We start from the raw sequence: 47409 nt of genomic DNA on the forward strand, positions 1-47409 counted from the left end.
TCCTCCGAGAACAAGCTCGGAGCTGCGAGCCGAACTTGATTCGGGAACCTAATTAATGATTTTTAAACAAGCTCTTAAGCTTTGTGCATAAAAAAAACAAACGCGTGAGCCATCTACGACAGGCTAAAGGCTTTATTAAGAAAACCGCATTGAACTATCGTATATTGACTATTAAACTATTAAATAAATATGGCATTAACTCCTACCAAACAAATACCCTTGGGCTTTGTTGCGCCCAATTTTACTTTGCCCGATACTGTATCAGGCAAAACAATGAGCCTTGAGCAGCTCAAGGCTGACAAGGCAACTGTAGTGATGTTTATTTGCAACCATTGCCCTTATGTAAAACACGTAAACGAGGCTTTGGTAGCACTGGCAAACGACTATATGCCCAAGGGTGTATCTTTTGTGGCCATTAGCTCAAACGATGCTGAAGCGTACCCAGCCGATGGTCCGGAGCAAATGAAAACAGAAGCCGCTCGTTTAGGTTATCCTTTTCCTTATTTGTATGACGAAACTCAGGAGGTGGCAAAAGCTTATACGGCAGAGTGTACACCTGATTTTAATATTTTTGACGGCAACCTGCGTTGTGTATACCGAGGGCAGTTGGATGGTTCGCGTCCTGGAAGCAATGTACCTGTTACAGGCAAAGACATGCGCCAGGCCTTAGACGCTATTTTGGCGGGCAAACCAGTAAGCACCAGCCAAACCCCTAGTGTAGGCTGTAATATTAAGTGGAAGGGGTAAGCTTAACAAGGAAGTATCATTAGTGATATAAGGCAGGTGTGCCTAAAAAAGGCTATTTTTGGAAACACTTGTTAAACTTGCTTTCAGTATGGAGAAATTTATAAACCCTTTTACCGATTTTGGCTTTAAAAAGCTATTTGGTGAAGAACGCAATAAAGATTTGTTGATTGACTTTATCAATGAGTTGCTGCATGAAAGTATACATGTGCTGACTTATTTGACCAATGAAAGGTTGGCGCAGGACTCGGTAGCTGCTGCAAATACCTTGGTTGTATATTGTGAAAATGAACAAGACGAAAAGTTTATTGTGCAGCTTCAAAAAGTTCAGCAAGGCTCAAGAATAGACCGTAGCATTTATTATACTACTTTTCCTGTTCAAGAGCAGGCAGAACCAGGGAAAAAATGGAACTTTGAATTAAAGGGGGTATATACCATTGCTCTGCTGGGCTTTGTCTTCGCCGAAAATGTCTCTACTTTTCACCACAAGGTGCAATTGGTAGATTTGGAAACCAACGAGGTGTTTAATAATAAGCTACAGCTTACTTACCTCGAAATACCCAAATTTAGTAAACAAGAGCATGAGCTTGAGACGCATTATGATAAATGGATGTATATTTTTCAGAACTTGGGTAAGTTGCAAGAGCGTCCAGCGGCTTTACAAGAGAAAGTTTTTCAAAAACTACTGGATGCTGCCGAGATAGCTCACTTTGATAAGGAACAGCAAATTGCTTATCAGGATAGTTTGAAAAATTACCGTGGTTGGGACAACGTGATTAATACTTCTCTTCAAAAGGGTATAGAACAAGGCAGGAAAGAGGGTATAGAACAGGGTTTGCACCAAACTGCTTTAAGAATGAAAGAAAAAGGTTTTTCGCCACAAGACATAAGCGATGCCACTGGGTTAACTTTAGATCAGATTGAACATATATAAACAAGTTGTATGGAAGTTGAGGAAATAGTCAAAGAAATTACTACCAAACTTGAAGGGGTAAAAGCACCAGATAATTTGCCACCCTTTAACCTGGAAACTCAGGCAAATAGTGTACAGAAAAGTGTGTATTGGGTAGTGCATAACCATTATGACTTGGGACAGCCACTAGAGCCTTTGGTAACTTATGCTGCCAGAGCCAAACAACCGTTAGACAAGTTTTTGGAAGTGTTTCATCCCGATATTTTAGCGGCCTACAAACATGCTCAAACCCACGCTAAGTAGCCATACATAAACGACAAAGAGGCGGAGATATAATGCTAAGGAATGGTGTAAAAATAAAGTTCTATAGTAAGTAGCAGCAAGCAATCAGCTATAAGCTACAAGCAAAGATAACTCTCTCATAATATGACAGTTATACTTGCATATTAGGTATATTTAATTTTGTCTTGGTACATAACGCCAAAATATTTTGTTGGCAGGAGAGGCAAAAAAACGCGGCATAGCAGCGCTACGACAAGTTTTTTTAACGAATTCTGTCAGCGAAAGATGACGTTAAAAATGTAAATTTATTTTGGTACCATTCCTAATATAAACAAAGCCTGAAACTACAATGAATTTCAGGCTTTGTTTTAGGTTTGCTCTACACAAATGTTTACAGTTTTTCATCGTAGCGAAATACACGAACTAACTCTCCTTTTTTGAGCTTGATCATTTTTTTGCTATCAAGTTGCTCTATATCGTACTGGTCTTTGTAGTTTTCGTCTTCAGCCCCATCCATTTTTTTAATACCTTCTATCATCAACACATTGCCTATTACTTTGTAAGTGCCTGTGATGACTGGTACTGGAGTAATTTCTTCAAAGGTGCCATCTTCTTTGAAAGTAAACTGGCTCATGTTGGGCTTGTCGCCCCAAACCCCCACCAGAAGTTTTTCTTTATCTGTATTTCTTGTTTCCGTTTTATTTCCATCGGTGGTATCGTCTGCTGTTTTAGTGCTGTTTTCTCCTGTCTTCTTTTCAGGTGTTTTGTTTTCGGTGTTAGCTGCAGTGTCCTGTGTGGTTTGGGTAGTATCACCTTCGCTGTTGTTGGCCTTGTCGCCCCCTCCACAAGCTTGTATACCAAATGCTATCAAAGCGGCAAATAAAAATTTAGAAAATGTTTTCATGTAGGTGTGTTATTTATAAAAAAATTGGATTTAGATTACTTCTCTCAAAAGTTAGTAAAATCTGTTTTAAACTTGTTATTTTGCCCTTAAATATTCACTTTTATTTCAGTTGACAAAGTCAGGACGAGTATCCTGTAAACTATAGATTTTATGGCGAAAATTGTATACAATGTAACAATACTGATTGAAAATGATGTGCGCGAAGAGTGGCTCAACTGGATGCATGATTACCACGTGCCTGATGTAATGGCTACTGGCTGTTTTACTGAGAGCAAGTTAATGAAGGTATTGGTAGACGATCCTCAGGCTATAGCCACCACGTATGCTTGTCATTATGTGGCAAACAGTATGGAAGACTACCAACGCTATGTAGACAATCACGCCGAAAAATTGCGCAAGGAAGCTGTAGACCGCTATGGCAACAAGATGAATGCTTTCCGTACCTTGTTGGAAGTGGTGGAGTAGGTGTCATTGATTGGTTGAAAGTAGTGGGGGCGCTTTAGTCCATAGTCGATGGTCGATAGTGGCTGACGCACGCATGAAATCTCTACTAAGGAACCGAGCTTCTAAGTCCTTAGATACCGATGCATATCGATGCTTTGTGAAGCTACGCCAGCATTGGACTTTTAACTAATAAATTCATAAGCCACTGAAAGTAAGCATACTATGGATTTGTTAGTTGCTTATGGAACAGGGTGTACCTAGTTCCTTGAACCTTGTCGGCGCTATGGACTGTCGACCAAAAAACTATTGACTAAAAAAAATACACATGAAAAAACTTTTTTTGTTAGACGCTATGGCTATGATCTATCGGGCGCATTTTGCTTTTAGCAAAAACCCCCGGATCAACTCTAAAGGAATGAACACCGGAGCGGTGCTTGGCTTTACTAACTCATTGGTAGAAGTATTACAAAAAGAAAATCCCACCCACATAGGCATTGCATTTGATACTGCTGAGCCCACCTTTAGACACATAGAATACAAAGAATACAAAGCCAACCGCGAAGAGCAACCCGAAGACATTACCAATGCCATACCTTATATATACAAAATGGTAGAGGCGTTTAAGATTCCGGCGCTAGTGTTGCCGGGCTATGAAGCTGACGACATTATAGGCACCATTGCCAAACGTGCTGCCCGCGAAGGTTTCGACGAGGTATACATGATGACCATTGACAAGGATTATGCGCAGTTGGTAGAAGACAAAATATTTTTGTACAAACCCTCATACATGGGCAATGGCATTGATATCTGGGACGTAAACAAGGTGTTAGAAAAGTTTGACATTGAGCGGGTAGATCAGGTGATTGACTTTTTGGGCATGCAGGGCGATGCTGTAGACAATATTCCGGGTATACCGGGCGTGGGTCCCAAAACTGCCGTGAAGTTTTTGAAGTCTTATGGCTCGGTAGAAGGCTTGCTGGAAAATACGGATAAACTGAAAGGTAAACAAAAAGAAAAGGTGGAAGCCAGCCGAGACCAGGCGTTGCTTTCGAAAAAACTTGCCACCATTAACATAGAAGTGCCCATAGACTTTAGCGAAGAAAACCTGAAGTACGAATCGTTTGACAAAGACAAGGTAAAGGCTTTGTTTGAAGAGCTGGAGTTTAGAACGCTTACCAGGCGCTTGTTTAAAGAAGATGCACCTGCTGGTGCCGCCAAGAAAAAGACCAAGCGTAGCCCCAAAGTAGCTGCCAACCAAATGGGTTTGTTTGGCGATGGCACCCCCGCCGATGATAACCAAACCTTAGCCCCAACTACCAACCTGGCAAATATTGGCAACACAGTACACCATTATTATGCTATAGATACCCCTGAAAAACGTGCCGAGCTGATTGCCCACCTGAAGCAACAAGATGAGTTTTGTTTTGATACTGAAACTACGAGTTTGGTAGCTCAAGATGCCGAATTGGTAGGAATCGCCTTTGCTACTTATGCGGGTGAGGCGTACTATGTGCCTACGCCTGCCGACCAAAAAGAAGCCCAGGCAATTGTCGATGAGTTTAAAGAAGTATTTGAGGATGAGCGCATTGGAAAAATTGCCCAAAACCTGAAATACGATTTGGTAGTGCTCAAAAACTATGGGGTAACGCTCAAAGGTAAATTCTTTGATACCATGATTGCCCACTACTTGCTACAGCCCGACATGCGCCACAATATGGATGTACTTGCCAAGAGTTACCTCAACTATGAGCCGGTAGAAATTACAAGCTTGATTGGCAAGAAAGGGAAGAAGCAAGGCAGCATGCGCGATGTGGCTATAGACAAAATAAAAGAGTATGCGGGCGAAGATGCCGACATTACTTTGCAATTGAAAGAAATTTTTGACGCTCAGATAAAGGCCCAGGATTTACGCCACCCTGTCCCCGAAGATGGTAGCGAGAAGGTAACCCTAGAGAAGCTGCTCAACGAAGTAGAAACCCCTTTGATTGAGGTGCTTGCTACAGTAGAAACCAATGGGGTAAAGTTGGACTCGGAGAGCTTGGCAAAATTGTCGAAAGAGCTTGCTAAAGAAGTGGTGGTACTGGAAGAAAAAATTTATAAAATTGCGGGTGAAGAGTTCAACATTGCCTCGCCTAAGCAATTGGGTGAAATCTTGTTTGGAAAATTACAGCTAGACCCCAAAGCCAAAAAAACCAAGTCGGGGCAGTATGCCACAGGCGAAGAGATTTTGGTAAAGCTTGCCGACAAAAATGAGATTGTACAACACATCTTAGATTTTAGAGGCCTACAAAAGCTTAAGAACACTTATGTAGATGCTTTGCCCGAATTGGTAAACGCCAAAACCGGGTTGATTCACACTTCTTATAATCAAGCCGTAGCCGCCACTGGACGTTTGAGCTCTACCAACCCCAACTTGCAAAACATACCTATTCGTACTGCTCAAGGGCGTGAAGTGCGTCGTGCCTTTATTCCGCGCAGCGATGAATTTGTATTGTTGGCGGCAGATTATTCTCAAATTGAGTTGCGCATTATGGCAGAGTTTAGCCAGGATGCTACAATGATTGCGGCTTTCCAAAACGGTGAAGACATTCACGCTACTACCGCCAGCAAAATATACAAAGTGCCGCTCGACCAAGTAGACAGCGACATGCGACGCAAGGCAAAAACCGCCAACTTTGGGATTATTTATGGTATTTCGGCGCATGGGCTTTCTGAGCGCCTGAATATTCCACGCAAAGAAGCCGGCGAAATCATCAAAGCGTATTTTGAAGAATTCCCTGCGGTAAAGCAATATATGGACGATGTGATCAATAAGGCACGTAAGCAAGAGTATGTAGAAACCATACTAGGGCGCCGTCGTTATTTACGTAACATCAACTCGCGCAATGCAGTAGAGCGAGGCAACGCCGAACGCAACGCCATCAACGCCCCCATTCAGGGAAGCGCCGCCGACATGATCAAAATTGCGATGATTCGTTTGCACGAATTTCTCAAAAAAGAGAATCTCAAAAGCAAGATGATTTTACAAGTACACGATGAATTGGTGTTTGATGCGCATAAAGATGAGTTGGACATTTTGAAACCTGCCATCGAAGACTTGATGAAAAATGCTTTGTCTTCTATTAATCGCACCATGGCGGTGCCTATGGAGGTAGAAATAGGTGAGGGGCAGACTTGGCTGGAGGCGCATTAGATGAGTGTTTTAGTCAATAGTTGGGAGTCCGTAGATTTTAACAATAGTCCATAGTATTTAGTCCATAGCCCATAGCTGATTCGAGTAAATGTTTACCTTATTAAGCCCTGTAAACCGAACTTGTGAGCTCAACGAATTTAATCAGTAGTCAACTTTGGCTAAAATCACTGCGGAGTATTGTTTTAAAGAAACCGCTACTTATAATAATGGGTAGCGGTTTTTTGCTAATTATTAGTGAAAAAGATTAAAAACAAGATTCATAGTCTATAATATTTTGCAAAATGGTTCGAGTAGTTCTTTATAGGGGTAAGACCTTGTACTTGCCTGTGTAATCACAAACTTTCCATTATTTACAGGTACAGTGATCAATAGAAACTAATACTTGTTTCTTAAATTTCTGCTAAACAAACACTAGAGTCAGTATTAATAGCATAAAGATGGGATTTACTACCATCTGAGGAAATTGTAAGGGATTTGAATGCAATGTTTGTGTGGATGCTTTGTATTCCAAGTCCAGGTTGATTAAACTCAAATTCTCCAAGGTTATGCTCTGTGCCAATAACATAAATTTTATTCGGACTTCCTGGGTTGAAAGCAATCCAAGCTACGGCCCAGATTAGCAGCTCTTTTTGATCTTCCCAGGCGTTTCCGTTCCATTTTGCGACAATGTGATTATTAGTCACACACCACATGTTATTATTGTCATCAAAAGCAATCATTTTCAAATTCTTCCCATACTCTGCTGGACTATCCCATCCTGTTCCATTCCACTTTCCAATATTGGACTCTGTACCTACACACCACAGGGTGCCTTTTGTGTCAACTGTGAGCATTTTTAATCTCCAATTACCTTTTAATATTTTATCCCCCCAAGGTTGAAAAGCAAGGTTGTTCATGGTGCTAACAGTATTATCTGCTCCAACTCCATACCACCTGTTTTCAGTTTTATTAAAAACAATTGAGTTTAAAATCCAGTCGCTAATTTTTCCGAAAGTTTGAAAGTTAATCATTATTTAATATGATTTAAATTTTACCTACTCTGTTTAAGGTTTTTCGGCACCCACCTGTTGCATCATCAAACATCTCTAGGATTCTCCATTTCTATTTTCTCAAAAAAGACAACTTCTTTCTGAAACGGGACATACTGCCCTTATCTCCGCAAAAACCCTGATTTTATAAATATCCCCATTTACCCCTATGGTATTAGATAGGTGTATCTAAGAACTTTACTGACAGCGATTATTATATTACAAACTATTTAAACACGAGCAATGACAGCAAATCCGTTTATTCTTATTGTGGGCGAAGCTGTGGCAAGCCCCTGCGAGCTATCAAAATTGAGAATGTGCCAACCCAACCTATTGTACTTTGCCCCTGCCGAAGTGTCACCCGATCAAGAAAAATTTATGAAAGTGGCAATAAAAATGGCGTTTACTCCTGCCGAGTGGCGAGCTTGTCAAGAAGCAAAAAATCAATCCCTTCGCAATCCTCAACTCATGGTAATTGTACAACCTTTAGTGGGTGAGCTCACCAACATCTTGTCGTTTCAGCAAACCAGCTACCACTCCGGAACTCAGAAAAAAAGTTTGTTAGAGAAGTTGAACAACATAGAGCGTACCTTGGGCAATTGCCTTCAGGCAAATCAACAATCCCCTCTCTTGGTGCAGGCAATTGTGGGCAAACAAGTGGGGCAAAAAGACCAATCTTGGGTGCAAAAACTGGAACAAGTAGTAGTAGAACATCTTCTCCAAGCCCCCCTCAAAGTAGAAGAGCTTGCCAATATGGCTTGCCTGAGCAAACGCCAATTCACTCGCCGTATCAAAGAAGCCCTAGGAGTATCGCCTGCCCAGTTTATCCGTGAAATACAGCTACAACTTGCTTGGCAGACGCTTGAAAGTGGGGGTGCCGAGTCAGTCATCCAAGCTGCCTTGGGTACAGGTTTCGAACACGCCAGCACCTTTTCTACCTTGTTCAAGCAACGTTTTGGGTGCTCGCCTCGGCAGTACTTACGTCAGTAAAAACCTTGCTCCTTTAGATAACTTTATTCAAGTTTAACTATTGAAAGTTAGTGTTTTAACGAGTGACCATATTTGCTTTTTGGAGGTTTTTTAGCTTCGTAGAGTTAGGAGGCAAGCCTCCTGTGGTTAAATTTTCGCGTTTAGCGTGATTTTCGATGAATTTTGTTTTCAGATGTGTTAAACCGAGCTTTAGCGAGTTTCTAAATCCTTCTAATCAAGTTCGGTTTACAACTCCGAACTTGTCTTTGGGGTTCAGCCTTTTATTAAATTACCAAGAAAATGGGGCTTGGGTAGACTTGGAGAACTTTTCAAAGACTGACAATTTTGGCTTGGGCTTACAAAATATGATTGACAAAGCTGAGGCTCTCAAGGGGCAAGTTATATTTCTGTCGAGCAAATGTGAAGGTTTTCAAACAACACTAAACATCAATATAAAAGCTCACTTATTATACCGATAAATCGTAATAATTTGTATTTTAAGGCTTGAGTTGAATCAATCCTTAAAAGTACTATCTGAATGAACACTATCAATATAGCTATTGTTGACTATCAGCAGCTCTTTAGAGAAGGGCTTACTTTTATTATTCATCAACATGCCGATTTAAAAATTGCATTAGAGGCTAAACATGGGAAAGACTTGCTCAACCAACTAGAACAAGCCGATAAATTGCCCGAGGTGATACTGATGGACATTAAAATGCCCCAAATGGACGGTATGGAATGCGCCAAAATACTCAAACAACGCTATCCAAAAATCAAAATTATTATCTTAACTGTATATGACCAAGAAGACTGTGTGCTGTATTTGCTCGACTTGGGAATCAATGGCTATTTGCGCAAGCTTACCTCAGGGCAGGACGTGTGCAAGGCTATCCGCACGGTGTACGAAAAGGGTTACTATTTCGATGATTTTGTTACCCAAATTATGTTGAGTGGGCTCAAGCGAAAGCGGCAAATTAGCTCTAAACCTAAGGTAGGGGGTGACGTACACCTAACCCCTCGCGAGCGTGAAGTATTAGCCTTGATTTTGAAAGAATATACTACCCAAGAAATTGCCAGCCAGTTGTTTGTGAGCATTCGCACTGTAGAAACGCATCGAAAAAATTTATTGACTAAGTTTGGGGTAAAAAACGTAGTGGGTTTGGTAGTCAAAGCTTTGCAAATGGGAGAGTTTTCGGTAGCCTCATGAAGATAAGGTAAAGGTAGGGTTGAATTGATGGTTTTTTGTTTGAATGAAACCCACAGTCATACCCCTTACGTAAACAAAAACATTGATCAAACTTTTAGAAATTATGAAACATACCATTCAGCGTTTTGTCTTGTTGTTATCAACAAGCTTGTTTTTTGCCCAGTGTAACCACCAACAGGCGCATACTACTACTTCTTCTAAAAACACGGTTTTTATTTGGGATTTTAGCAAGCCTAAAAAATACATTTACCGCTACACCACCACTCAAAAACACTCCTCTTTTCTGTCGGACGATAATGCAGACAAAGCAGCAGCTCAAACTATGGAGGCCACCTTGGTGGTAAAAGTAAAAAGCAATCAGATGGCAGATTTGATAGTGGCCAATATTCGGGAAAAAAAATCTATTTTGAATCAGAAAGCCTTTGGTAAAGGTTTCTCTGGGGCTGAGGCACAGGTCATTTATCAAGATTACCCAGCAGATGGGCAAATTCAAACACTGAAAGGAAACCTCTCCTTAGGTACCCTGTTTCCTTTGCCTCCTTATGACTTTGCCAAAGGTGGAAGCGCCAAAAGTGTAGTAAAACTGCCTTTTCATCTATATGGTTCTACTTTGTTTGCCAATGGTTATCATAAGTTGTATTATAAAGAAAGAACCAAAAAAAAGCAGCGAAACTGCGCTGTCTTAACTGGCGAGTGGAATGTGTCAGATTTGAAAGTACCAGAAGAGTTGAAGGCAGACGCAAAACTTGAGTATAAGGGCAAGGGCACTTATTTTTTCGACTATGAAAACCACTGTTTTGTATATTCTGAGGTAAATTTGCGCACAGAAATGTCAGCAGAGATGAAAGGCGGTGGTATCGGCAGCCTCGATAATGTAGCCCTGGACTCCCAGGTAAAAATAGTGTTGGAACTTATAAAAGTAGAAGAATACTAACCGTGGTAGTAGAGTTTTGATAAGAGGCAAGTCCTTAGATGACAATGCCTGTTGGTGTGAAAAGCCGCAACTAGAAAACCTGCCTAATAAATTGCATTTCAGCTTTGGCAAGCCTTAATTTGACCATGCAAAACCTGGAACTTTCGGAAGTGGCACAACTAGCCGTACATTATGTAAATGCAACTCATCGGCACATATTTTTGACCGGCAAAGCAGGGTCGGGTAAAACTACCTTGCTCAAGTACATTATTCAAAACACTTACAAAACCACCGCAGTAGCAGCACCTACTGGCATTGCAGCCATCAACGCCGGAGGCGTAAGCTTGCACTCTCTTTTGCAATTGCCCATTGGTAGTTTTGTGCCTGAAGATAACCCCCAGATGCCCACTCACACCAGTAGCAATCGCCGCTTTTATACACCCAAGATTGTATTGGCAGAGCAACGAATTGGCAAAGAAAAACGCAAACTGCTCCGAAAGTTAGAGCTACTCATTATTGATGAGGTGAGTATGTTAAGAGCCGATTTGCTTGATTGTGCCGACCTTATTTTGCGCAAGGTTCGCCGGGACTCAAGCCCTTTTGGAGGCCTGCAAGTATTGTTTATTGGCGACCTGAACCAACTGCCCCCCATTGTGCGCCCCGACGAATGGCAGGTGCTTAGAAATTACTACTCCAGTATCTTTTTTTTTGGTGCCAGAGCATTGGTGCACCACCCACCCGTGTATATCGAGTTAGACAAAATCTACCGTCAGTCTGACCAACGTTTTATCCAATTACTCAACCGTTTAAGAGACAATCAATTATACCCCGAAGATATACAGTTGCTCAACCAATACCACGACCCCGATCTGACAACAGACACTAAAGAAGGTTACATCAATATTACTACCCACAACCACCAGGCAGATACGATTAATCAACAGGAATTGAGTAAAATTTTATCTGAAGTGTACAAGTATCCGGCAGAGGTAGAGGGCGATTTTCCTGAACGTATGTACCCTTGTGCCGAAAAACTGGAACTTAAGAAGGGCACACAGGTCATGTTTATCAAAAATGATTCGGGCGAAAGCCCCCGCTACTATAATGGTAAGATTGGCAAAGTGGTAGTATTGGAAGAGGATGCCATTGGTATAAGGGTAGACGACGAAACGGAAGGCAAGCAATCTAAGGTGATTTATGTGGCACCTTTTGCGTGGGAAAACAAACGTTACATAGTAGATAAAGAAACTGGTGAAACCGAAGAAGAAATTATCGGAACCTTTACTCAATATCCGCTCAAACTTGCCTGGGCTATTACTGTACACAAAAGCCAGGGATTAACCTTCGAAAAAGCCATCTTAGACCTTTCCAAAACTTTTGCTCCCGGGCAAATGTATGTGGCACTTTCCCGCCTTACAGGTTTGCAGGGAATGGTATTGGCTGCCCCGATTCCGTCACGGCGAATTGCCCAAGACCCCAACCTGATAAGTTTTAACCAGCAAAAAGCTTCAGCGACTGTGCTCAGCGAAAATCTGGAAAAAGAAAGGCAAAGTTTTGTGATGAGGTTTGCTTACAAGGCCTTTGACTTGAATGGGTGGGAAAGCCTGCTCAAAGAACACTTACAGTCTTTTGACAAAGATGCGAAACTGTCGACAAAACAAGCTTTTAAAGGTTGGACAGAAGGTATATTAGCCGAGTTTGTACCCCTGCGAGAGGTAGCCGATAAGTTTGTCAACCAAATTGCCCGGATGCTTTCCTTTGCTCCATCTCGTCAAACCATTGAATATTTACAAGAACGGGTGGGCAAGGCTACGGCTTATTTTTTGCCCCAACTATTGGCTTTATTCGATAAGTTTGACGCCCACAAAAAAGAAGTAGGACAAAAGAAAAAAGTGAAAAAATACCGCAAAGAATTGACAGAACTCCAGCAAGGTCTGATAGACCTCAACAAACAAATAGTGAAAGCCGAGCTATTGGTAAATAGTGTAGCCAATGACGAAATATTGAGCAAAGAAAGCCTGGAAAATTCATCGAGCTACCAAGCCCAAAAACAGCATTTTTCGGTAGCCCAAAAAACACCTCAAACTTCTACTCACGACCTTACTTTTGAGCTATACCAGGCGGGCAAAAGCCCTGAAGAAATAGCCATAGAAAGGGGGCTAACTCCTGCCACTATCGAGGGACATTTGTCGCGTTTTGTAGAAAAGGGCGAGCTTTCGGTGACTGATTTTTTACCCCAGCCAGACCTGGACATTATTTTGGCAAAGTCGAAGCTTTTGCAAACTACCAGCCTCCAAACCCTCAAAGAAGCCCTACAGCATGTATATGACTACCCTCAGTTAAAAATGGCGCTGGCACATCAACGGTTTTTGGAGGGCAAACAAAGTAAAACTTAGATTTATGTGTGATTTTTCCGAAAAATCACTAAAAAAGGAGCACCTGTCAATGTGCTCCTTTGGTGAATGATTAATCTACTTTTAAAACCCTTTTTAAATCTGAACTATAGCTTATTTCTTTAGCAATGTCCTGTTCTGCACTTGCATAAATATCTCTACTAATTTCTTTGAGTAATGTGCCTTCATCCTGGTTCAGGTTGAATGTTTGTCCGTGTTCAATACTAGCAATAAGCCATTTAACAAAAGCAATCTTACGGTCGTGTTTGCGGGTGTTGAGTGGGCCTCGTTTGGTGCTGAGCCCTGTTTTGTTTTGGTGGTTTGTAATGGCTTTTTGCTTGTTTGCCTTCAAAGTCCGTAACACTGGCTTTAGCCTTTTAACGGCTTTTTTGGGATCATCGCTGAAGTCTGAAGTTTTTCCTTCGTCAAAATCCCGGATAAAGCGGTATAAGCCGTGTCCACCTTGGTCTTTCTTGCTTACCATGCTTTGTAGGTGTAGCTGTAGCTCGCCTATATGCCCCGTAGTCAACCTCACGTTTATTTTCATATCTTGGTAGCCCGTCGCGGTAGGGTGCCCAATAGAGTTTTTGGTACCATATATTGTAAAACAATCGTAAATGTAATTTCGTCCCTGCACCAGGTCGGTTACAGAATTAAATATCAAGGTACCCCTTACCAAGTCTTTGATCAAGGTAGCATCGTGGTATTTATTTTGTTGTTTGTCATAGGCTCTGTCCCAACCCTTGATGTCAGACTTATGTGCCGTTACCTGCCTTTTACCCTTGTCCAACATGCCCTGAACCTTGGCTAACTGTGCGTCAAACTCTTTTTGAGATAAATTTGCTTGAATAAGCAGTTCTAGCAGTGCTGCTTCACTATCTACAGGGTTTTGCAAATCGATCCCTTGGTGGAGCCTGCCTTTATCGTCTTTTTGGGGGGTGATGCCTCCACTATTCATTCGGTCTATATACTGTGCTTTTTCTTGGGGTTTTGGGTGCAGTTTATCTACCTTATCTGCGTACATTTGTTGTTCTAAGCGGTCGTTCATAGTACCCGCAGTCATTTTTCTACTTCTGGGGTCTTTTACAAAACTAGGCGCCATATATTTATGCATTGCCATTGCTAACCCTGGTTCATCTAGCTTATTAGGGTCAATATTTTCCCTATTTACTAAGTACTTAATGATTTGAGCGTGCAGCTCATGTTTACCCATCTCTAAACCCTTAAACTCTTGCTTGAGCAAATCTAGGGTGTGGGTTACTTTAGCGTCTATATGTTTACTCTCCATCGAAAATTTGATGCTGCTCTGACTCCCAGAGTCATTGAGTGAGCGAAACGAGGTATGTGGCGCATGTTTAGAGCTATGTGGCGTGTGTTTAGACTTATGTGGCTTGTGTTTAGCGCTATGTGTTGCCTGTTTAGAGTTATGGAGTGGCTGGCTTGATTGATCCCCCGATTTTGGGGTGCTTTTCTTTTTCTTTTTTTTCGATCGGCTTTGCTGATTGTTACTCTGATTATTCTGAGCATTTTGACTATCCTTATCCTTTTTACTTTTACTTTTACTTGGTCCAAATAATGGCATAATTCCTTCCTTTAATATTTTTATTTATAACTTACAACAGGAAAGAGAAGGCATGAGGTGTTTTGTAATATAATTAATAGAGATATTTTTATGATTATAAATAGCTTTTGTAAAAAAAAACAATAAAAAACCCCTGCATTACTTGTAATACAGGGGTTTTTTACAGATTATTTTGCTTATAGTTTTATTGCACTATAAAAGATTTTTCTTCCGAAAACTTAGAGCTTTTAAAAGCTCCGTTAATCGTTTGTACACTCCAATAATATTTGCCTGGAGGCAAATTCTTAATCACCCAATGATCATGGTGTTGGGCATTGCCACTGTTGGCCACCAACCTAAAACCACTCTGGGCATTTGCCATAGGCGATAGTCGGTCATTTTTGCCTGGAGCAGTACCAATTCTTATATTATAAGTAAGCCCTTTAGTACCCTGCACCTTTTTCCATTTTAATTTTACAGCCTTGTGATTTACTTCAGCATCTAGGTCTGAGGGAGGTACAATGGCGATATTTTTCCCCTTGTCCAAGGTATTTTGGTATATTTTGGTGTGTTGGTTAAAATGTTGATCTTCACCTGTCATCAAAATATCCAGGTCACCATCATTGTCATAATCGCCCCAAGCCACCGAGCCTGCCGACAAGCCCATCAGTTGAGCGTTGGCATCTTGAAAGTTACCCCCATTGTTTTGATAAACCTTAGACAACCTTTTGCCCTGATTGTCCATACCATTAATCAAAATATCGAGGTCACCATCGTTGTCATAATCACCCCAGGCAAGCGAACTACGCGACACCTGTATCAGTGGAGTTTGGGTTACAACAAACTTGCCTTGGTGGTTTGTATACAGTAGTGTGGTTCGCTTACGGTTGCTGGCAAGCCCACTCATCAACAGATCTAAATCCCCGTCATTGTCATAGTCGCCCCACACTGCTGTGCCACGCGACAAACCCATTAGGTTTGCCTGAATATCAGTAAATTGACCATTGTCGTTACGGTAAATTACGCACTTTGCCAGCTTTTTGGTAGGGTGGTACCTGCCCGATACCAAAATGTCCAAGTCACCATCGTTGTCATAGTCACCCCAGGCAGCCGTTCCGCGCGATACCCCCAACAAGTTAGCCTTGATATTTACCAGCTTGCCATTGTCATTCCTGAATATTTGGGTTTTTCTGCCCCCACTTTTGGTATTGCCTGCCATCAACAAATCCAGGTCGCCGTCGTTGTCATAATCGCCCCAAACTACGGTACTGGCGTATACTCCCCCCAGTTTTTGAGGCATTTCTTTAAAGTAATTGCTACCTTCATTGCTAAATACCTTGGCAATTCGGTTAAACCCATCTTGCCCGGTAAGCATCAAATCCAAGTCATTGTCGTTGTCCAGGTCAGTCCAGGCAAGGTTGTTCGACGCTACACTGTTTACCCCTGGCAAACTCGCCTCAATGTCTTCAAACTGCCCTTGGTTATTATTATAAATGCGGGTAACCCGTTTTTTACCGTCCCACCCCATTACAAATATATCCAGGTCACCGTCATTGTCCTGATCTCCCCAGGCAACCGAACTATACTTAAGGTTGACAATGTTGGTTTTAATTTCTTTAAATTGAGCCTGGGCTTGTTGTATACCCACCAGTAGCCCAAAGGTGCAAGCAAAATATTTTAGATATTTCATTAAGTTTCGTCTTTGTAAGTGATTGACCAAAAGCATTGTAGAATATTTTTGATCAATCACTGGTGTATTGATATGATTTTTAAAATTACTTACTGTCCGATTGATCCGGAAATCTCATCTTAAATGCTACCCTGCGGTTTTTCTTACGGTTTGGCTCGTTTACGTTGGGCACCAGCGGACGATTGTCGGCATATCCGGCAGTTTTAATTCGCTTGGGGTCAATCCCATCGTATTCCATCAAATATTTACGCACTGCCTCGGCACGTTTTTTAGACAACCTCAGGTTACCCGCTTTGGTACCAATGTTACAAGTGTGTCCCGATACCTCAATCTCTGCCTCTGGAAACTCCATCATTTTTTGGGCTACACTATCAAGCAAAGCCTTCGACTTTTCGTCCAGCTCGTCGCTGCCCAGCTTAAAGCGAAAAGCACCATCTTCAAGCCCTGGCTTGGTTTTCGGTTTTTCTTTGGGTGGGGGAGGGGTAGGCACCATGGCCATAGGAATAGCCCCTGGAGGTTCAGGGTTAAACTTCATACCAGAGTCGGGGTCGATGGGGGGGATTTCGTAGTGAGGTTTTTTAAGAGGCTTGCGCTTAAACTTAAACCCTACGGTGATTTCAAACACGCTGTGTCCTTGCCAGATGGTAGACGATTGAGCGGTTGGCCAATCAAAGTTAAAGGCCACAAAATAAGAAGGTTTGTGAAACTCCAGCGATGCTATAATCGCCTTGTTGAGGTTGTACCAGGCACCCACGCCCACTTTGGCATCTTTGAAATAAGGGGCGATTTGACCCAGGATAAAAGGGCTGGCAAAAACCCAGGCACCCGCGTTGATCTGGTTGTTTCCCGTCCGGTTGATCCATCTGAAGTTAGGAAACACCGAAAAGTTGCGGTTTTCCCATACCCTCATTCCCCCCGTCATGGTAAACTTTCGTCGGATGACATCTTTTACCTCGTTGAAAAACGACTGGTTAGGTTCGTTGATGTTGTACAACGACATGCCCAAAAAAGCTTTGGTGTTGCCCAAGGTATCTTCGGCTTGCCACATCATACCTGCACTGGCCGAAAAATAGCTTTGTGAGGTGTTGGCGGCACTTTCACCCAGTCCGGCGTTGGGGTTTACGGTTCCCCCCTGAAACTGCGCATCGGTGGTGAGGTTGTCAAAGCGAATAGAGCGCTGAAAATAACCCCCTTGTGCCCCAAAACTAATGTGATGCTTGCCCCAGTTTTTGGTATAATATTGATCAGTTTTTTTGCCCAAAAAGTGTGAACCAATCTCGTGGTTATAGGCAAAAGCCCCGGTAAATCCATTGGTGTGAAGGAAAGTACCGTTTTGGTCATTGACAAAGCCCAAGGCTACCCCTCCCCACCTTTTTTGGGTGTTTTTGTTGATGAGAGGATATACCCCGGTAGCCATAAAAAACCGGTAGTTTTCATCGGCCACATTGGGCTGATTTCGGTAGTTCAAAAAAATCTGACGATCGTTGCTTGCCGCAGCCCTTGCCGGGTTGGTAAGCAAAGGTGTATAATGGTATTGGGTCATGTTAAAATCTTGCGCCTGCCCCAGGGTATGCAACCCCAGCAACAAACCACAGATTACCCAAAAATTTTGTGTAAAATTTTTCATCTGTATTACTTCATTCAAGTTGTGAGCTATAGGCCTCAAGCCACAAGCAAGTACAAACTGTTTTACTTATGCAATTAATATTTAGTAAGGGCAACAAGCTTGATAGCATGTCGCCCTGTTTGAAATAGATTTATCTAAGTAGATTAATTTTTCCGGCTTTGGCGCCCTTGAAGCTTATTTCCCGTCCATCTACAAATGCTCCAGTGATGCTCCAGGTATACATACCTATAGGTTGATTTACCCCATCTTTGGTACCGTCCCAGCCTGTGGTGGTTGCTTCATCTACCGAATTGGTTTCATAAATCAAGTGTCCTGAACGGTCAAATACCCTGAAAGTAATCCTTTGAATGCCTGTACCCCTTACAATAAAGCGATCGTTTTGACCATCTCCATTGGGTGAAAACAGCGAAGGAATAAATATATCGGTCTTAGGGTTCACTATCACCTTTAGGCTGGAAGGTGCCGCGCCCTGACATCCGGCAGCACTCGTCGCAGTTACCACATAAGTAGTAGTAGTGGTAGGTGCCAACACTACCTGAGCACCATTGGCTGACTGAGAGCTAATGCCCGTAACTGGAGTCCAGATGTAAGTAGCTGCTCCGGTGAGGTCAATAGCAATACTTTCACCTTCGGTAATCGTTACTTCATTATTGCCAATAGTGGTACTATTAGTCGCAAAAGTGATAGTGGGCAGTGCATTAATGGTGACCAATACTTCATTGGAATTTACTGTTTGGGGACAGCTTATATTGGCTTGCATTACTACAGTAATGGCGTCGTTATGACTGAGCGCATTGGAGGTAAAAGAACTTTGGGTAGCACCTACTACATTGTTGCCATTGATGCGCCATTGGTAGGTAGGATTGGTGCCTCCGTTTACCGGGGTGGCAGCAAAGGCAATGCTTTGTCCGGCACACACCGCATTATTGTCTGCGTTAGAAGCAATCGTTACCGATGAGTTTATTTGATTGAAGGTAACTATGCTTGCTTCTGAAGTTTTTGTACAACTACCACCTGTAGACACTGTTACTGTATAGCTGCCTGCTTCGGTTACCGTGAGCTGGTGGCTATTGGTGCCAATGTTGGCTCCCTCTTTTTTCCATTGATAAGTAGCCCCGGTTAGAGCAGTAGCAGTAAGTACCCCACTAGCGCCACAAAAAGAGACTTTGGCTCCATTGATAATATTAATTGTAGGACCATTTAGTGAAACAGTAAAGGCAGGAGATGTATTAGTACAACCTTCTTTTTCAATAGTAAGCGTATAGTCTGCTCCGGCATTGGCAGCTTGTATATTGTTGATGGTCAGGGTTTGTGATTGACTTACTTCCACTCCTCCTTTTTTCCAACTATACGAGGTGGCGACAGTTTCGTCAGCAACAAGGGTAAGTGTACCACCTATACACACGTTGGTGGTTCCGGTAAAGCTTACGTGAGGGAATATACTTACCTGAAATGTTTTACTACTTGTACAACCGTTTTTGACTACGGTAAGGGTGTAGGTTCCTTCATTGGCAACAGCCATACTGGCAATTGAAAAAGTTTGCGTATTGGCTACTTCCACTCCCTCTTTTTTCCAGCTATAAGAGGTCGCTCCTGTTTCTTCTGCTGTAAGGTTTAAGGCACTGCCTACACAAGCACTGGTAGATCCGGCAAAGTTAGACGAAGGACCAGCCGTTACGATAAAAGAAGTACTGCTGCTGCTGTTGCCATCGCTTACAAATACCGTAATAGTAGAGGAGCCACTTTGCCCACTGGCAGGGGTAACAGTAATGGTACGGTTAGCGCCTGCTCCACCCAATACAATGTTTGCTACAGGCACAATGGCAAGGTTGCTTGATGAAGCACTTACCGTAAGCGAACCAGCCGCAGTTTCGGCATCGCCTACCGTAAAGTTAATGATTGAGGTCGCATTGTCAGTACAAACCACCTGATTGCCAATGTTAGAAATATTGGGTGCGGTGTTAATGGCAATATGGATGTTGGCTGGTTGGGTAGCAAAATCACTCCCGTTGCTTCCGTTCCAGGCAATCGACACATTTCCTGTAAAATTATTCACTGGAGTAAAAGTAATATTGCCTAAATCGGCAGCATTAATTTCTTGATTGAGGGTAATGGCTATCCCGTTTAACTTAAGCACGCCCTCAGTACCAGAAGGTAAAGACAATATCTTGATCTTGTTTAAGACTACATTGCCAGGGTCAGAGTATTTGTTGGTAAAATCAGTGTTTGCAAAGGTGATGTCGGCATTTTTTACCCCTGATTTTTGAATATCACTCACTACCGGCAAAGATCCGTTATTACATTGCGATGTACTGGTCACAATGGTAAAGTCAAATCCGGCAAGCCCCAGGTCAATGGCATTGAACCAGGAGTTCATCGTATTTTTATTTCCATTGTTATTTTCGCTGTTATTGCTGCTATAAGTCCAAACCCTTGGCGTGTTAGCGTTGATCACCAACTGACTTTGTTTAGTTACCGCCATTGCATTGGTTCCCGACTTATCTGCCCAATCGCTAATATTAGAGTCGTCCCAGTAAAGCGTAGGATTTAGTCTGCTATAAGGTCTTATCGAAGATGTAGTAATACTACTCAAAGACTCTACATCGTAGAGCGGGAAGTGAGCAGGACCACGGGCAAGAAAAGTACCCGAAGCAGTAAAGTTACCATCAGTAAGTAAGGTGCCATTGGCATCTTTTAAGTCCCATACCAACTTGTTTACTCCAGGCGTAATGTCCATATACAAGGCACGGTCATTCGTACCCACTACAAAACCATCGCCGTTGGCATCAATCAAAATAGTAGCTTTTCCAGAAACATTGGATTCTACTGTAAAGGTAGCCGAACTTGGGTCGGGACAAGTACCTGCGTTTCGGGTAATGGTTGGTTTGTTGGCGCTTAAGTCAAGTTGTTGAGGAGAGCGGTTATAGTCGTAGTCATAAAGTTGGGTGTTGTCAAGCCAGGCTTTTACTACTGGAGGTGGGATGTTATTGGTAGGGAAAGCAGCTTGGTCGGGATCATTCAAAAATATTTTATACTCACCTATATTGGTAGAGCCCAATACATTTCCCTCCTGGCTTTGCTGTCTTACAATTTGTTCACCCGTAAGCGCAGTACCAAACGAGTTGGCAACAAAATCAAAGACATTGGGCTTCATTTCATACTTCACTTTATTTACAAACTCGTCAGCAGTAAATACATAAAACTCGGCATTGACCGGAAAATTAGTAAAACTAGTAGTAGAAAGGCTCCATTGCTGAGACCACAAACGCCCTGCCGATCGGTTGGGGTCATCGGGGTTGGTGATAATGTTATTGGCAGCGTCAGTAACGGTTACGTCAAGGTAGGACAGTTCTGCGTTATTATCCCCCGTAAATTCTATGTAATGATTACCAGACGAAGTCGCTGTATATACAAAGGGCGTAGCGTACCCACTGGCAACGGTGCTACCATTGAGCTTTACCCCATTAGGGCCAGACACCGCCTCGGTGTAACTGTCAATATAACCTGTGCCCGCCGAAGTAGGTACCGAGGTTTCGGGAAACACAACGTTATCACCTGCATCTTGTATTCTAAACTTTACTCCAGTGCCATTGCGCAGCTTCATACCAAAGTGCATTTTTTCACCTACGTTCAGGTAAATATTCAGCCTCTGTTGCGTATTGGCCCCATACTTGGCAAATGGGTCTATTCTAATGTATAAACGGTCGGTAGCGTTGGGCATCAATTGTTTGGTACCCTCTTGAGCGTTGGCTAATTGTGCCAAACCCAAAAATAAAAGCAATAGTAGGTGTAGGGTAAGGTGTTGTTGAGCGTACCAGCGCATTGCCTGTTTTGTAGTGGCTGGTATAATAGTAAAATGTTGTCTCATGATCCAATAAATAAATTAATTTAAGCAGTTTTATTTTTAAATGCTATGTGAATAAGTTCGTGTTTTAGAGGTCAATATTCCCTCATAATGAGTAGCATCAGACCTTTGTAAAATACCTGTTGTTAGTTGAAAAATATTTTTCGGGTGGCAAACATAGTAGAATGTGAAATCTAAAAATATTTCAAACTATTTCAGGAAGTCATTCTACCTGACACCACATTTTTTGCTTTAAATCAATGTTTGAAATTGTTGCAGTTTAGATTTTAGGTGCTATTTTCTGGTGTAATTTTTATTTTTCATTTTGCTTTTATGAGCTTTTTTTAGGTGAAATGTTTAAAAACTTAGGTGAATGACTGTTTTTGAATGATGAAGGACAATAGATGCTTGTTGCTGCTGAATTAAACTATTTTTCGAAGCTTCATAATAATTCGGAGTTACTCGTCTTTTGCTTATGTTTTTTCCTGGCCTGTATTCTTATATGCCAGGCAACAGCTGATTTTGGAAGTTTACTAAATTGATCATAACTAAGCTTGTGTTAAACTTGCTGCGAATGTAGTATATGTATTCATTTACAGCAAGTTAAATACTTGTTTTGACTTAAAAACAAGTATTTCTACGTACAAAATACAGTAGTATCTGCAGCTGGCATTTCTGCAATAAGCCACGCGAATGATTGGAGAATGCGAAGGTAAGTAAAACTTGTTTGAGTGGAGCTTTGGGAGTAAATGAGAAGTGTAAGAATTGGAAAAAAGCACCCGTCATTCAAATTAATTGGTGGTTGTGAGGTTGGTTAATAAGTACATTTTACCCTTAAAACATAAGGGTAATTACTTATTTGTGCGATAATATATTTTATAGTTTCCATATTTAATGGTTTTTTATAGTAAAATGGGCTTGTGTAATAAAAATAATAAAATAGAAGTATTTTTTTGGCATTGAAAAAAAACAAGCAAAAACTCATAGAAGTAAACTCGCAAGAAGTTAAAATCAGCATCTAGGAATTATATATTTTTTTGTATCACCCAAGTAGTCATTGCCCGAAGGTTTTGCACGTTGGTAGTTTTGATAGGTTCGATAAAATGAGCATCCATTTTTTGAGTCATTTCAATCAGCTGAAGCTCAGTTACCAAAAAGCGACTGCTGCCGTCAGGCAAGTGATACCACCCGTTTTCAAGGGGAGTGATCAAACTGCCAATGCCAATATCAGAGGCAAGGCGGGCAAACAAAACTCCAGTAGGTTTCAATACCCGCATCATTTCAGCCACCATTGCTTCAAAATGAGCCGCATTTTTGGCAAAATGCAACACTGCACTACTAATTACCCAATCGAAATGAGCGTTGGGATAAGGCATTTGGGCTACATCTCCTACTGCGAATTGTGTGAGGAGAAGATCAGGAAACACTTGAGATATTTTATTGTGTAGGTACTCGATGGCTTCAGGTGATTGATCAATGCCAAAAACATCGAAGCCAGTTTTAAGCAAGTATTCATGATTACGCCCACTGCCACAACCTGCATCTAGCACCCGCATCTTAGGCATCAATCGCCCTTTGAGTATTTGGTCGAGCAGGTAAATATCTATATTGCCTAACAATTGGGTAAGTTGAGAAGGGTGCATAGTTTTTTGTTAAAATTATCATAAACTGTGATTATGTGGGTAAATATACAAAAAAGCTTCAGGAATAATCACATAATCAGTTATAGGTTAAATAGCTTGAATATCAGATATTTAGAGTTATAAAAAGTGCGTATTTAGGGTGACTTACCTCGTGTTTAGGGCTAATTTTACTTCCCTTGTTTGCCCTCCTCCAAATATTCATTAATTTGCAAATATAAAAACATTCCTTCAGGCAATAAAATCGTTATTGTTATACTGTGAACGGGATAAAAAACCGTTTTTAGGTTTCAATCTTTGTGCCGCATCGCATGCTTGCATCCCGTTGCAGAACGGGGCAACCATTTTAGCCATTAAGCGAAGCGTAACAATGAGCGGAGAGCTTGAATACCGATGTATATCGGTACGACAACCATTAGAATAACCAGGTTTCGGTTAACCATGCCGTTCCAAGTATAGTTACTGAATTCAAAAATTAATCATTTATTATGAATATCCGTCTATTGCTCGTCATTGTATTTTGTATAGCTGGTGTATCGGCACACAGCCAGAGCAATTTTGCTATAGAGTTTGGTCCGGTGTGGCAACGTGCCAAGACCTATACCATAAAAATGGCAGAAGCAATGCCCGAAAAGTTTTATCAATACAAACCCACCAAAGACGCCAAAACTTTTGAAGAAGAGCTCACCCACATTACCAACAACATAGGGTTTTTGCAGTACTATGTAACCGGAGTAAAAGCCAACTTTCTGGATGGCTTCAAAAAAACAGGGAAGTCTAAGTCCGAAACCTTGTCGATGCTTAACAAAGCGTTTGATGCCATTACCCAACAGGTAGAAAAACTAAAGGACAAAGAGGCTGGACACTCAGTAAAGTTTTTTGCCAAAAATGTCGCCATGACTAAAAAAGGCATTTACTACCTCATTCGTGATCATCTGACCCATCACCGCGCTCAGTTGGTTGTATACCTTCGCCTGAAGGGGATTAAGCCCCCACGTTATGTAGGGTGGTAGTATAAGCATAGAACAAACCCCTGAAGTGTTGAGAGATGGTGGTACTGCTTTTAATTTTTACTATATATTATAGCATTTTTTGCGGATAATTTGTCCATTTTTCATTATAATAAATGATTGTTTACCTCAAACAGGAATAAAAAGCCAGTGCTCTGGGTACTCAATGTATCCTAAATTTGCCACTACTTTGCTTTTTACTTCACTTCTCAGAGTAGAGAGCGTCTGTTGTCTTATGAGGCATTTTTAAGAGCAGGAAAAGAGTAAAAAACGAAATAGTGCTTTACATCTTTATAGGGCTTTCTTATAAAAAGTGAGAAACCTCTCTGAAGCTTGTAAAGCACAAGGTTTCGATCGGGTGTGCAGACACTGCCCTCCGAGGATAAACTCGCCTGTTTCGAACTTGATTCAGAAGAGCAGGCGAGGCGGAAATATGGTTTTCAGGGGTATATTCTCCTAAAGATTCTTTTAGTAAAGCGGAAAAAATAAGATGTGCCAATAAAACAAAATATTTGTTGAGTGGGCGAGTCAAAAAACCTTTGCATAGCCCAAGCTATGGAACTGTTTTTTGAGGAAGTCCACTCGGCAAAGATACCGTTTTATGGCTCAGATTATTTTTGTAGGTTTACTTATAAAAAAAACTTGTACATCTTTAGTGTCTGGAGTATCGTGGTAGTTCCAAATAAACAGTCAATAAACAAGCAACATGAGCATTCAAAATGTAAGCCTTAACCTCAACGTGAGGGGGTTGGGCAAGTCCGCAACTTTGGCGATTAACGAACGAGTAGCCGAGTTACAAAAAGCAGGACGAGAAATTTACTCATTTGGGTTAGGACAATCCCCCTTTCCAGTGCCCCACTGTGTAGTCAATGCACTACAAAAACACGCCCACGAAAAAGACTACCTACCAGTACAAGGACTGCCCCAACTGCGTGAAGCAGTGGCAGAATTTCACCGCCGCGAAGACCATGTAAACATTCAACAGGAGAATGTGATGATTGGACCCGGGTCTAAAGAATTAATGTTTTTACTACAGCTGGCTTTTTATGGCGACATTCTCATTCCTGCTCCTTGTTGGGTTTCCTATATCCCTCAGGCAAAAATCATAGGACGGAAAGTAACCATGATAGAAACCGCCTATAAAAACCGCTGGACACTTTCGCCTCAAGCCCTGGAAGCCCAGTGTATGGAAGAAAATGACGTGGATAAACCCCGGTTGTTAATTTTGAATTACCCTTCTAACCCCTATGGCGATGGCAATACGGTAGAAGAATTGATGCAAATAGCCGAAGTAGCCCGCAAATACAACATCATCATATTATCTGACGAAATCTATGGACAAACCAACCATCAAGGCAAGCATATATCTATCGCACGTTATTACCCAGAGGGTACCATTATCAGTTCAGGCTTGTCTAAATGGTGTGGAGCTGGAGGGTGGCGTTTGGGAACTTTCTCGTTTCCGGCAAGTTTACGTTGGTTGCTCGATGCCTTGGTAGTAGTAGCAAGCGAAACCTACACGTCTGTATCTGCCCCTATTCAATATGCCTCGGTAGTGGCGTTTAGGGGAGGCGACGAAATCAATGAGTATTTGCTGCATTCGCGTCGGATACTCAATGCCTTGGGCAAGTGGATTGTACAACAATTGCAAGATGCCAAAGTGCGCATTCACCCGGTAGAGGGCGCTTTTTATATTTTTCCTGACTTTGAGCATTACCGCCAAGCCTTGCTTAAGATAAACATTAAGAGTAGTACAGAGTTGTGCGAGCGTATTCTTGAAGATACAGGAGTAGCCGCTTTGCCAGGAAGCTCCTTTGGACGCTCTAAACATGAGTTAAATTTAAGAATGGCTTATGTCAATTTTGACGGAGAAAAAGCTTTGCTTGCCAGCAAAAAAGTGCCGCTGGATCAACCTTTGGATGCAGAGTTTCTGGCACAACATTGTGCTTTGGTAGTAACAGGGATTAGCCGCTTGATTGATTGGCTCAAACAGCTGTAATAAACTTATAAAACACCAAGAATATTTGGTAAGTACCAAGGCAGAATTAAATATATTTAGTGAGTAATAACTTCTCAATAGGTGCTATTTAACTGTCTATCAGGTATTTACAATACCGTATTTATTCTTTTTTACAAAAACTTATTAAATTCATTTTTTGTAAAAAACTGATAATTAGCTTTATAAAAAAAACACTGTTTTAAAAAAGGTTTATGTAATGATTTTTTCTTACTATAAGGCATTGATTATTAGTTACTTATAGCTATTAAGAAGTTACAATGAGTAGTTATAACAGCCATATTATGAGTGAGTTACCCTTACTTATAGCTAACTACTACATTGGGTACTAAGTTACTCACATATTCTTTGGCGACTTTTGTCCCCTGACTTCCTCGTAAAAAAGTTAGATAGCTATGGCTATCCGCCATTTTTACGACTCGTCAGAAAACAAAATTCATCCAAATTAATAGGCAACTTATTTAATCCCCAATGCACTACTTACCGCTACTTAGATAACTCAAGTTATGCATATTTGATTTGTTGTTTTAATAGCGTGTGATTATGCAACGCTTTGCGCAACCATAGAGCAATAAAACCATAAAACAATTAAAATAAACAGTCTTAGACTTCAATGCGTAACATCAGTTAGATAAAAAAACCTGACAAAACTTGGCTTGTTGGTATACTTTATTGGGTACTCTGTGTATTTTGGCATTTTATATACGCCCTTTACCCTGATAAACCAAAAGAGAAGGTATACTTCCATAAAAGCCATGAATAATAAAAACAGAAGAAATTTTATCAAACGTCTAACTGCCACACTGAGTACTTTTTCTTTAGCAAGCCTGTCTGGAAAAGCCGATGCTGCGGCCCTGCAAGACACCTGGCAACAGTTTAAGTCATTGCCCGAAGAGGTAGCCGTAACCAACGAAAAACTCTGGCAACAAATAAAACAGGCTTTTAGTGTCTCATCTAACTTGCTTTATCTCAATAGTGCAGGACTGTGTCCGCAGCCCAAGGGGGTACAACAAACCGTAGAAAACTACAACAAAATGGTCAATGATGCCCCTACTTATTATGCCAACAGGATGTTGCGCCAGAATTTGGTGATTGTCAAACAAAAACTGGCTGATTTGGCGGGTTGTAATAGCAACGATATAGCGCTGCAGGCAAATACCATTATGGCTATGTATCACGTTATTTTTGGCTTAAACCTGCAACCAGGCGACGAGATTATTTTGACCAAACAAGATTATTCATCGGTAAAAGTAGCCTATGAGCAGCTGGCAAAACGAGATAAAATAAAGCTGGTTTGGCTCGATCTTGACTTGGGTGAAAGCAGTGAAGCAGCAATTGTTACGCAGTTTGCCAAGGCCATTACCCCACGTACCAGGTTGATAAATATTACCCACATGATCAATTGGACCGGGTTGATATTGCCTGTAAAAAAGATTTGTGACATTGCCCGTGAAAAAAACGTGTTGACTTTGGTAGATGGTGCCCAAACATTTGCCCATCTCGATTTTAATATCCCTGATCTGGGCTGCGATTTTTTTGCGACCAGTTTGCACAAGTGGTTATGTGCACCGTTTGGCACTGGAATGCTTTATGGGCGCAAAAACAGTGTATCTAAAGTATACCCTCTGTATGGTGCCCCTGACCCTACCAGCGATAACATAGGTAAATTTGAGCACGTAGGCACCATCATGACAGCGGCTCAACTTGGCATAAGCAGTGCCATCGATTTTCACCATCACATAGGCGGTGCCCTCAAAGAGAAACGTTTAAGGTATTTGAAAAACTACTGGATCAAAGGCATCAAAGATTTGCCTGGTGTACAAATCAATACTCCCGAAGCCGCAGAAAGATCTTGTGGAGTGGCGCATTTTAGTTATAATAAAATGGATTCTTATGATTTGTTACTTTTGCTAAGCAGCAAATACCGCATCCATGCGCTTAAGGTAAACTTGCCTCAGGTAAAAGGCATCAGGGTCAGCCCCAATGTTTTTACCACCACCCGCGACCTTGACCGTTTGATAAAGGCAATGCAAGAGGTGGCTAAGAAATAATATTTTTAAAGCAAATGACCATAGAAGGAGCCAGCTTGATCGCTGGTTTTTTTATGTGTAAGAGTAAAAGTCTGATTATCAGTTTCTTATGTTTTAAGTTTGACATAGAGCGAAAAAAAATAATTTTTTTAGGGTACAAAAAGTAGCACTTTTACTCTTTTATGTAGAACACAGGCAAAAAAGATATGAACATACAACCTACCACTATCAATCATTTATTAAGAGCTATTGCGGGAGTTTTGTTAATGTTTACGATGCTACTGGCAGCAGAATGGATCAAAGACAAAAAAACTACCCCACACCTGTCAAACCAGCATTTATCAATAAAAAAAGCTACCTATGAGGTAGCCAAAGTCAAGACATTGAAGCACACAAATGGTGCTCAAAAAATAGATTAAAATTTTATACGTTAGTAACAGCTTAGTTAAGGTGCAAACACCTGTCATAATGTTTATGACAGGTGTTTTTTTTAGTGCACAAATTCATTGTTGAACTCATAATCTTGTATCGATTACTCCATTCCCTTGTCTCGCATCTTCTTAAACTCTACATAACGACGACGAGTAGCAATACCAAAACCAAACACCAGCACAAAAGTACCCAGCCACAACACATTAATCAATGGCTTGGCCATGGTCTTCATTACTACATGGTCTTTGCGGTCAGTAGTATTGATACCAAATGTAAACTCTCCGGTTTCGGCATCTATTTTATCAATAAACATCCTTATCCCCAACTCAGAAGATACATCCTGCATTTTACCTACCTTGCCGCCTACCATTATATAAGAAGGAGACATTTTATAAGGTTTAAAACCTTTGCCCAACACCGTAATATTGGCTTTGATACCCTTGGCTCCGGTTAATTGTTTGATTTCTTTAGGAGAGAGGTTAGCCACTTTGTCAAACACAATTTTATAATTGTTGAAACTTATCGTGTCTTTTACTTTGGCATTGAGCATTACTGGCAAAGTGCTTTGGGCATTGCTAGAGTCACTGTTTCTTATGCCAAAAGTAAACTCACTTGTCTTGGGGTTAATCTTCTGGATGGCTACTTCAAGCCCCAACGCTTCTACTACATCGCTTGGGTTATTGATTTGTTTGCCCGCAATTACATATAATGGGGCAACCGAGTACGTTTTTTTGTCTTTGTCCAATACACTTAGTATGGTTCTTATACCTACATCTGGCACCGAGTTATCCTTGTTTACTTTTCTGAATGGCGCCAATTCTTTGGTATTCATTTCAGTGGTTCCGTCAAACACTGCAATGTAATCGTTGATGTATAAGGTATCTTTCACCTTTGCCTTCATTTTTTGCAAAGGCTTCCAGTCACGCCCCTTAAAAGGATCAGGGTAAATGTTAGACAAATAAGTATATAAATCGCGGTTTAGTTCGCGGTGAATATCAGGCGAAGCGGCCGCATTTTCGGCAGAGCTAAACTGTACCTTAGGATACATGGTAAACATTTTCCCCTTTTCATCGCGGTAGTCTAAACGATAATATACGTTTTGTGGGTGAATGCTCACCGTGTCGCCCTCTTCAAAGAAAAGCTTGCCTTTGTAGCTCAGGTTTTCTCTGGCCAATGCCTTGTCTACATCTATAGGAAACAAGTTAGTTTGTTTGACATATTCAGGAAACCCCTTTACATCGGCATAATTGCCCTTATAGGTTACCTGATAACCTTTGATAGGAGTAGGTTGATTTAGGTAAAGGGTTACGTGGTTCTTATTAAAGTCTTGCGATGCCTTGTCATTCTTTTTGGTTCTTAGTTTTCCTGTGAGGTTTTTGGTCAGGGTGTTCGAGTATCCCGCCGAAAACAGCATTCCGATCAACATCATGGCAATGCCTATATGAGCAATGGCTCCTCCCGAAAGTTTATAACTGCGTGCTTTGAGCAAACGCCCCAATACCGTGATGTTGGATACAATAGAAAATATACCCGCAGTAAAAAGTAGGAGGTAAGTATAAAAACGCAGACTTTGACCAGAAACCAATTTAGCAAAAATAGACTCTTTGGCCCTTACTGTTGCCGAAGGTTCCATCACAAGCCCTACTCCGGTGCTTCGGGCAATAATGATAAACAACGAGGCAAACAAAAAAGTAATGGTGAGGCTCACAAGCAAGTCGTTTTTGATCTTGGCTCTGTCAGGTTTTTGCCACCATAAAAATTGCCCAATTCCTGAAAATATGGCAACTAAAACTCCCCCCCAAATTTGAAACTTGTTGTAGTGGTCGGGCTCAGGAGGTGCCAGATTGGAAGTAAAACCAAAAGCTTCGGCTATTTTGTTAAACACAGGCAATGACGTAGAAATGATTACCTGAAAACCTGCCAGACATAAGGTAAGTGCTCCAATAAAAATCCAAAATTCTTTAGAATAAGTTTTTAGCTCTTCTTGAGTAGTGGGGATATGTCGCCAATGACGGGCTGCCAATATAATAGATAAGATGGCAAAGGTGAGCAAATAGATAAGTAATTGACCCGAAAGCCCCAAGTCTGTAAAAGAGTGTACCGAGGCATTGCCCAATATACCACTACGAGTAAGAAAGGTAGAGTAAAGAATTAAGACGAAAGTGGCAATGTTGAGAATGATAGAAGCCTTCAGCGCAATATTACTTCTTTTAAAAGCAATCATTGTGTGTAATGAGGCAATAAGGATAAGCCAGGGTACATATACGGCGTTTTCTACCGGGTCCCAGTTCCAGTACCCCCCAAAGTTCAGGGTTTCGTATGCCCAATAACCCCCCATAAGAATACCCACACCAAGAATAGCACCACCTACCGACGCCCAAGGCAAAGCAGGACGAACCCAGTCTTGGTATTTGCCTTGCCACAAACCAGCAATTACATAAGCAAAAGGCACCAATGTAAGCGCAAAACCTAAAAACAGGGTGGGAGGGTGGATCACCATCCAATAATTTTGTAATAGCGGATTCAAACCAGTACCATCTTTGGGAACCATACTACTATCGGGCACAATGCCAGCATCCCAAAGGGTGATAAAAGGGTTGCTACCCAATTTGGAACCAAATATGACTACCCCCAAAATCATTGACATCAGAAAAGCCTGCACCAATGCAAATACACTCATCATGGGAGCTTCCCAAAACTTATTTACTCTGATAAGTATCACACCTAATATCACATGCCAAAATATCCAGAGTAAAAAGCTACCTTCTTGCCCCTCCCAAAATGCCGATACCATATAGTAAACAGGCAAACTATTGGCAGAGTGATTCCAGACGTAATAAAATTGATATTGGTGATTATAAATGATATAAAAAAGGCAAAATACGGTACCCATAACCGCTATGCCATGTATATAAAAAAATATACGGGCGAATCTTTTCCAACTGTCTATTTTGAGTTGAGTTTGATTATTAGGTTCGTTTTTTTGCAGTTGTGCCGCAAAAAAATAACTCAACGATGCTACTATTGCCGAAACAAAAGCAACGATCACAAACAGGTGTCCTAAATTACCCACGCCTAAACTTCCTACTAATGTTGGTATATTCATTATGCCACTTTAATTGCTTGTTTAACAGAGGTTTAGCTATGCCTTGAAGTAAGCATTATCAGCCTAAAACCAAAATAAAGGCAAAACTACAACCTAAAAATTTGAGAATCTAACTTTTTTAATTAAAAGTCTTTATGCTAAAGTTGTATTTAGTGCGGCTAACACATTGTACCTATAAATTGTTACAAAATTTGTTACAATAAACAGGTCAGAAGGAGTATAGTGACTGATTCTCTATTTGTTCAAACAAACTTTTCTATCTTCGTTGCCAAATAATCAAACCTATTGGTCATTTATTGGTTATTTTCAAGAAAGTACAAGGCCTGACGTTTTGTTGCTTACCTTTTACTAAATAACATAAGTTGCGTTTTATAACAAACTAATGTGCTGTTTATTAGATGTTTAGGTGTTTTTCAGCTCTTTAAAAACAGCTATTTGTAGCTTGTTGAGCGTCATACATTGGCATCTAAAGACTTGCGAAATCCCGCTTGTGGGGTTACCTATTGTACGGGGTAACTCGCAACTTAAATTACGCACGTAAGTACTGTGCACTCAAGCTTATGCCTTGCTTGCCACTTACGACTAAAAGCTTGTTGCTTATTTTTAAAAAAGACACTTTGATGAAACAATTTGATATACCCGAATTTTATCGTAGCCCTATCATTGGCCAGGTAAAGAAAATACGCAAAGAAACTGACCCACGTAAACAAGATTTTTCCCCTTTTGGGCTTGACTTTGGGAGCGTGCAAATTTTTGTCCCCCGCCATTTTGGTTTTTGTTATGGCGTGGAGAACGCCGTAGAAATTGCTTATCGAACCGTGGAAGAAAACCCTGATAAACGGGTATTTTTATTGAGCGAAATGATTCATAACCCATTGGTAAACGATGACCTACAGTCGAGAGGCATTCGCTTTATTATGAATACCTCAGGCGAACAGCTCATTCCCTGGGAAGAAATCACTGCCAAAGACATTGTTTTGATTCCGGCATTTGGCACTACCATAGAAATAGAGGAACGCCTGAAAAAAATGGGCATCGAAACCGAAAAATATGACACTACCTGTCCTTTTGTAGAGAAGGTATGGAAAACTTCGGCAAAACTGGGGCAAAAAGATTATACGGTGATTATTCATGGAAAAGCCAATCATGAAGAAACCCGTGCTACTTTTTCGCACAGCAAAAGCGAAGCCCCGGCAATCATTATTCAAAATATGGAGGAAGCCCAAAAGCTTGCTGGAGTAATCAAGGGAGAAGTTAGCCACGAAGAGTTTTATACCTTGTTTGCGGCTCGTTTTTCTGAAAACTTTGACCCCTCCCGTGATTTGCAGAAGGTAGGCGTAGTTAACCAAACCACTATGTTGGCGTCTGAAACCCAGGATATTGCCGATTATTTTCGCCAAACAATGGTAGACAAATACGGCAAAGACCAGGTCAGGCAACATTTTGCTGATACCAGAGATACATTGTGTTATGCTACCAACGACAATCAACGGGCTACTTATGGTTTGTTGGAGCAAGACGCTGACCTGGCAATTGTTATAGGAGGATACAACAGCTCTAATACCACCCATTTGGCTGAGTTATGCGAAGAAAAACTGCCGACTTATTTTATCAATTCTGAGCGTAAAATTGAGTCAAAACATGCCATCCAACATTTTAACTTTCACACCAAACAAGAGCAAACCACTTCGCCTTTTATTCCTGACAAGGAAAAAGTAAAGCTGTTGGTCACTGCGGGAGCGTCTTGCCCCGACTCGCTGGTAGACAAGGTGATTCAGCATTTGGTATCTTTGTTTGAGCATACCAAACCTATAGAAGAAGTAATGAAAGAAGCATTGGCTTAGTGACGCGTGCAAAATAATTGTTCGGTTTTTACAGAAATTGTTATTGTCAGGCAACTTACAAAACCAATGAATAGCAGGACTATGTAGCTATTTTTTAGGAAGCACGGCGGTAAAAATTAAAGTCAACACAGACAATTATTACACAGTTGTGGCTTCACTTAATAACGCTTGTTAAGAATTGTACACAGTTTGTCAAGGGCTGTGTATCTTTTTGTTTGCGTGAATGATCACTTGAAATAAAAAAGGGGAAGGTTGTTTTTTTATACAGCTTTTTCCTATTTTGGATCGAACAATGAAAGTTTGACTAAAATTTGGTATTATTTTTTCACTGGCACACTCAGTCACCAATATTACAATCAATTATAAATAACCGAATACAATCTCAATGGGCATAATTAAAAACCTGATTTGCGTTATTTTTGTAGGGTTTTTCTTCTTTTCGGTTGAGGCTCAAAATACCATATCTACACAGTTTGGGCTGCCTTTTTTGCAGAATTACTCTGCACAAACGTATAAGGCAGATTATCAAAACTATGCAATTACTCAAGACAAAAGAGGGGTAATGTATTTTGGCAATCAATTAGGTGTACTGGTATTTGAAGGGGTACATTGGCAACTCATTAGTTTGACCAATCAAAGCCCGGTAAAATCGCTGAAGGCTGATAACAAGGGACGAATATATGTAGGAGGAGTAGATGAGTTAGGCTATTTAAAGCCCGATAAAACAGGTACTTTACAATATGTATCATTGGTTGACAGGCTCCCTTTATCACATCAGACTTTTGGAGATGTACTCCAGATATTTGATACCCAGGCAGGCATTTACTTTATCACGTCAGAAGCCATATTTCAATGGCAAAATCAAAAAATCATCCATATAAAAACAGGGACAAAGGCATTTGTAAAAGCTTTTGAAGCCAATAATCAAAGGTTTGTACAAAGTCAAAAAAACGAGTTGTTAGCACTAGACGTGGCTACCAACCAATTAAAGCATATTGTCACTCTTAATGAACCACTGGCAGCGGTCCTTCCTTATAAATTTACCCAACAACTTTTAGTCAGTCAATCGGCTAAGTTTTATGTGTTAAGAGAGGGCAAGCTCCTTCCCTGGCAAAAATTAAACGCTCCATTATTGCAAAATCAACAGGTTAACTGTGCCGTTCAATTATCAAATGGCTCTTATGCCATTGGGAGTAAACAAATAGGGTTGGTGATTGTAAGCAATACTGGGCATTTAATCAGACATTTTGAAAAAAATACTGGGTTGCTTTCCAATGGTATTTTAGCGCTTTACAGCGACCGGTGGGAGAACCTTTGGTTGGGTATGAATCGGGGCATTACTCAAATGGCGCTCAATGCTCCTTATGCCTTGATAGACGAACGCCAAGGCTTGCAAGGACAAATTAACCAGTTGTTGTTTCACAATAACAAATTGTATGCGGCCACTTCTTTGAGTATGTTCAGAAAAAGATGGGCACACAACCAAGCTTTCGAGCGTGTAACACTTGCCAATGGCAATGTAAAAGAGATGTTTTTGTGGAAAGATCAGTTATTGGTAGGTCACTCCCAAAACCTGCTCAACGCTCAGGACTCAATACTGAAGATTGCCGTGCCGCAAGTAGCGGTCAGGTCGCTTACACGCTTGCCTGGCGATAGCTTGCACTTATTGGCATTGGCTAAAAATAAAATTTTATTGCTAAGGTGGAGTAAAGACAAAGGTCAGTGGGAAGTGGTCAACAAGCTGCCTGGATTTGGTCATAAGGTTACCCAGTTAATGGTCGATCAAAGTGGCAATATATGGCTTCCTCATTTTACTAAGGGTATATACAAACTAACACTCAATACTGAGCTGTCGAATTGGGAGCAAAAGGTGCTTTATACCACCAAACAGGGTTTACCCTCAAATATTAAAAACACTGTACATAAATTGGGCAATGAGGTGGTTTTTGCTACTCAAAAAGGAGTATATGTTTTTGATGAAAAACAAAAAAGGTTTACTCCCCATCCTCGTTGGCAAAAAACACCTTTGCATAACAAGGTGATAGAAGCTCTGGCTCAAGACCAAAAAGGAAACCTGTGGTTTGCTACTGAGGTAAAAACCGGGGTGCTGAAGTTCTCAAAAAACAACCAACCTATAGTAAAATACCTGCCCCAGGTACACAAACCTTCTCAAATATTGCCTCTACCCGATCAGAGCGTGGCGTTTGTAGCCCAGGAAGGTATTGTGATTTATGATCCAAAGCAAAAAGCAAATGTTGCTTCTGACAGTTTACGCGTCTTGATTCATAAAATAGAAGAAGATGCCATGGGAAAAGACACAGTGTTTTTTGGCGGAGCGTTTGCCAACAATGACCATCGCATTGTAGAGGTTCAAAACCAACAAAACAAGTTAGCACTACCCTACAAAAATAACTCTTTGAGATTTGTATTTGCTTTGCCCTATTATCAAAACTCACAAGACATCGTATACCAACACATACTTGAAAACTTTGACACGAAATGGTCGCAGTGGAACAAAAACACTGAAAAAGAATACACAAATTTGCCAGAAGGCACTTATACATTTAAAGTAAAGGCGCGCACTGCCGAAGGTTCCGAAAGTTTGGTCACCCAATATACTTTTGTAATACTTGCCCCTTGGTATCGTACATTTTGGGCGTACACTTTGTATGTGTTAGGCATAGGGTTGAGTATATTTTTGGTGATGAAAATAAGTACCAGAAATCACCGAAAACGACGTGCCATACTACAGCGTAAAATAGACGAAAACACTGCCAAAATTCAGGAGCAAAAAGAAATTATAGAAGCTTCGCTAAAAGCTGAGACAGAGAAAAACTACCGCCTTAAGTCGCAGGAAAAAATACTAAGAAAACACCTCGATCAATTAAATGCTGCACAAAAAGAAGTAGAACAAAAAAGCAAAATGATTGAGACCCAAAAGAAGAAACTGGAAAGAATTCTGTCAGAAAAAATTGAGCAAAACGATCAGCTACAGGCACACGAAGAAGTGATGCAGGTACAAATGGATAAACTCATAAACGCGCAGGAAGAGTTAAAAGCAGCCAATGCTACCTTGCATCTGAAGGAAGAAGAAATGCTGAAAAGCAAGCAAGAGGTAGAACGTGCATTGGCAGAAGCCAGAGACAAAAACGACATGATGGAGGCGCAAGAAGAAGAAATGCGCCAGAACATGGAAGAACTACTGACCACTCAGGAAGAAATAGAAAAAACCCAACTTGAGCTGAACAGTCAGATTAAAGCCATTGACAATAGCCCCATTGTCAAAGCCGAATATGATTTGCACGGTAAAGTGATCAGTGCCAATAAAGCTTTTTTGGAACTGTTTTACTACGACGATGAACAAATTGGGGAACTATATCACCAAATGCTGGTAGACCCCCATTATGCCTCTTCTTTTGAATACGATTTCTTTTGGGACAACTTACGCAATGGGTCTTTGCAACCTGGCGAATACAAAAGGTTTAGCCAGCAAGAAGACGAAATATGGCTCAATGCTACCTATTTCCCTGCGGTAAATAAACGAGGACAGGTATTTAAAATAATTATGCTTGCCTTTGACATTACCGAAGCTCGCCAATTGCTGAAAGACTTTCAGCGTCAGGCCGAAATTCTCAGGGTACAAGAGGAAGAACTTCGCCAAAACATGGAAGAGTTGGTGTCTACCCAGGAAGCGCTGCAAAAAGAATCGTCAAAAATAGAAAGCAAGAATCGCTTGATCATGTCAAGTATTCAATATGCACAAAATATTCAGCAGGCTATATTGCCCACTAAAAACACCATGAAAGAATTATTTGAAGATTCTTTTGTCGTGTTTATACCCAAAGATATTGTATCAGGCGATTTTTACTGGACTACCCAAGTAAGAAAACGAGTAAAGATACGCAATAATGAAGCAAAAAGTCCTGACGAAGCAATGTTGCCAGGCTTTCAGGTGTTTACATTTCTTGCGGTGGTTGACTGTACCGGGCATGGGGTACCGGGGGCATTTATGAGTATGATAGGGAATTCTTTGCTCAATGAGATTGTGAATAACCAAAAAAAGTATAGCCCCGCCCGTATACTACAGCTGATGCACGAAGGTATAAGAACCAGACTGATGCAGTCAGAAACGAGCAATCGTGACGGAATGGATGTTTGTTTGTGCAGGCTCGAATACCGCGATGATGATAAGATAGAAATGACCTTTGCCGGGGCAAAACGTCCCGTGTTTTTGGTAAGAGAAGGGGAACTGACAAGAATTACCGGAGATATGGAGTCGATAGGAGGCTGGCTGGAAGGCATGCAACGAGACTATGAAAATAAAACTTTTGAGTTGGAAAAAAATGATACCTTGTACCTGACTTCTGATGGTTTTGTTGATAGTGCAAGTCCAAGGAGAAAAAAGTTTGGTGAAAAGAGGTTTCGTAAGATGTTGGCAGAGCATGGACACTTGCCTATGAATGAACAACGAAAAATTGTAGTAAAGGCGTTGGCTGAACATCAACAAGATACAGAACAACGAGATGATATTACCATTGTTGGTATAAAAGTATAATAAACCAGTGATTCTTAAGGCATTCATGACAGTTCGCTTATTTGTTTGGGAATCTTTTTCTTTTTTGTTTACTTCGCAATATATTTAAATGACTATGAGTAAAGAGGTTACCAAGGAGTTTAACTTTTTTGAGTATCACGATCAGATCAATCAGGAGAATATCATTCTTTCTTATAAAGGACCGATTACAGCAATGCTTATTGCTGAGTTGAGCAGGGATATAAGAGCAGAAATACAGCACCACAGAAAGGCTTCAAAGAAAGTATTTTCTATTTTTATGGAATTAGCCCAAAATGTTCTATATTATTCCAGCGAAATAAATCTTTTTGGTGACAAAAACAGGGTAGGGACTATTTTTATTGTAAATGAAGATGAGCGCTACAAGGTAATTGTAGGGAATATGGTTAAAAATACAATCACCTCTGACCTGAAAGAACGTTGCCATAAAATAAAAGAACTCGGAAGAAGTGAGCTAAGAGCTTATAAGCGTGAACTTAGAGATCAGCCATATCATAATGATGAAAGCAGTGAGGCAGGCATTGGTTTAGTACAGGCTGCATTGACTGCAGATAGCTTTGAAATGAAAATTATTGAAATGAGCAATGAATATTCATTTTTTGTGTTATTTTTAACTGTACAAAAATAAAGTGTTTTTTTTACAAGATTTTCATAATATACTTAAACAAAAATGGTTTTGGGGACAGATTTTAACCAATTGTCTGGATACCAACATTAATCAATCCTGTAAATATTAAAATCACTTTAATCTTAGTATAATATGGTACGCTTTTAGTATAACTTATGCTGTAATAAAATTGTATTAACTTGTATTTTGGCGAAAATAAATAATAATATATAATTATTAAAAAATGGAAGATTTAGAGATTAAAGGTGAAAGCGGTGTTTTCTACATCCCTACTGTACATTTGAATGCTTCTACGGGTGAATGTGAAATTTCTGGCGAATCTTACCTTGAAGACACCGACGAATTTTATAATACAATCATCAAATGGATTGAGCAATATGTTCAAGAGGTAAAAAATGCGATTACCTTTAATTTTAGACTTACTTACTTCAATACGAGTTCTTCTCGTGGAATATTAGATGTACTACGTGCATTGAAGAAGTTCGAAGATGATGGAGGTTCTGTAACAATTAACTGGTACTATCCTGACGATGATGACAGTATTGCTGAAGAAGCTGAAGATTATATGAAAAGTACCGGACTTGAAATCAACATGTTCTCTTTTGAGCCAGAAGATTAAGAACTCTATATTGTTATTTAAAACTTTGTATACTCACATAAGTGATCTGGAAAAATAAGCTGTGCCAATTCAAGAAAATATGTTGTTCTCAGGTGATTCAAAAAAAACGGTGCATAGCCAAAGCTATGAAGCTTTTTTTTGAGAAGCCTGAGGGCAATAGATACACTTTGATGGCTCAAATTATTTATGAAAGATCACTAAGTACATGTTTTGAAAAACTTGTTTCAAAACATGTACCTATTACAAAAGTTGCGTATACCTTGATCTAACAGAGATATTAAAAGCATAAAAAAGCGCTTTTATAATGGAAAATGTGTATTTTGTGGAATAAAATTACCCAGCAGTATTTCCATATTCAACGGCTTTGTTATTTTGGAAAATGTACTCTGTATGAAGGTGAATAAAAAACTATATGATTAATAGTGCTAATATTGGCTTAAAAGTATCAGGTTATACTTTACTCTTTGTAGTAATGCTATTACTTGCATGTCCTGTTTTAGGGCAACCTACCAATAAAAAGCAACTATTGCAAGACAACAAAATTGAACGACTTAAGCTTCTCTACAAAAGCACCAAGTCAGATACCAGCAGGGTTAAGATACTTAACCAACTCTATAAAGAACTTATCTCAAGTGAACCCCTCCAGGCTAAAAAATACGCCGAAGAAGCCCTTAACATTTCCGAAAAACTCAATTACTTTCTTGGCATAGCCAAAAGCTCCGACAATGTAGGCAATGTGTACTATGACCAGGGAGCCTATCTACAGGCTTTAGAATACTACCATAAATCGCTCAAGTTTAAAGAAAAACTTGGCAATAAAATACAAGTAAGTAAGGCATACAACAAACTTGCAAATACTTATGTACGCAAAGGAGACCAAAAATCTGGAAGAGAGTTTTACGAAAAATCACTGAAATTAAGCCAAGACATTGGGTACAATAAAGGTGTGATTACTACCTTGACCAACCTGGGCAGTTATTACAACTCAGTGACTGACTATGAAAAAGCCCTTGAGTACCACTTAAAGGCTATTCAGGTAGAAGGTTTAGACGATAAAAAAGTGCTTGCCTATAATTACAACAGAATAGGGGATTTGTACTTACGTAAAAGTGACTATTCTTTAGCGTTGCGTTATTACCGACAAGAATTATTGGTGGCACGTACTGACGGTGATGACGTAGAAATGCAAAAAGCTTATCGGGGTATTTCTGAAGTATACGCCAAACGCAATGACTATCAAAAAGCCTATGAGTATTATCAGCTTTTTGCCCAAACCAAAGAGCTGATTACTCAAAGAAAGAGCAAAGAAAAAATAAAAGAGATTCAATCGCTGTTTGATGCCCAGAAAAAACAAAACTTAACCGAGATATTGCTGCTTACCCAAAACCAGAAAATAAAAGACGATCGTATTGCGCAACGCAATAAACTTTTGGGAGTAGTAGCTTTTGCCTTTGTAGCAGTACTTACCCTGGCGTTTTTCTTTTATCGCAACAATGTGCGTACCCAACGTATTAATCAATTGTTAGAAAAGAAAAGTAAAGAACTGGAAGAAAACAGTACCGAGCTCAAAAGGCAAATTCAGCAAAACATTGCCAAAGAGGAGGCCATTAACCGCCAAAAACGTACCCTCGAACAGGCATTGGATGAGATTGAACGTAAGAACAAAAATATTACGGCAAGTATCAATTACGCCAAGCGTATCCAAGAGTCAATGTTGCCGTTCAGCGAAGAAATTACCCGACACCTTCCCGAACACTTTATATTTTTTAAGCCCCGCGATATTGTAAGCGGCGATTTTTATTACTTTACTACCAAAAACGGTAAAATAATCATTGCTGAAGTAGATTGTACCGGACATGGGGTGCCTGGTGCTATTATGTCAATGTTGGGCAACGATTACTTGAATCAAATTATCAACCTGCAAGGCATTACGTCGCCCGACCAGGTACTGAATGAGCTACATAAAAACATACGCACTACGCTCAAACAAGACGAAACTGAAAATCGGGATGGAATGGATATAGCACTCATTGTGATTGATCCAGAAACCCGTACTCTTGAGTTTGCCGGAGCAAGTAGCCCACTTACATTGATGCAAAATGGTGAAATGGACATCTTGTTGTCGAGTGAACTACCTATTGGAGGCTTTCAGAAAGACAAAGAACGCGTATTTACCAAACATACCGTATCGTTTGCTGAACCTACCACCTTTTATGTGTTTTCTGATGGGTTTCAAGATCAATTTGGTGGGCCAAGAGGACGACGCTTTGCCAAGAAAAAACTTCGCAAACTGCTTTTCGAAATCCACGAAAAACCAATGGTAGAGCAAAAGAAAATGCTGGATAATACCTTGAAAGACTGGATGTATGACCCAAAGCATAAAAGAGAACACAAGCAGATAGACGATATTTTGGTGATAGGTGTACACCTTGGCTAATGAGGAAAACCATTAAATAATTTTCTCTTGCATAATTGATTTTGAAAGTTATTTCGCTATTTTTAAATTTCAACTTAAACTTCTGATTACTTTATAAATAATCACAATTGCTTATAGTAAACAAGAATGATGTATCAAATATTTGATGTTTAATTGTTGTTGTGAAACATATAATGTCAGGTATAATACAAGGCATGCCTCATTCCAGAAGACATTGATGCCTTATAAAAAGCTTGTCAGTGATTATATAGTAGAGGTTTTTCAGGAAAAAATTACTAATAGCACAAAGTGTCCACACGCGATATATTTTTATGATGGAAGAATTATTTGTTGAAGAGACGGATACTACCCCTCAGGTTCATTTTAACCCAGAAGAAGGTAGTATTGAAATTAAAGGTATTTCTATCCCAGAAGACGCAGAAGCTTTCTATAACCCCATCTTGGCTGACCTTCAGGCGTATATTGAAGATGAACCAAAAGCTCAAACAAATGTGTTGTTTAAACTTGTGTATATCAACACGGGAACTTCGGCTATGGTGGCAAAGTTGATTAAAATTGTAGAGGCACTGGAGGAAAAAGAGAATTGCGAAATTAACATCACCTGGTACTACGAAGAAGAAGATGAGGATATGAAAGACCTGGGCGATTATTTCAGTTCGTTTACTGAACTTGTCTTTGACTTTGTGCCAATGGAAGAAATAGAATAAACATTGGGTGAGGAATACACTGCCTCACCTATCCTAAGGTTTTGATTACCAGTCAGGTTTACTTTTTTCGTAACCCTTTTTAGCTTTTTTATTGCGTCGTCTTTTTTGTTGTAAATATTGAATTTCCTGGTTTTTGAGGGCTTCAAATATAGTTTTGATCTTCTCCTGGTTAATATTTACTGCTTTGAGTTTATCTTCTCTTAGCTTATTTTTATCCTCTTTTTTATTGCCTGTTTTCGAACCATCCTCTTTGCCCTCAGGGTCTTGTTTTTCGAGGCGGTCTTTCCCATTTTTTGATTCTTTTTTTTGGGCACGTTTTTCCTCAGAGTCACCTTCTCCTTCTTCAGAAACTGTTTTCTGTTTTTCACCATTGCCATCACTTTTGGTCTTTCTCGATTGAGACTTGCGTTTTTTCTTAGAGGAATTCTTTTCGGCAAATTTTCTTAGTGCCTCTAGTTTTTTTCGTAACAACTCGTAATTATAGCGCGCCTCCAGGTTTTTTGGGTTCTTTTTGATGGCTTTCTTGAAAAGTTTGAGGGCAGTTCGGAGGTCTTCTATTGAAGAGTCTTTGTTATAGTTTTCTTCAGAGATCATACCTAATTGGTGATAGGCAAGTGAGCTTAAGGTAGGGTTTTCATTTTTAGATACCAGCACATAATACTTGCGGGCATCGAGCCATTTTTTTGTTTTGTAATAAGCATGTGCCAGGTTAATGTAAACGTTGGGGTCATTTATTTGAAGCTGCTCCACTAAGTGTTCGTACCTATGAATGGCTATTAGGTAGTTTTTGTCTTCGAAAGCTTTCTGAGCCTTCCACTGCGTATCGTTTACTTCAGATACATAAGTAAGAGGGTTGATAGCCAAAAACAATGATAATATGGTCAAATACTTGATCATAAACTAATAACTTTTACTGTAATTAATACATCAAGAAACAATAGTGCCAACGCTGCCCAGGCAAAATAAGCATATTTATTAGAAGATACATCTATGTTGCGTACATCCAGTTTTTGCCCTTTTATTTCCTGAATTGTATTGATGAGTTCAGGAATTTCGTTTTTAGTTTCCGATACCTCAAAAAAGCGTCCATTGGTTTGTTCGGCAATGGTTTGCAAACTGGTAGTACTTAGTTTTGAAAGCACAACTTTGCCTTTTTTATCTTTCTTAAAGCCTAGTGAGGTAGGTATTTTGCCTCCTTGTAAGCTACCTACACCTACGGTAAACACCCTGATGTTGTTTTGTTTATATTGGTTGACAATTGCGGTGTAACGATCGCCAAACTCCTCGCCATCGCTAAATAATACCACCACTTTAGCGTACTCATTTTGTTGTTTTCTTTTCAACTTGTTTACTTCTTGGTATTTTTTGAGTACCAGCTCTAAAGGAGTATAAAAATCGGTGCCAGCGTTGCCTATGGGCATCAGGTTGGTATTCAGTATTTGGGTAAAAAGGTTAAGCGCCCCTTTGTCGTAGGTGAGGGGGCAATGCATAAATGCGCTGGACGAAAAAATAACCAGGCCTATGCGATCAGACTTGAGCGTGTTGATGATATTACTTAACTCGTATTTTATTTTCTCTAGCCTTGAGGGTTGTATATCGGTGGCTTTCATTGATAAAGAGAGGTCTACCGCAATAAAAATATCTTTGCCTACTACTGCAATAGATTTTTTGCCAAAACCAAACGATGGACCCAACAGGGCTATAATAAGCAAAGCAAAGTAGATAATACGAAGCGGAAGCTTAAAAAATACCCATCGATAGTGGGTGTTTAAAGCACGGGCAATCCGGCGGATTCTTAGTATATAAAATGTAGTAGCTACTAAAAATGTAGCTATGAGTATATATTCAACTATGCCTATGTCCTGGTACCACTGTAATCCCATTGAGTTTGTGCGCAAATAGTTGGAAGGTTCTTGTGCATACAAGAAGGTGAAACATTCATTTATTTAGTAACCATACCCAAATAAGAGTACTCTAACTTGTTTGATTACTAAACAAAGATACTAATAGTAAATTTAAATTTTATTTGTTTTGGATATTTTCCTTTCAATATTAAATTTGCATTCACATTGCAAAACGAAGCAGTATGAGTTATTGAAATAACCAACGGGTATAAAAAAAGAGTACATTGATTCATAGATCATTTACTGTTTAAATACCTGATTATGAAGAGCTTAATTTTTTACTCAAAAAAAAGTTGAGTTTCATTTGATAATTAAAATACATCTGTTACCTTTGCAATCCAATTTGATAGAAACAATCAACAAACATTCACGGAGAGGTGGGTGAGTGGCTGAAACCACATGTTTGCTAAACATGCGTACGAGAAATCGTACCGGGGGTTCGAATCCCCCTCTCTCCGCTATTTGATTGTTTTTGTTCGGGGTGTGGCGCAGTCCGGTTAGCGTACCTGCTTTGGGAGCAGGGGGTCGCAGGTTCGAATCCTGCCACCCCGACCATCAAATTATCCAAAACCCGTAATGCTACGGGTTTTCTTTTTAAAACATACTTTCACCGGTTCCATAGCTCAACTGGATAGAGCAACTGCCTTCTAAGCAGTAGGTTGATGGTTCGAGTCCATCTGGAATCACAAGTATAAAGTGTTGGTAATAAGCAACTTATCAACACTTTTTTATTTAAACTTTTTACTGCACTATTTTTCGGTGTAAATATAGTGTAAACAACTGTTTGACTCAATTTAGCTAATTTGATGTAGGTTAAAAAATAACCTTTCAAGTTTTTATTTGAGTTTCCTAAAAAAATTGTTCGGGGTGTGGCGCAGTCCGGTTAGCGTACCTGCTTTGGGAGCAGGGGGTCGCAGGTTCGAATCCTGCCACCCCGACATTTTAGAACCTGTCTTACGACGGGTTTTTTTGCTTTAGATCAGTTTACTTCTCTACTTATACAATAGTATTACCTCTTCTTTTAGACTCTTCTTAGACCAAAAAGCCTTGATTTTTAAGCCATAATAAGTAAATAGAAATTCTAATAAAATTAAGAAAATGGTCTATACGACCTAAAACACTTATTATGAAGAAATTTGATACTTTAGAAGAAGCTTTTCATCACTTTTTAGAAAACGTGTATCCTAAGCTTCCACCTGCAAGAAAAATCAAGTACAAAGATGCTCGGTACGATTTTTTGAAACGTAAGTCTATCTCGCACAACAAGATTGAATCTATTCTTGAAGATTATGCTACGATAAGGATGGAAGTTACTTTTGAAGATTAGGTTCGGTACACAAATTAGCCAGTGGGTTTTTCTACTGGTTGTTTTTAAAACATTTGAATATTTCCTGAAAATGAGAGGAAATAGCAAAATAGTCCGAAAAAACTTGTAAATCTTTCCTAAATTCGAGAACAGCACTGAAAATATAGAAAATCAGCTTGCCATGATAAGCTCAGAATTTAAAGTTTATGGTACTCAGATACTAATTTTTGGAGTACTCCTTGCTCTTTCCAATTGGTAAATGCCTGGTGAATGTGTGCTTTAACCTCTTCCTTATTTTTACCCAGCCTTTTAAGGGTGATAGTTAAATTGTGGTAAAAGTTTATTAATTCAGAGCTATCTTTGCCGTGTGTGAAAAAACCATGTAAAACAGCAAGTTCATTATATTTGAGTGCTTCGCTTAGGTTACCTAATGACTTACAGGTTTCTCCTATACCATCATAAATGAAAGTCAGAGTTCCATGAACCGAACCAAGTATTTTCTTTCCTATATCGAGTGCTTGCTCATAATATTTCAGTGCATTGCTGTAATCACCAAGCTTATAGTAACAAGAAGCTATATTATTATAACATCCTACAACTTCTGGTTGATTCTCAAAACCATTTTTCATGTGGAGGAGAGACTGCTGAAAACTTTCCAATGCTTCTTTATTCCTCTTTGCATTCTGTAAAGCTGTCCCTAGACGGTTGTAAATCAACGAAATTTTATAGGCATTTTGTTCTTTCGAGGTCAGGTGAGTCTCTAATATTGTATTATACACTTCAATAGCTTGTTTTGGTGCCCCAAAAGCATCATATACTTGAGCCAAATTATCCTGACAATCCAAAACTCTAGAGTCTCTCTCTCCAAACGAATCAATCATTATACTCAGTGCTTTGTTTTTGTGTTCAAGTGTTTTATCAAAGTTGCCTAGTCCTTGATAGGAAGCTCCAATTGTGTTATGGAAGCTTGTGATGATTAAGCTTTTATCAATAGCACCCATTACCTTACAAAGTGCAAGCCCTTCAAAAAGTTGATCCAGAGCTTTTTCATAGTCCATCATTAAATTGTAAGTACGACCAAGGTTTTTGTAACTGACAACAGTGTCAGTATGAGTCTTGCCTAAAGCCTTTACACATATTACCTGGACTTTTTGGAAGCAAAACAGAGCTTTGTCGTGTAACCCCAAATCATTGTACGTATTTCCTAAATTATTAAAAGTTTTGGCTACATCCGGGTGATTTTCGCCATAGGATTTAATAAATATGTCTAAGGCCAGCCAACGATACTTAACAGATTCCTCTGGCTTGTGTAGTTCGGCCAAAGCACTTCCAATGTTCGAATAACAAACGGCGATGTTGGGATCATTGTATCCCTCCCAGTAAGTACATGTTTACATCTGCTATTAGCTAGCTTACCTTTGCATCAAAAAGATATGAATAA

General features: G+C 40.1%; 31 protein-coding genes and 4 tRNA genes. 24 read left to right on the forward strand and 11 right to left on the reverse strand.

The features are described from left to right. Positions 1-189: 189 nt before the first annotated feature. From Q0954_RS14365 to Q0954_RS14375, 3 genes are all read left to right on the forward strand, one after another. Complete coding sequence (locus Q0954_RS14365; protein WP_299457985.1) at positions 190-747, forward strand: thioredoxin family protein; 558 nt, start codon at positions 190-192, stop codon at positions 745-747. A gap of 88 nt (positions 748-835) precedes the next feature. Then, on the forward strand, positions 836-1678 hold the full coding sequence (locus Q0954_RS14370; protein ID WP_299457987.1) for an Rpn family recombination-promoting nuclease/putative transposase: 843 nt from the start codon (positions 836-838) through the stop codon (positions 1676-1678). A 9-nt stretch (positions 1679-1687) separates the two neighbouring features. Beyond that, positions 1688-1960: a hypothetical protein gene (locus Q0954_RS14375; protein ID WP_299457989.1), complete on the forward strand. Its 273-nt coding sequence runs from the start codon at positions 1688-1690 to the stop codon at positions 1958-1960. 370 nt (positions 1961-2330) lie between these two features. On the opposite strand, the gene Q0954_RS14380 is transcribed toward Q0954_RS14375, so the two are convergent. Continuing rightward, the gene (locus Q0954_RS14380; RefSeq protein ID WP_299457991.1) at positions 2331-2843 is read right to left on the reverse strand and encodes a hypothetical protein; all 513 of its coding nucleotides are present in this window, start codon (positions 2841-2843) and stop codon (positions 2331-2333) included. Between the two features lie 150 nt (positions 2844-2993). Here Q0954_RS14380 and Q0954_RS14385 point away from each other — a divergent pair, with 150 nt between their 5' ends. Continuing rightward, on the forward strand, positions 2994-3308 hold the full coding sequence (locus tag Q0954_RS14385; protein WP_299457993.1) for a DUF4286 family protein: 315 nt from the start codon (positions 2994-2996) through the stop codon (positions 3306-3308). A 304-nt stretch (positions 3309-3612) separates the two neighbouring features. Beyond that, the gene (polA, locus tag Q0954_RS14390) at positions 3613-6480 is read left to right on the forward strand and encodes a DNA polymerase I (protein ID WP_299457995.1); all 2868 of its coding nucleotides are present in this window, start codon (positions 3613-3615) and stop codon (positions 6478-6480) included. 389 nt (positions 6481-6869) lie between these two features. On the opposite strand, the gene Q0954_RS14395 is transcribed toward polA, so the two are convergent. After that, positions 6870-7490, reverse strand: a complete 621-nt coding sequence (locus tag Q0954_RS14395) for a hypothetical protein (protein ID WP_299457997.1) — start codon at positions 7488-7490, stop codon at positions 6870-6872. Positions 7491-7751: 261 nt separating this feature from the next. Here Q0954_RS14395 and Q0954_RS14400 point away from each other — a divergent pair, with 261 nt between their 5' ends. The 4 genes from Q0954_RS14400 (at position 7752) to Q0954_RS14415 (ending at position 12996) form a co-directional block, all read left to right on the forward strand. Continuing rightward, positions 7752-8498, forward strand: a complete 747-nt coding sequence (locus Q0954_RS14400) for a helix-turn-helix domain-containing protein (protein ID WP_299457999.1) — start codon at positions 7752-7754, stop codon at positions 8496-8498. A gap of 517 nt (positions 8499-9015) precedes the next feature. Beyond that, the gene (locus tag Q0954_RS14405) at positions 9016-9687 is read left to right on the forward strand and encodes a response regulator transcription factor (RefSeq protein ID WP_299458002.1); all 672 of its coding nucleotides are present in this window, start codon (positions 9016-9018) and stop codon (positions 9685-9687) included. A gap of 103 nt (positions 9688-9790) precedes the next feature. Then, a complete protein-coding gene (locus Q0954_RS14410; RefSeq protein ID WP_299458004.1) occupies positions 9791-10621 on the forward strand; it encodes a hypothetical protein in 831 nt (276 codons plus the stop codon). A gap of 125 nt (positions 10622-10746) precedes the next feature. Then, positions 10747-12996: a helix-turn-helix domain-containing protein gene (locus tag Q0954_RS14415; RefSeq protein WP_299458005.1), complete on the forward strand. Its 2250-nt coding sequence runs from the start codon at positions 10747-10749 to the stop codon at positions 12994-12996. A 70-nt stretch (positions 12997-13066) separates the two neighbouring features. Here Q0954_RS14415 and Q0954_RS14420 read toward each other — a convergent pair whose 3' ends face one another. The 5 genes from Q0954_RS14420 to Q0954_RS14440 form a co-directional block, all read right to left on the reverse strand. Then, positions 13067-14575 carry a RelA/SpoT domain-containing protein gene (locus Q0954_RS14420; RefSeq protein WP_299458007.1) on the reverse strand — a complete coding sequence of 503 codons (1509 nt, stop codon included), beginning with the start codon at positions 14573-14575 and terminating at the stop codon, positions 13067-13069. 184 nt (positions 14576-14759) lie between these two features. Further along, positions 14760-16244 (reverse strand): VCBS repeat-containing protein, encoded by a 1485-nt coding sequence (locus Q0954_RS14425; RefSeq protein ID WP_299458009.1) that lies wholly within the window; start codon positions 16242-16244, stop codon positions 14760-14762. Positions 16245-16329: 85 nt separating this feature from the next. Next, entirely contained in the window at positions 16330-17871 is a 1542-nt protein-coding gene (locus Q0954_RS14430) for a PorP/SprF family type IX secretion system membrane protein (protein WP_299458012.1), read from the reverse strand. Between the two features lie 130 nt (positions 17872-18001). After that, on the reverse strand, positions 18002-21739 hold the full coding sequence (locus Q0954_RS14435; RefSeq protein ID WP_299458014.1) for a gliding motility-associated C-terminal domain-containing protein: 3738 nt from the start codon (positions 21737-21739) through the stop codon (positions 18002-18004). A 1001-nt stretch (positions 21740-22740) separates the two neighbouring features. Beyond that, the gene (locus Q0954_RS14440; protein WP_299458016.1) at positions 22741-23358 is read right to left on the reverse strand and encodes a class I SAM-dependent methyltransferase; all 618 of its coding nucleotides are present in this window, start codon (positions 23356-23358) and stop codon (positions 22741-22743) included. A 485-nt stretch (positions 23359-23843) separates the two neighbouring features. Here Q0954_RS14440 and Q0954_RS14445 point away from each other — a divergent pair, with 485 nt between their 5' ends. From Q0954_RS14445 to Q0954_RS14460, 4 genes are all read left to right on the forward strand, one after another. After that, entirely contained in the window at positions 23844-24368 is a 525-nt protein-coding gene (locus Q0954_RS14445; RefSeq protein WP_299458019.1) for a DinB family protein, read from the forward strand. A gap of 703 nt (positions 24369-25071) precedes the next feature. Then, complete coding sequence (locus tag Q0954_RS14450) at positions 25072-26364, forward strand: aminotransferase class I/II-fold pyridoxal phosphate-dependent enzyme (protein WP_299458022.1); 1293 nt, start codon at positions 25072-25074, stop codon at positions 26362-26364. A 773-nt stretch (positions 26365-27137) separates the two neighbouring features. Beyond that, positions 27138-28433 carry an aminotransferase class V-fold PLP-dependent enzyme gene (locus tag Q0954_RS14455; protein WP_299458025.1) on the forward strand — a complete coding sequence of 432 codons (1296 nt, stop codon included), beginning with the start codon at positions 27138-27140 and terminating at the stop codon, positions 28431-28433. A gap of 185 nt (positions 28434-28618) precedes the next feature. After that, positions 28619-28831, forward strand: a complete 213-nt coding sequence (locus tag Q0954_RS14460) for a hypothetical protein (RefSeq protein ID WP_299458028.1) — start codon at positions 28619-28621, stop codon at positions 28829-28831. A 113-nt stretch (positions 28832-28944) separates the two neighbouring features. On the opposite strand, the gene ccsA is transcribed toward Q0954_RS14460, so the two are convergent. Beyond that, positions 28945-31950, reverse strand: coding sequence for a cytochrome c biogenesis protein CcsA (ccsA, locus tag Q0954_RS14465; RefSeq protein WP_299458030.1), 3006 nt, complete (start codon positions 31948-31950; stop codon positions 28945-28947). A gap of 620 nt (positions 31951-32570) precedes the next feature. Here ccsA and Q0954_RS14470 point away from each other — a divergent pair. The 6 genes from Q0954_RS14470 to Q0954_RS14495 all read left to right on the forward strand — a co-directional run bounded on the left by Q0954_RS14470 (position 32571) and on the right by Q0954_RS14495 (position 42758). Next, positions 32571-33794: a 4-hydroxy-3-methylbut-2-enyl diphosphate reductase gene (locus Q0954_RS14470; protein ID WP_299458032.1), complete on the forward strand. Its 1224-nt coding sequence runs from the start codon at positions 32571-32573 to the stop codon at positions 33792-33794. Between the two features lie 385 nt (positions 33795-34179). Continuing rightward, positions 34180-38349, forward strand: coding sequence for a SpoIIE family protein phosphatase (locus Q0954_RS14475; RefSeq protein ID WP_299458034.1), 4170 nt, complete (start codon positions 34180-34182; stop codon positions 38347-38349). A 94-nt stretch (positions 38350-38443) separates the two neighbouring features. Continuing rightward, positions 38444-38995, forward strand: coding sequence for a SiaB family protein kinase (locus tag Q0954_RS14480; RefSeq protein WP_299458036.1), 552 nt, complete (start codon positions 38444-38446; stop codon positions 38993-38995). A gap of 223 nt (positions 38996-39218) precedes the next feature. Next, positions 39219-39614 carry a DUF1987 domain-containing protein gene (locus Q0954_RS14485; RefSeq protein ID WP_299458039.1) on the forward strand — a complete coding sequence of 132 codons (396 nt, stop codon included), beginning with the start codon at positions 39219-39221 and terminating at the stop codon, positions 39612-39614. 412 nt (positions 39615-40026) lie between these two features. After that, positions 40027-42051, forward strand: coding sequence for a tetratricopeptide repeat protein (locus Q0954_RS14490; RefSeq protein WP_299458041.1), 2025 nt, complete (start codon positions 40027-40029; stop codon positions 42049-42051). 311 nt (positions 42052-42362) lie between these two features. Beyond that, positions 42363-42758 (forward strand): DUF1987 domain-containing protein, encoded by a 396-nt coding sequence (locus tag Q0954_RS14495; protein WP_299458043.1) that lies wholly within the window; start codon positions 42363-42365, stop codon positions 42756-42758. 45 nt (positions 42759-42803) lie between these two features. Here the strand turns inward: Q0954_RS14495 and Q0954_RS14500 are convergent, their stop codons facing one another. Together Q0954_RS14500 and Q0954_RS14505 are read right to left on the reverse strand one after the other, a co-directional pair. After that, the gene (locus tag Q0954_RS14500) at positions 42804-43655 is read right to left on the reverse strand and encodes a hypothetical protein (RefSeq protein ID WP_299458045.1); all 852 of its coding nucleotides are present in this window, start codon (positions 43653-43655) and stop codon (positions 42804-42806) included. Next, a complete protein-coding gene (locus Q0954_RS14505) occupies positions 43652-44641 on the reverse strand; it encodes a VWA domain-containing protein (RefSeq protein ID WP_299458047.1) in 990 nt (329 codons plus the stop codon). Before Q0954_RS14505 ends, Q0954_RS14500 begins: the two co-directional genes overlap by 4 nt. Before the next feature lie 392 nt (positions 44642-45033). Between Q0954_RS14505 and Q0954_RS14510 the strand changes: the two genes are divergently transcribed. From Q0954_RS14510 to Q0954_RS14530, 5 genes are all read left to right on the forward strand, one after another. Beyond that, positions 45034-45120: transfer RNA gene (locus Q0954_RS14510), tRNA-Ser, on the forward strand. Between the two features lie 19 nt (positions 45121-45139). Next, positions 45140-45217, forward strand: a tRNA-Pro gene (locus Q0954_RS14515). A gap of 57 nt (positions 45218-45274) precedes the next feature. Beyond that, positions 45275-45348, forward strand: a tRNA-Arg gene (locus Q0954_RS14520). A 177-nt stretch (positions 45349-45525) separates the two neighbouring features. After that, positions 45526-45600 (forward strand) — tRNA-Pro (locus Q0954_RS14525). Positions 45601-45788: 188 nt separating this feature from the next. Further along, positions 45789-45989, forward strand: coding sequence for a hypothetical protein (locus Q0954_RS14530; protein ID WP_299458049.1), 201 nt, complete (start codon positions 45789-45791; stop codon positions 45987-45989). 176 nt (positions 45990-46165) lie between these two features. Here the strand turns inward: Q0954_RS14530 and Q0954_RS14535 are convergent, their stop codons facing one another. Continuing rightward, positions 46166-47323, reverse strand: a complete 1158-nt coding sequence (locus tag Q0954_RS14535; RefSeq protein WP_299458052.1) for a tetratricopeptide repeat protein — start codon at positions 47321-47323, stop codon at positions 46166-46168. Positions 47324-47409 lie beyond the last annotated feature (86 nt).

Source organism: uncultured Microscilla sp., from assembly GCF_947493425.1.
Classification (GTDB): Bacteria; Bacteroidota; Bacteroidia; order Cytophagales; family Microscillaceae; genus Microscilla.

Coding starts and splice junctions, on each gene's coding strand:
- Q0954_RS14455 (WP_299458025.1), top strand. CDS start 27,138: ATGAATAATAAAAACAGAAGAAATTTTATCAAACGTCTAACTGCCACA.
- Q0954_RS14420 (WP_299458007.1), bottom strand. CDS start 14,575: ATGCCATTATTTGGACCAAGTAAAAGTAAAAGTAAAAAGGATAAGGAT.
- Q0954_RS14495 (WP_299458043.1), top strand. CDS start 42,363: ATGATGGAAGAATTATTTGTTGAAGAGACGGATACTACCCCTCAGGTT.
- Q0954_RS14400 (WP_299457999.1), top strand. CDS start 7,752: ATGACAGCAAATCCGTTTATTCTTATTGTGGGCGAAGCTGTGGCAAGC.
- Q0954_RS14440 (WP_299458016.1), bottom strand. CDS start 23,358: ATGCACCCTTCTCAACTTACCCAATTGTTAGGCAATATAGATATTTAC.
- Q0954_RS14480 (WP_299458036.1), top strand. CDS start 38,444: ATGAGTAAAGAGGTTACCAAGGAGTTTAACTTTTTTGAGTATCACGAT.
- Q0954_RS14430 (WP_299458012.1), bottom strand. CDS start 17,871: ATGAAAAATTTTACACAAAATTTTTGGGTAATCTGTGGTTTGTTGCTG.
- Q0954_RS14425 (WP_299458009.1), bottom strand. CDS start 16,244: ATGAAATATCTAAAATATTTTGCTTGCACCTTTGGGCTACTGGTGGGT.
- Q0954_RS14450 (WP_299458022.1), top strand. CDS start 25,072: ATGAGCATTCAAAATGTAAGCCTTAACCTCAACGTGAGGGGGTTGGGC.
- Q0954_RS14410 (WP_299458004.1), top strand. CDS start 9,791: ATGAAACATACCATTCAGCGTTTTGTCTTGTTGTTATCAACAAGCTTG.
- Q0954_RS14365 (WP_299457985.1), top strand. CDS start 190: ATGGCATTAACTCCTACCAAACAAATACCCTTGGGCTTTGTTGCGCCC.
- Q0954_RS14375 (WP_299457989.1), top strand. CDS start 1,688: ATGGAAGTTGAGGAAATAGTCAAAGAAATTACTACCAAACTTGAAGGG.
- Q0954_RS14490 (WP_299458041.1), top strand. CDS start 40,027: ATGATTAATAGTGCTAATATTGGCTTAAAAGTATCAGGTTATACTTTA.
- Q0954_RS14505 (WP_299458047.1), bottom strand. CDS start 44,641: ATGGGATTACAGTGGTACCAGGACATAGGCATAGTTGAATATATACTC.
- Q0954_RS14435 (WP_299458014.1), bottom strand. CDS start 21,739: ATGAGACAACATTTTACTATTATACCAGCCACTACAAAACAGGCAATG.
- Q0954_RS14530 (WP_299458049.1), top strand. CDS start 45,789: ATGAAGAAATTTGATACTTTAGAAGAAGCTTTTCATCACTTTTTAGAA.
- Q0954_RS14470 (WP_299458032.1), top strand. CDS start 32,571: ATGAAACAATTTGATATACCCGAATTTTATCGTAGCCCTATCATTGGC.
- Q0954_RS14460 (WP_299458028.1), top strand. CDS start 28,619: ATGAACATACAACCTACCACTATCAATCATTTATTAAGAGCTATTGCG.
- ccsA (WP_299458030.1), bottom strand. CDS start 31,950: ATGAATATACCAACATTAGTAGGAAGTTTAGGCGTGGGTAATTTAGGA.
- Q0954_RS14380 (WP_299457991.1), bottom strand. CDS start 2,843: ATGAAAACATTTTCTAAATTTTTATTTGCCGCTTTGATAGCATTTGGT.
- Q0954_RS14370 (WP_299457987.1), top strand. CDS start 836: ATGGAGAAATTTATAAACCCTTTTACCGATTTTGGCTTTAAAAAGCTA.
- Q0954_RS14405 (WP_299458002.1), top strand. CDS start 9,016: ATGAACACTATCAATATAGCTATTGTTGACTATCAGCAGCTCTTTAGA.
- Q0954_RS14395 (WP_299457997.1), bottom strand. CDS start 7,490: ATGATTAACTTTCAAACTTTCGGAAAAATTAGCGACTGGATTTTAAAC.
- polA (WP_299457995.1), top strand. CDS start 3,613: ATGAAAAAACTTTTTTTGTTAGACGCTATGGCTATGATCTATCGGGCG.
- Q0954_RS14415 (WP_299458005.1), top strand. CDS start 10,747: ATGCAAAACCTGGAACTTTCGGAAGTGGCACAACTAGCCGTACATTAT.
- Q0954_RS14500 (WP_299458045.1), bottom strand. CDS start 43,655: ATGATCAAGTATTTGACCATATTATCATTGTTTTTGGCTATCAACCCT.
- Q0954_RS14385 (WP_299457993.1), top strand. CDS start 2,994: ATGGCGAAAATTGTATACAATGTAACAATACTGATTGAAAATGATGTG.
- Q0954_RS14485 (WP_299458039.1), top strand. CDS start 39,219: ATGGAAGATTTAGAGATTAAAGGTGAAAGCGGTGTTTTCTACATCCCT.
- Q0954_RS14475 (WP_299458034.1), top strand. CDS start 34,180: ATGGGCATAATTAAAAACCTGATTTGCGTTATTTTTGTAGGGTTTTTC.
- Q0954_RS14445 (WP_299458019.1), top strand. CDS start 23,844: ATGAATATCCGTCTATTGCTCGTCATTGTATTTTGTATAGCTGGTGTA.